Here is a 43,222-nt window from a genome sequence, read left to right as displayed (position 1 = left end):
ATCAATCACCGATTGCGATAATGAAGGAATGGCAAACCAAGCGTCCTGAGTTATTTACCAAGAAGGTGGTTAATCACACGGGACCCGACAGATATTGAAGAACAGCGTGCTAAAGTCGCCCGTGAGCAGGGGCGCTTAATGCTAGAAGCGGCCAAAGAGCGCGCTATCAACGCAGGCGTCACTGCCCCTAGCACGCGTCAGCGCAACGGCACACTGGTGGAAACCCTGGTGGAGCTTGAAGACGATGTGCGCCTTCTCGTGATAGGCAAGCGTGGCGAAACGGCTCATCAAGCAAGTGGCCATTTGGGCTCTAACCTTGAGCGGGTGGTACGCGAAATGCATCGTCCGATTTTGATGGTGCCGCATGGCGAGTTTAAATCGCCGGAAAATGTGATGATGGCGTTTGATGGCAGCAAAACCGCGCGCAAAGGCGTGGAAATGCTCGCCAAAAGCCCGCTATTTCAAGGTGTTGCCTGCCACGTGGTGATCGTCGGGGCGGATACCGCAGAGAACCGCTCCCAGCTTGACTGGGCACTTACGACCCTACGCGACGCCGGACACGAAGCCGAAGGCGCCATTCGCGCTGGCGAAGTGGAAGCGACGCTGCGCACCTACAAGCAGGAAAACGCCATCGATATGCTCATCATGGGCGCTTACGGGCACTCGCGTATCCGTCACTTACTGGTCGGTAGCACCACCACCACGATGCTGCGTAACGCCCATTTGCCGGTACTGATTTTGCGCTAATGTTAGGCTTTAACGTGCGGTTTGCTCAGCTGTTTTCGCTACTCTCAATACCGGCTGTGCCAATAGCCAGCCGACGATGATGAACGCGAACATTCCGGTGAGAATGACCTCAAACGTGACGCCAGCGCCAAGTAGCACACCAAGCACTGCTGGCGCGATGCCGGTGGAAAACACCATCGAGGCGCTGAGCGCCGAGCGTACCCGGCCCAGGTGCTCAGCCCCCCAAAGCTTGATTAAAAGCCCGGAGGCGACCAGCTCTTGCGCGCCCATGGCCAAACCGCCACCGACCATCAGCGCCCATATGCTCACATGCCCGCCCACCAGTAGCGCGATGACCATGGCCAGCGCGTAGGGTAAAAGATAGAGGCGGGCGAGCCGCACCGGGCCAAGTTTATCCACCCAGCGCCCGCCGAGCAGCGCACCGGGCAGTTTGGCAAACCCCATGCCGGTTAAGGCCAGTGCGTACACGGTCAGCGAGCTATCCAGCGCGTCGGTCAGTTGCGCTTGGTAGATAAAAAGCCCCGTCATGGTGATGGGCAGTGACATCAAAAGCGGCAGCAACTGCCAGAAATGACGTTCAAGAAACGGCCGAGGACCTTGGGTGTCACGTGTGGAGGGTTTAACAGCCGGCGCGATTGGCCAGGGGGCTTTGATCAAAAGCCACGCCCAGGGAAGGGCGATGGTTAGCGCGAAGAGCCACCAAAACTGCTGCCAGGTAAGCCATAAAAGCGTGAAAGCCACCAGCGGCGGCAGCGCTGCCTCGCCCAGCGGAATCCCCAAACTCACCAACCCCATCGCGCGGCCGCGGAGATGGGTAAATTCCCGCGCGGCGAGCGTGTTGCCTAAGTGGGTGAGCATCCCTTGTCCGCACAGGCGCACGATGCCAAGGCCCAAAATGCCAAGCCACCACCAAGGCGAAAGCGTGAGCAGGGCAATGCCCAACACGAGCAGCATCAGCACGGTGATGGCGAAACGGCGTGGTGAAATCCAATCCACTGTCGGCCCGAAGTACAGCATGAAAAAACCCGCCGCCAGTGTGACCACCGCGTAGCCGGTGCCAAACTGGCCGACACTCAAGCCTAGGTGCTCCGAGATGGGCGCTTGAAACAGGCCGATAAAAAAGCTTTGCCCCAAGCTTGAGCTGAACATCGCTAAAAAGGCAATGGCAAGCAAAGGGCGATGTTCACGCAGCAGCGTGCGATATCCCATGGCATTATTCCGTAACAGTGTTGGTCAAAAAACGCTTGTCAGAAACGGCGCTCAACAAGCGTGATAAAAGCCGCTAGTGTAGCAGGCAGTTACCCTTTAATAGCTGACAAAGAGGAGACGGGAATGAATCATCCCGAGTTTGATGCCGATGCGGTAAGAGAAAAACTGTTGCGGCTGCGCGAAGAGCTAAAGGCGGAAAGTGAAGACAGCGAGTCTTCCCGCGATACGGTGGTGCTGGATCAAACCTCGGTGGGGCGGCTCTCTCGCATGGACGCGCTGCAAGGGCAGGCAATGGCGAAAGCCGAAGAGGAACGCCGCCAGTTGAAGCTCAAGCGGATCGTCGGCGCGCTACAGCGGCTCGATAACGAGGAATTTGGCGAGTGCATCGAGTGCGGCGAATGGATCGGTGCCAAACGCCTTAACTGGGATCCGCTGGTGCTCAAATGTATTGATTGCGCTGAGTAAACATCGCCGACGCCATGGTGCTGACTACTGTTGGCGTATCGCGTCTTCCACCGGTGCTAAGCGCCTCGGCGTCAGCGCGTCTTCTAGCGCGGTAATGCGTAGCACGCTGGCAATTGATGGGTGCCCGAGCCGAGCGATCAGCGTGCCTTCGTTCAATAGCTGTTGGTGGACGGTGCCTGCCAGTTCAGCGCTGGGCAAGCGGATACCCACAAAGTTGGTCGCGCTAGGCAGCACGTCAGCGCCAAGTGCGCGAAAATGTTGGGCCAGTTTTTCCCGCCGGGCTTTTACCGCCTTTATGTGCGCACGGGTCTCGTCAGGGTGATCCAACACTACCTCGGCCGCCGCCTGAGTCAGCGTGGATACCGCGTAGTGAATCCTGACTTTCATCAGCATCGCGAGCGTTTGCGGCTCGGCGATGGCGTAGCCGATTCGCAGGCCAGCGAGGCCATGCGCTTTGGAGAGGGTGCGCAGGCGAATAACGCCAGGAAGGACATTGGCCAGCACACTGCTTTCGGCATCGTCACGGAAGTCGCCGTAGGCTTCGTCGAGCAGCAGCCAGCAATCGCTCGGAAGCGTATCGCGCAGTGCGCGAATGTCGGCATCCGTATGCAAATGGCCGCTCGGGTTATCCGGGTTGGCAAGGTACACCAGGCGCGCTTGCGACTCGTGAGCGGCGTGGTTGAGCGCCGCCAAATCGGGTGCTAGCAAGCCGGGGGATTGCTGATAGGCGGGCTCCACCATGCGGCAGCCGTGCCCGCGGGCAAAATAGGCAAAGGTAGGGTAGGTGCCGGCGGTGGTCACTACGCTAGCCCCGGGCGTGCAGGTGGCGCGTAGCGCCAGGGCCATCAGGCTATCGGCGCCAGCATCCACCAGCAGCGCTTCAAGCGGTATGTTCTGCTGGCGGCTAATGCGCTGGCGAACGCCCAGGGCTTCAGCGTCGCCATAAGCGTAAACCTGCTCGGCCAGCGCATCGCCGAAGTGCTCGCGCAGCGCACGATGGGGCATGTCCAGGCCCTCGTTAGAGCCCAAGCGGTGGGGGATCGGGTGGCCGAGCTTGCGCTCCAATACCTTGATACCAGGGAAAGGATTATGCGGGCCGTCACCCTGCAGATGGTCGGGAAAGCGTGGCATGTCGTCTCCTTACGGGGTGGCGTAGACTCAAACGCTGGCGCTGAAACCAACGCCAGCGCTCAACGCCTTACTTTAAGAACTCCCGTAGCGTATCGCTGGCCTGGTCGATGGAAACGACACCATCCAGGTGACCTCGATTTCCTTCCAAGGTTTCAAGCGTCACGTCGGTGCCATCAGCCTTAATAAGCTCTGCGGTATGGCGTACGCCCTCGGGGGCGAAGACGAGGTCGTTTTCGCTATACAACATTAGCGCAGGGGCGTCGATGGCGGAAAGCCCCGCTTCTAATGAGTCGCCGTGGCCTGCCATAAAGGTTTGGTTGGCGCGAACCAGGTACAGAAAATGGTTGGCGTCGGACGTTTGCGCACGTGCGGCGGCGATATCATCTAACGTTTGCTCAATCGCGTAGTGGGCGTTGATATCCTTGGCGGGGTCGCGGCCCTCGTCAGCCCAGTCGCGGTTAAAGGTATCGTTGGCCCACTGCCAGTGGTTGGCATTGAGCGTGACGAGCTTAAGCGCTTCTTTAAGCCCCTTGGTAGGTGGCTCGCCGTCGTAATAGTCCCCCTCGTTCCAATTGCTATCCAGGCGAATCGGCGCGGCCCAGGCGCTTAACGTTGCGAGCAGCCAGGGGTCGGCAACGCCGCCGCCAATCACGGAGATAAGGCGTTCCACTCGCTCGGGGTAGGCGCTAGCCCACTCAATCGCCTGTAGTGCCCCCATTGAAGCGCCCATGACCGCATGCAGCGATTCAATGCCTTGGCTCTCTAACAGCTCGCGCTGCACCTCGACAAAATCGCGGATCGTCACGACAGGGAAATCCATCCCCCACGGCTCGCCGGTGTCCGGGTTGATAGACGCAGGCCCGGTGGTGGTGACGTTCGGGTCGTGGGCGTTGAGGTTGACCAGCGTATCGGAGGAGATGATGTAGTACTCATCGGTATCCAGCGGTTTGCCGGGGCCAATAATCGCATCCCAGTAGCCAGTTGGCTCGCCATCGGCTTCATAGCGCCCCGCCGCGTGGCTGGTGCCAGAGAAAAAGTGCGTAATTAAAATGACGTTATCGCGCGCGTCGTTTAATTCACCGTAGGCTTCCCAGCCCACCGTTATGTCAGGAATGGCTTCTCCCCCCTGAGTGGTGAAGTTATCTAACGTAAAGGACTGTTTATCGACCACGCCGTCCCACGCCATTAGCGATGAGGAAGCGAGCACACCGATGCTGAGACACGCTGACGTGAGCAGAGGGTGTCGTTGAATAAGCGCCATGAGTTCTCCTTGGATAAGGGATCATTGTGATTGTTATTGGCCACCGACAGTGGCCACACCCTCAGCGTAGTCGGTTCCAGCACATTTTGAATGGATTCAGCCCGTTACTATCGCGCGCTGCTGCGCGATTGATAAAAGGTCGGTTGTCTTCTGTTGCAGTCAGCTAATACGTTTTCAAGCCGCTGCTTTAAGTGTTGCGAGGCGCATGGCCCTGCTGGGCCGCACGATGTAACCATTGATAAGCCTTTTGACTTTTATCTATATATAAGTAGTGGCTGGCTAGATGTAGTTGAGAAGGCAAGTGATCAAAACGAGCAGCTAACTCTCTCCATTGACGGGAAGCTGCCCGGTCTTCGAAAAGTGGGTATTTGCCGTCAAAACAGGCCGCCAATTGCGCCATCGCTTCCGGAAGATACTGCTGAGCGGCTTGGCATAAGTAGTGAATACCAGACCTTACATCATTATATGACGGGGTCGGTGACAGACAATAAATGCCTAAATTATACGCTGCCTCAGCGGAACCTAATTGATGCGCATAAGTAAAAAGCGTTAACGCTTTTTCGCGATCTTGAGACACTACGTCTCCCCACCAAAAATGACACCCTAACCGATTAAGGGCACCAGGATGGTGTCGACTGCAGGCGTGATAGAGCAGTTCGATCGCTTTTTTAGGTGATGCCTGAACTCCCCTACCATTAAGGTAAAGCAGGGAAAGGGAGTACATCGCGTCAGTATGTCCTTTTTCAGCGGCATGTCGCCAATACACCGCCGCTACACGCGGCGCAGGTGAACTATCGGCACCATGATAGGCGCGAAGGCCCAGCATGAAATTGGCGTCACTGTCACCTTCTTCCCCGAGAGCCTCTAACTCCGCTTGGAAAAGCGTCTTAAATCTGTTCGTATTTGTAGGATTTTTGTCGCGAAGGCATATTCCTAAGCTAATAAAACCCCTGCCTGCAGTTTTACTGGTATACATACACATGGCTCAACTGATGTAATTTAAACAAATAGCAGGAAGCTTTCTGGGTTATCAAAACCTCGTCCAATCATCATCGGATGCAGAGGGTGCGTTGCGAGCTGTTGCGGCTGTGGACGACACATCTGTGCGACGCCCCGGTAGTGCTTTCTTATGAGTATTAGGCATTTTCTGTGTTGATGCGCGGCGCTCGCGTTCGCTAAGAAACGCTTGGGCGCTATGGGCGAGGGCTTGCATTTGCTCCACCAGATCGTTGGTTGCCTCTTTGTAAGCGGTCATGCTGGACGCACTCGATTGCGTGTTTTGATCAATTTCATTAATGGCGCTGCTAATTTGGCGAATGCCTTCGCTCTGTTCGTGATTTGCGGCGGTAATTTCGCCCATGAGGTCGTTTACTTGATGACTCGCCTGACGGATATGCGCCATTGCTTCTGTCGCCTCGTTTGCCTGTGCTTGGCCGCCGTGAATGCTTTGGCGTGCCTTTTCTATAAGCGCCTGTATTTGTTTCGCCGCCTCGGCTGATTGTCGAGCGAGTTTACGAACCTCTTCTGCCACCACCGCAAAGCCGTGTCCGTGTTCGCCGGCGCGAGCCGCTTCAACAGAGGCATTTAATGCCAAGATATTGGTTTGAAACGCAATAGAGTCGATTGTGCGAACGATCCCTGACATGTTTTCTGCGTGTTGTGTGATCTCTTCCATGGCTTCAGCGAGCCGCGTCATAATTTGGCTTGTGTGATCGACCTGGCTGACATTACCGACAGACGCTTGGCTGGCTGCTGATGCACTTTCTGCGCTTTGAGCGACGGTAGAGGAAATTTCTTCCGTACTGGCTGCTGTTTGCTGTACGGCAGATGCTTGCTGTTCAAGACGTTCTGCCATGGCATCGTTGCCTTGAGATAGGCTTTCGACGGCAGGGCTAACGAGGTCAACGCGCTCGTTTAAATCACGAATAAGCCCTTCTAATGAACGCCGCATGAAGTCCATGGTTCGCAAAGCACTGTCCATCTCACTTTTACCGACGCTTGGAATAACGGCGTCCAAATTACCGGCCGCAAGCTGTAAGGCAAAGTCGTTGGTTTTATACATGAAACGACGGTTTCGCGAACCAACCAGCCATTGCCACACTCCTACCCCCACCCCGCCCAAAAGGCCTATACCAAGAAACACCACATCGGCTTGGCTGTTGGGTGCTACGTGTGAAAAGGTGATGGAAGCACCAATGTTGGCACCGCCAAACACAGCAAACCCTAAAAGACTCGAGAGGGCTGTTCTAACGCGCATACTATGAAAATTAATGGGCAAAAGGCGACGGCGTAACGAGCGACGATAAGCAACGCCATTTCTGACTTCATAGCGCCGCCCTTGTTCTCGAATATCCTGATACACCTTCTCCATATGAGCGACTTCGTCACGGCCTGGCTTTACACGGATAGAACAAAACCCCGTAACCTCGTCACCATCGCGAATCGGTACCACATTGGCGCGCACCCAGTAGTGATCGCCGTTTTTACGCCGATTTTTCACCAAGCCCGACCAATATTTCCCCGCTAAAAGATCGCTCCACATGTCCTGGAATACGGCTTCCGGCATATCGGGATGGCGAACGATGTTGTGGGGCGAGTTGACCAATTCGTCATAACGAAACCCACTAACATCGATAAACGATTGATTGGCGTAAAGAATATGGCTTTCTTTATCTGTTTTTGAAATCAGTACATCGTTATCTTCGAGTATGTACTCTCGCTGAGTGACCGGACCGTTTTGACGCATTGGTATATCCCTATAGATTGATGCTGTTCAGTAAGTGACCAAAGGACAAAAGTTAAAGGACAAAAGTTAAAGGCCCACTTCCACTATGATGTGAGTAGGTTTTGAAAATCCTGGACTTCAAGCGGGCGCGAGAGCAAAAAACCTTGTATGCGATCGCAACCGTTGGCCTGCAGCCAGGCAAGCTGCTGCGCGTTTTCCACACCTTCAGCAACGGTTCTGAGACCCAATGCCTGCGCCATGGCCAGGCTTGCGCCGGCAATGGCGTTGTCGTGTGCGTTTGCGCCCAAACCGTCGACGAAAGATTTGTCGATTTTAAGCTCTGTCAACGGGAGCCACTTGAGATTGCTAAGCGATGAATATCCGGTGCCAAAATCATCGATAGATAAATCGATTCCGTAAGCGTGAAGGCTATGGATTTCTTTTTGGACAAGGTCGGAGTACTCAGTGAGCGCGCTCTCTGTCAACTCTATTTTGAGTTGATCGGCAGTGACGCCATGCTGATCCATCATTTGAAAGAGCGTCGCGGCGAATGACTTTTCTTTAAAGTCCAGTGGCGAGACATTGAAGGAAATTTGGGGGACCTTTAGCCCATCAGACTGCCAAGCATTCACCTGTCTGCACAGAAGTGTAATCACTCGCCAAGTCAATGCTGATATAAGAGTGGATCTCTCTGCTATAGGTATAAACTGTCCGGGGCTTATCGCGCCTTTCTCGGGATCTTGCCAGCGCAGCAGGGCCTCGGCACCCACGAGCCGCTCAGGATTATGCGCGTCAAATTGAGGTTGATACACCAGGCGCAGCTCTTCATTGGCGAGCGCTCGGTACAACCCCTCTTCAATGGCGCTCTCTTCAAGTAGACGGCGATGAAGTGCTGACTCGTAAAGCCGCAGTTGGTTACGGCCTTCTTCCTGGGCACGGCGCATGGCAATGCTGGCCGCCTGATACAGACTATAGGCGTCTTCCCCATCTTGAGGGTATAAAGCCATCCCCGCGCTAAGGGTAATACGCTGTTTCTTTTGCTGTATTTCAACGGCGTCAGCAACTTCCATCACCAGGCGTCGCGAAATAAACCCCGCCTCTTCTGAAGTAATGTCATTTAAAATGACGGCGAATTGATCGCCACCAAGTCGTGCGGTGGTATCGATTTTACGTACCAGTTTTGCCAGTTTACTGGCCATTTGTACCAAAACAGCATCACCTACCTCATGGTTAAAGGTATCGTTAATTTTTTGAAAGAAGTCTGGGCATAATACTAGTAAAGCGACTTGGCGAGCATCGTACCGAGCCTGAAGGATCGCCTGTTGGAGTCGTTCTTGGAAAAGGCGCCGGTTAGGCAACCCTGTTAGAGGGTCGTAACTGGTAAGATATTCGTTCTTGCGTTGGGCGCTCTTAAGTTGGCTAATATCTGAAAAGATAATCACGATAGAGAGAGGCTGGTTTTGATCGTCGTCTAGACGGTAAGCTGTCAACCAACCGGCAAATATTTCACCGCTCTTTCGGCGACTGGATATTTCACCCTGCCAAAACCCGTCGTTGTCTATGCTTGACCGCACCTCTTGATAGAAAGTTTTGCCGGATCGCCTGGGCTTAACAAGATTACTTAGTATTACACCAGCGGTATCGCTCTCAGAATAGCCGGTAATTCGCGTAAAAGCCTGGTTAACCGTTTTTATGTATCCAGTGGGGTCCGTTATCACTACAGCGTCGGCGATGCTCTCGTAGACACGGTCGGCGATACGAAGTTTATCTTCTGCACCCTTACGTTCTGTAATATCTATCAATGCACAGCGTACTCGATAGTCACCATAGGTTGCATTTGGCTCCACCACACCTTCTATTATCACGGTGGAGGTAATCGCTCCGTTTTTTGTTAGCTTGAGCTCAATTGTTTGGGCGACTTGAGTGGTAATAAGCACGAGGCAGAAGTGGTGTAACGCTTCCTGAAAAGACGCTGCCACAAAAGTGGAGAAAGGCTGTCCAATAACCGCACTTTTTGTCGTTTCAAGAAGTACAACGGCTGCTCGATTAGCCTCTTGGATGCATCCTTCACTATCTAAGATCAGATACCCCACTAAAGCATTCTCAAAGAGGTCGCGGTAGCGGTATTGAGCAATATCACGAGCGATGTCGACTCGGGTCTTCGCGAGTAACAGGTGCTCATTCCGGATTTTTAACTCTTCTCCCTGCACTTCCAATTTGGAAACGAAAGACTGCGTTCTCTCATAAGGCCAATGAGAGATATCTGTCAGCTGTCGTTTTAGACGGCGACGAGCCATCTTGCGCAGCGTAGTAGGCGGAAATAATGGCATCTCGCCTTCGTTATTATGTTGCATAAGTCGCACTCCAGGCGTTTCAAAAGCAAGAGCCAAATTAAATTTATCAATATCCAAGAAAAAAACCGTATGCTATTAGCGAATATGCTTCAGTGAACTGTTTGAATAAGTGTTAAAAACTTGACCACTCTGGCTTGTTATCCGCTAATACTCCTAACTTAACGCGAGATTCCAAATTTTGAGGGTTGTTGGTTGAAGAAACACGGTTCTCAATGTGAAAACGCTTTACTAGCTTGCTTAGTAGAGCGGCTTGATCATTAAGTGAAGCAGCAGCAGTGCTGGATTGTTCAACCAGTGAAGCATTCTGCTGAGTCACAGCATCCATTTGATTGACTGCTGTACTGATTTGCTCGATACCCGACTGTTGTTGTTGAGTGGCTGTTGCGATTTCACTCATAAGTGATGAAACACGCCGGGTAGAACTCACCATTTCACGTAACAACGTACCGCTTTTTTCCGCTTGCTCAGCACTGTTCGTAATTTGCTTTACATTGTGGTTGAGTAACTCACGAATTTCTTTGGCCGCATTTGCGCTACGGGAAGCCAACGTTCGAACCTCTTCAGCGACAACAGCAAAGCCACGCCCATGTTCGCCAGCACGTGCAGCTTCGACTGAGGCATTTAACGCCAGTAGATTAGTTTGGAAGGCAATGCCGTCGATTGTTCCCACGATTTCTTGCACTTGGTTTGAGCTCTCAGCGAGCTCGGACATCATTTGCAGTGTGAACTCAAGCTCTGAACCACTCTGTTCTGCCGCATCGGCAGCCGATGTGGTAAGGGTATTTGCTTCACGTGTATGGTCCGCATTGTTTTTGACTGTCGTTGTGAGTTCTTCCATGCTCGCAGCGGTCTGTTGCAAAGCTGATGCCTGCTCTTCGGTTCGAGACGCTAAACTTTCTCCTCCTTGCGCAATTTCGCCTGCGCCATAGGCTATGTTTTCGGTGCTCTGCTGAATTTGTCCAACCAACAACGCTAACTGAGACTGCATTGTGACCAATCCACTTAATAGTGAACTTAACTCCTTGCAGCCCTTGGGATGTATTGACTCTGTTAAGTCTCCTTTAGAAATAGCGGTTAAATGCGCCAAAGCAACGTCGACTGGACGAATAACACTACGCTTTAGCCAATGGCGAACGAAAAACGTCGTCAATAGTGAGAGAATAAATAAAGCGATGGAAGCTATCGTGATATAACTACTGAACTGCTTGTTTTGCTTTTGAAATGTCATGGCCCGAGATTCAGCAAAACGAGCAAAATCGGTCAAACTTCGAGTTAATTGTCGATCTGCACGAGCTATTTGAGGCTGAAAAGTAATTGCTTCAGAAAGTTCATCGGCAGCCAAAGCAGGAACAAGAAGTTCATCCAACAGGTGCAACATATTTGTATTAATAGCATTTATGTAAGGCGCACGCTGACTTTGTGGATCAACAGCGATTGACGCTAGGCGTTGGACCCGGCTTTGCGCGTTATTAAGCGAGCGAGTTGCCGCCTCGTGTAAGCTAGCGAGCTCTCCACGCGGGGTTCCCTCTTCACGAGCGGTTATGTAATCACCGAAACGCTCACGAGCCAGGGAAATATTGAGATAGGCAAGATTAGCGTTATTCAGTTGCTGTATGCCGAGTTCTGTCAGCTCATTGACTGCTTCAGAGTTTTTCCGGTTACCCGCTAAGCTCACAATGGATAAGACAAGTATAATAATCATAAATATGAGCAAAATACTGGTGAATATTGCGCTTAGAGAAAGCCGAGGCATTGTCGATTTTTTTTGTTTACTAATATGCATTTAAAAGTTCCTTTTTATTTGCGTTGCGTATGGTAAAAATAGCTTATTTTTTTGGAATTTATGCGATTACAACCCTTACAGCACCAATTTTATTGTAAATAAATTAACTTAATAAAAGCCGTGTGTAACTTTTGAGAGACTTAATAGAACTGAAATATATATATTTAGATATTTTTATCATAAAGGATGGTTGTCCTGTTAAAAATGACCTGAAATCACTAGTATTATCAGTCATATAGTTAGCTGGGTAATCGGTGTCTCCCTAACACAGCCAGTAAAACTTGAGGCTAGTGACTAATACGCATGGCGTCCGTTGTTACAAAATCCCCATCAGATTCATCTCCAACGAGATAAAGTCGGCCTGAACACATTGAAAAATTTCCCGGAGAGCCTTGTGGGTATCGATCACGTGAAAAGCGCTTTACGCATGGTGACCGATGAAGGGGGATATTTGCTGTTTATATTTAACTTTAATCAATGGACAACAAAGCATTCCACGCTTTTTTAAACCCCTTTTCTTTTTATCTAATAATTTTTTATAAACTAGTTATTAGCGTAATAACCATCCTAGGATAATCTGAGTAAATTGCACTAATAATGATAAATAAAGCCGAAATTAAAAATATTGCTTTTTATTTATTAAGCGAGAAAACCAATATTTAACCCCTTAATAATTTATATATCCATAGCTTTATATTTTATTATTTAAATGCAAGATTTTACCAAGTATCAATTTTTAAGTGCCTACTCAAAATTAATCTCTCATTGGTCATAAATTGCAACACTTACTTGAAGTCCCAAGCAGGGCTGATCGCATTGATTGGGCTAGGTTAACCGTTAACCGTGAGCTTGTTAGCAGAAGGCGTTGAAACGGCTGAAGAAGTATAGTGGTTAAAGCAAGCTGGCATTCTATTACAGCCGGATCTCTTTTTCGCAAAACCGGCTTTTAAAGCAGTAGTAAAATATGTAAACCATGCATGGGCGGCTATTGATGACACATCGCCTGATGCCGCTGGAGACAATAAATGAATCCTCCTGACCTCAGCCATATCTGGCTTTATGCCCACTGACGACAATATAAGTCGAAGATTCACGCTGCGCCTATTGGAGTCTGTGTAACCAACGCTGACGGACATTTTGTCATGGTGAATCACGCGTATTGTGAGTTTTATGGCTATCAAGAAGCGGAGGACCGATCGTAAACGCTTAGAAAATCGTCTCGACTTCTTGGCGCATCACGACGAGATGACAGGACTATTGAATCGCCGCGCAGGTTTAAAGTGTCTTACGGCTAAATGGGAGGGTTACAATTGTTATGGAAATGCTCTGTGTATCGCGATTCTAGATATTGACCACTTTAAACAGTTTAACGATACCTATGGTCATCACATCGGTGATGAAGTATTAATTGAACTCAGTCGATTTTTGCTCGAAGAAGTACGTACAAGCGATAGCCGCCTAGGAGGAGAGGAGTTTATGCTTAACTTACCCGGTGCTGATAATAAGGGGCCTTTGGAGCGATGACCCGTTTTCGTGAAGTCTTGGGGAATACACTGCTAACACCATATCAGTTAAACGTTAGATTCTCTGCGAGTGTGGCTGAGTATGATGCTTTGCCCGGCAGGCAGACAGTGAAAACTATCGTGATGGAAAGCACCCACCACTGAATCTGCCATGCCCGCATTGCTCACTCATCCTGTTGTTTGCTGAAAATAGTCGTTTGCTGAAAATAGACGATCACTGAAAACAGAGGGTTACTAAAATAATAAGGTGAGCTGACCAGATGCAGGCCATCGTGACGCTTGCTATCAACGCCTGACGGCCCTATGCATCAGTCTAAACTTCTAAGCCTAAAGCTCTCAGCCTACTCTTCTTAGCTTAAGCATCTAAAGCTTTTTGCTTGTCTTTCATCCGCGCTTAAAGGGATTCAGCCCGTTGGCTTGTTGCATCATCATGCGCTTGGCAAGCGGGAAGCGTTCGGCGAGCTGTAGGCTGGCATCCCCTAGGCGGCGCAGCGCCGCGTTACCGGTGAAGAGGTGATGAAACCCGTCGGTTGCGGTAATCATGGCCTGATTGGCGAGACGGCGTTGAATCTCAAAACGGTGCAGCCCTTTGGCATCGCCCACGTCGCACTCGGCAAGGAGTATGTCACTAAGCGCGTCGGCATCGTGCAGGCCGATATTCAACCCTTGCCCGGCCAGCGGGTGCACCACGTGCGCGGCGTCGCCAATCAGCGCGAGCCGTTTGGCGATGTAGCGTCTGGCGTGCTGGCGCTTGATCGGGAAGCTGGCGTGGCCGGTGATGCGAAGCAGGTTGCCCAAACGCTTAGGGAACGCCGCTTCGATGGCGGCTTTTAGGCCGTCGTCGGTGAGCATTTCCCGGTCGCGGATGGCCGCGTCGCTGTCGTACCACACCAGCGAGGCGTGATGACCTGGCAGGGGGAGCATGGCCACGGGCCCGGTCGGCGTAAAGCATTGCCAGCTGACGTCCTGCTGGGGCAGTTCGGTTTCCACGTTGGTGATCAGTGCGCGCTGGTGATAGTCGTAGGTGGTGATATCGATACCGGCAAGTTCGCGTAGCGTCGAGCGCGCGCCGTCAGCGCCGACGACCAAGCCCGCGGTAAGGGTTTTGCCGTTATCCAGCTCCACTAAGCGTGAGTCGCTGCTGGTGAGTGTCGAAATCGGCGCGCACTGGGTGTAGCACGTAACGCCGGGGAGGGTTTTTAAACGCTCCCAAAGCGCGTATTGCAGGGCGCGGTTTTCGATAAACACGCCAAAACGCTCAAGCCCGCTGTCTTCCGCGGAAAACAGGCTGTGGCCCTTGCCGCCTTGATTCCACACTTCAATATGGCGAAACGAGCAGCAGCGTTCTTCGGGTAATTCCGTGCCACTGGCTTCGATAAACGCCAGCGAGCGCGCATTGAGTGAGGATATTCGCAGGTCAAAGTCGCCGCTAGGCGCTGTGGGTGCGTCGCCGCGCTCAACCAACCCGACGTTTAACCCGGCGTAGCCAAGCCGCGCGGCCAGTGCCGCGCCCACCATACCGCCGCCGACAATGACAATTTCGTGATCCCGTTGCATGCTGCTTTCTCCGACAGAAAACTTAAGGTCAACGCAGAGGATAGCGCTGACGGTTACACGGTCTATCTAAGGTGTGTTTCTCAATATGTATTTCTAAATATGTATTTTTAAATAGTATCGTTGAGATGTACAAGGCTTGCCTAGGGGTGAGCCTTTCACGGTAAAGAAACAGTGGGAAAACATTGATGCAGGTAAAAAAAATGGTCGACACGGCAGCATTGCCGCACGTGGCGCAGGCGGGCGATGCGCTGGCGGCGTATATCGCCCGCCACCCGAAACTCTGGGTGATTACCGGCGCCGGTGTCAGTACCGATAGCGGCATACCCGACTACCGTGATGCGGCGGGCCAGTGGAAGCGCTCGCCGCCGGTGCAGCACGGCGATTTCATGGCCTCCCATCGCGTGCGCAAACGCTACTGGGCACGGGCGTTGGTGGGCTTTAAAGCGCTGAGCGAAGCGCAGGTGAGCGGCGCACACCGGGCGTTGGCCGCGCTTGAAGCCATGGGTTACGTTGAGCTGTTGGTTACCCAAAACGTTGACCGGCTGCATCAGCGGGCGGGCTCACGGCGGGTGATCGACCTGCACGGCCGCGCTGATTTGGTCAAGTGCATGGGCTGTGGTTATCACATGATGCGTCACGCCATGCACGCCGAGATGGCGCGAATGAACCCGGCATTCGCGATCTTGGATGCCGAGCACGCCCCAGACGGTGATGCCGATCTCGACGTCGATTTTAGCGCCTTCAAGGTGTTGGATTGCCCGCGCTGCGGCGGCATTTTAAAGCCCGATGTGGTCTATTACGGCGATGTGGTGCCGCCTGCGCGCCGCACGGCCGCCGAAGCGGGGTTATCGCGCGCCCAAGGGGTGCTGTGCATAGGCACCTCGTTAATGGTGTTTTCCGGCTACCGCTTTTGCCGCGCCGCGCATGAGGCGGGGTTACCGCTGGCATCGCTTTCGCTTGGGGTGACCCGCGCCGATGCGCTGTTAACGCATCAGTGGCGTGCGCCGCTTACGCCGGTACTCGAACGCGCGGTTCACGTATTATCACACGGTTAGCGTGCCCGAGAGACCCAAGCATTATCGGCGATCCATAATCGCCACGGGGCATCACGGTCGTGGGGCTTGGCGTAATCAATGCCTACGCGTGGGCCGGTGGCAATGGCGTGGGGTGTTTCCCCTTGGGTGATCCACAAGGCCTCCGTTTGCGTCATGTCATGCCCGTACAGCGCTTTATCGACCCCTAGCGCGTTTGTCAGTTTGCCGGGGCCATTACTCAAATTACGGCCTTTCACGTGGCGCTGGGCGCGCATCGCCGCTTCGCCTGCCACCGGCTCGACGGCACGAATCAGTACCGCACAGGGATTGCCCTCGGGTTGCGTTACCACGTTGAGCAGCCAATGCATTCCGTAGACAAGATACACGTAGGCATACCCCGGCGGCCCAAACATGGCCTCGGTTCTTGGCGTTTTCCGCCGATGCGCATGGCAAGCCGAATCCTCAGACCCCCGGTATGCCTCTGTTTCAACAATTTTCGCCACGAGCAGATCGTCTTCTACGCGGCGCACTAGGTAGCAACCCAGCAGGTCTCGGGCAACGTCGAGGGTATCGCGGTGATAAAAAGCGCGGGGGAGCGCCGGTGTCGAAAGCATGTTATCGCCCTATGCGTGCGTAAAATTACTTGAGTAAAATGGTAGGATATTAAACACTCTGACTACGTAATGATGGAGCTTATTGTGCTGACATTCGAGGCGTCCTATACGCGCTTACCGGAAATGCTATGGTCAACATGCCAGCCCACGCCGGTCAAAGCGCCCAAATTAATCGCGTTTAACGCCGCGCTTGCCGCACGCCTCGGCGGTGGCGAGCCGCCGGATGAGGCCACGCTAGCTGGCTGGTTTAGCGGCAATCAGCTGCCGCCGGGGGCCGCGCCGGTGGCGCTTGCTTACGCTGGGCATCAGTTCGGGAATTTTGTTCCGCAGCTTGGCGATGGCCGTGCCGTGCTGCTCGGCGAGGTGGTCGACCCACAAGGGCAGCGTTTTGATGTGCAGCTCAAAGGCAGCGGGCGCACGCCTTATTCGCGCGGCGGCGATGGTCGCGCGCCGCTTGGCCCGGTGCTGCGCGAATATTTAGTCAGCGAGGCGATGGCGGCCATGGGCGTGCCCACCACCCGCGCGCTGGCGGCAGTGACCACCGGCGAGGGCGTTGTGCGTCAGTTCGTCGAGCCGGGGGCGGTACTGACCCGCGTGGCGGCAAGCCATGTCCGCGTGGGCACTTTTCAGTTTGCCGCTTTGCACCAAGATCACGCCGCGCTTAAAGCGCTGGCGGATCACATCATTGAACGCCACTATCCGGAGGTTGCTGGCGCCGAGTCGCCCTATCTGGCGCTATTTGAGGCGGTGCTGAAACGCCAAGCGCGGTTAATAGCCAAATGGATGGGCGTTGGGTTTATTCACGGCGTGATGAATACCGACAACATGAGCATCGCCGGAGAAACCATCGATTACGGCCCGTGTGCGTTTATGGAAGCGTTCGACCCGCAGAAGGTTTACAGCTCCATCGACGAAGGGCGGCGTTACGCGTTCTCCAACCAGCCGGTGATCGCCCAGTGGAATTTAGCCCGTTTTGCCGAGTGCCTACTGCCGTTGCTTGACGGCGATCAAGAAACTCGCGTTGAGCAAGCGACCGCCGCGCTACGCCGCTTTAACGACACCTTTGATCCCGCATGGGCGCGCATTAGCGCCGATAAACTCGGGCTTGCTGAGGAAAGCGAACAGGCAGCGCAGATGATGGCGGCGCTAGAGGCGCAAATGCAGCAAGGCCGTATGGACATGACCGCGACCTTTGATGCCCTGACGCGCTACGCCCAAACGGCGAACGAAGAAAACCGCGACGCGCTGCTCGCGCTGACGGAAAAGCCCGATGCACTGGCGCCGTGGCTTGATGAATGGCAGCGCGTCCAGGTCGCCGGGCAAGACGAAGCGCGGAAGCAGGCGATGCGTCAGGCCAATCCGGTGGTGATTCCGCGCAACCACCGGGTGGCAGAGGTGATTGAGTCTGCTATCGAGGGCGATTTTGCGCCGTTTTATCAGCTTCTTGAGGTGGTCACGCACCCGTTCGACGAGTCCCGTGAAGCACGGCAGTGGGCAGCACCTGCAAGCGATAGGGAGCAGGTGCTGCGCACCTTCTGCGGTACATAGCGAATACGCCTATGGTAAGCTGTGATTGTTTACAGTTTAGGAGCGGTCTGAAACCGGGAAATGCGTAAAATCATCCACTGCGACTGTGACTGCTTTTTTGCCGCTGTCGAAATGCGCGATAATCCTGCCCTGCGGGATATTCCCATTGCCATCGGCGGCAGCGTCGAGCAGCGCGGCGTGGTGGCAACGTGTAACTACCCCGCACGGGAGTACGGCATTCATTCGGCCATGCCCATGGCGCAGGCGCTTAAGCGTTGCCCGCACCTCACCTTGGTACGTGGCGATATGGCGAAGTACAAGGCCGTTGCCCGACAAGTGTTTGCCATCTACCGCGAGGTAACCGAACTAGTCGAGCCGCTCTCGCTGGATGAGGCGTTTTTGGATGTTTCCGCGGTGAGTGCTTATCAGGGCAGCGCCACGCGCATGGCCGAGGCGATTCGGGCACGCGTGCAGCAGGAGGTGGGGATTACGGTCTCGGCGGGCGTGGCGCCAAATAAGTTTTTGGCCAAAATCGCCAGCGACTGGAACAAGCCCGATGGCCTTTGTGTGATCACCCCCGCGGACGTAGAGCGCTTTGTCACTACCCTGCCAATCACCAAGATTCATGGGGTAGGGCCGCGTACCGCCGAGAAGCTGCACGCGCTAGGTATTCACTCCTGCGCCGATGTGCGCCAACGCCCGCTGACCGAGCTGGTGGAGCGTTTCGGCCGCTTTGGCAAACGCCTGCACGAGCTCAGCTTTGGCCACGACGAACGCCCGATCAAAACTCAGCGCGAACGCAAGTCGGTGAGCACCGAACAAACGTATCCCCAAGATTTACCCACGCTCGACGCTTGTCGCGCTGCACTGCCCGCGCTAATTGCCGATTTAGCGCGCCGCTACGCACGGCTAGACCCCGCTCCCGCGCTGCGCGGCGTCATGGTCAAGGTCAAATTCAACGACTTTACTCAAACCACCGTGGAACACGCTGACCCGGCACCCAATACGGCGCAGTTTGATACCTTACTGAATGTCGGTTGGCAACGCGGTAAACGCCCGGTGCGCCTGCTGGGCGTAGGGTATCGGCTAGCGGAAGTACCCCCGGAAACGCAGTTGACGCTTTTTTAAGCCATTGACGCTTGGCGCTAGTAACGTTAAAACATCTGTATGAAATTTGATCCCGACGCCGATGATCACGCCAATAACGATAAGAGCCTGCCCATGTCTGCCGATATTACCCAACGCCCGCGATTGGTCTTTGCCCACGCCAACGGCTTTCCTGGCCTGAGTTATAAAAGCCTGTTAGCGCCTTTAAGCGACCAGTTTGACCTGCACCCTCTCGACCGGCTTGGTCACCACCCGGACTACCCGGTAAACGCAAACTGGGCCAACTTAGCGGACGAAGTATTGGCGGCGTTACCGGAAAACGAGGCGCCGGTGTTGGGGGTTGGGCACTCATTGGGCGGAACGCTAATGGCGATGGCGGCGGCGAAACGGCCTGAGCGTTTTGCCGGCGTGGTCATGCTCGACCCGCCGTTAATGCTGGGTGTCGATGCGTGGGCAATGAAGGCGGCCAAGCGCTTTGGCTTTATTGACCGCGTTACGCCGGCGGGCAAAACCCAAGGGCGGCGCAGTGTGTGGCCAAGCCGCGAGGCAATGGCAATGTACCTGCGCCGCCGCGGGTTGTTTCGCCGTTTTACCCCCGAGGCCCTCAACGACTATATTGAAGCGGGCACGCGTGAACTTGACGATGGCCGCGCCGAGCTAACATTCGACCCAGGTATCGAAGTCGAGATTTTTCGTCACCTGCCGGACCACCTCACACGGCTGCCGCAACGTCTGCAGGTGCCGGTAACCGTGGTCGCGGGGGAAGATTCACATTTGCTCACGCCCGCGCGCATTCAACGCCTTAAGCGTCGCGGTTTGCGTGTTGAAAACGTGCCGGGTACGCATATGTTCCCCATGGAATACCCCGATGAGACCCGCGCGGCCATCCGCGCGGCCTGGCAGCAGATGACCCCATCTTAAGGAGGCACCATGTATCTTTCCGTACAGCTTAGCTATTACCCGCTTGCCGACGACTTCAAACCGCCGGTCAAAGACGTGGTGAAAAAACTGCAAGACTCAGGTCTTGAGGTGCACGCCAACCGCATGAGTACTCAGGTGTTCGGTGAGTTTGATGCCGTGATGGCGGCGCTTTCCGACGTGATGAAGTGGTCGTTTGAGACGTATGGGAAGGCGGTGTTTGTGGCGAACTTTCTGGAGGGTGATCGGCGCCCACGAGGCGAATAAAACCGCCGATAAAAAAAGCGTCGCCTGAAAAACAGGCGACGCTTTTACGTGTTACTGACGCTTATCGGGCCAGTTTCGTCATTTAGACTAGCTCGTTAAGGCAGGCTTCGACGATATCCAGGCCTTCGTTGAGCACGCTGTCTTCGATGGTTACCGGCATCAAAAAGCGGATGGTGTTGCCGTAGAGACCACAGGAAAGCAGGATCAACCCTTTTTCGCGGGCCTTACCGCAAAGCTTGGCGGCAAGTTCGGCATTCGGGGTGTGGTCGTCTTTGATCAGTTCAAAGGCAGCCATCGCCCCCATGTTGCGGCCGTTATCCACGCAGGCAAACTTGTCTTCCCAGCCGCTAAAGCGCTGTGCCAGCTTTTCACCAAGCGCTTGGCTCTTTTCGAGAATGTTCTCTTCTTCGAACACCTCCAGCACGGCCAGGGCGGCGGCGCAGGCAGTGGGGCTGCCCGTGTAGGTGCCGCCCAGCGAGTTGGCGCCCGAGGCGTCCATGTGCTTGTCGGTGCCTACAATAGCGGAGATCGGCATGCCGTCGGCCATGGACTTGGCCATGGTCATGAGATCGGGTTCAACGCCGCTATGCTCGATGGCAAACATCTTGCCGGTCCGGCCAAAGCCCGACTGCACTTCGTCGATGATCATCAGCATGCCGTGTTCATCGCAGATCTCGCGGACTTTCTCCAAGAAACTTTTTGAGGCTGGGTAGAAGCCACCTTCGCCGAGTACCGGCTCAAGAATAATTGCCGCGGTATCCTTGGGGTTGGCGTCGGTTTTGAGCGTCATCTTCAAGCCGCGGAGTGCTTCGTCTTCGCTGACACCGTGATACGGCACCGGGTAGGGCGCGCGGAAAACGTTGCCCGGCATGGGGCCAAAATCGGTCGCGTAAGGCGCGACTTTACCGTTCATCGCCATGGTGAAGAGCGTGCGGCCGTGGTAGCCGCCGTCAAAGCAGATGACGTTGGAACGGCCGGTAGCAGCGCGGGCGATTTTCACCGCGTTTTCCAATGCTTCGGCGCCGGAGTTGGCCAGCATGACCTTGGCATGGCCGCGCACCGGTGTAATGTGGCTCAGCTTTTCGGCTAATTTTACGTAGCCTTCATAAGGCATCACCGTCTGGCAGGTGTGCATCACTTTATCCAGCTGCGCTTTTACTGCCTCGACGACCTTGGGGTGGCGGTGGCCAATGTTGAGGACACCAATGCCGCCGGCAAAGTCGACAAAACGATTGCCGTCGGCATCCCAGATTTCGGCGTTTTCGGCGCGGTCTGCATAGGCCGTTGCGGGGCTTGCTGCGCCAGCGGCAACGTATTTTTTCTTCAGTTCGTTTAGTTCGGCGTTACTCATTGTAACTCCTTCAGTGGGGGACGTATGAGTGAGTGGCATTGAGCGCATCGCGCGCTAAGATTGGTATGCCTTCATCATAGCGCGCAAAACGCTATGATACATCCTCAGCGATCATTACGTTATTTCGGCCGGATTGCTTGGCCCGGTACATGGCTTTATCAACGCGATCAAGCAGCCGTGTGGTTGAGCTTTTCATGTAGCTTGCCACACCGGCTGAAAGGGTAACGGTTAGCGCATGCGTCGTCATTGGCGTGGCGGCGGCCTCTCGGCGCAAGCGATCAGCGGCTTGGTAGGCGGAGGCAATATCGACTTCCGGCATGATGATCAGAAACTCTTCACCGCCTAAACGCACGAGAATATCCGTCGAGCGAATCCCATTGGCAATCAGCTGCGTCATCTCTTGTAGTACGTCGTCGCCGATGCCGTGGCCGTAGGTGTCGTTGATATGCTTGAATGAATCCAAGTCGTACATTACCACGCTGAGTTTGGTGTCATAGCGCTGGCAACGGTTAAGCTCTTCTTCTAGGCGTATAAGCCCAGCGCGGCGATTGAAAATACCGGTGAGCTCGTCGTGGTGCGCTAAATGATCCAGGCGTTCGTTGGCCTGCTTTAATTGCTGTTCAAGGCGCTTGCGGCTGGTGATATCGACCACGAAAGTCACTTTGCGCGGCGCGCCGTCATCGCCGTGGACGCGTGCGGCTTCGGCAATAATCGTGCGTTTCTCACCGTTTTTACACCGCACCTCCCATTCCTGGCGGAGCTCTTGCGCCTCTTCGCCAGCAATAAACGTGTCATGCAGTTGGCTAAGCTTAGCGCGATGGGCTTTGGGAACGACTAGCGTGAAATGCTCACCGATAAGCTCTTCTTTTTCGTAGCCATAGAAGTGGCAGTAGGCGGGGTTCACCATCTCAAATATCCCCTCTGCATTGGTGATGCAGATGCCGATAGGGGTGGCGTTGATCACGTTAGCGGTATCGTGCGGTGACAGCATTACTAGGTGCTCAAACGGGTCCGCAATGCGGCACTCGGTCATGTGGCTCTCCTCGTATTGTCTATGTGTATCGACCACATTAGCCACGCTGTAATCAAAGGGGGCAAAACGAGCCCCTGGAGGGGGCAAGGCAAAAAAACGTATGTGTTTTGCGATTTCCTACCTAGTGTAGCGCGTTTTGTTCCCATTAATGCTTTTGTTGTAGAGGGTTTTGTATGTTGTTGTTGTAAAGGCTGCCTAATGAATTAAAGGCGCTTGCGTTGATACGTGCGATCTATCGCCGGTTAGCCAAATAGTAAGCGCAGTAAAATCGCGGTAATCACGGCCAATGTGAGGTACTTAATCCACATCGCGCCGCGCTGGCTCATGTTGACCTTCACCGCAAGCCAAGCGCCCGTTATGCTGCCGAGCGCTAACAGTAACCCATAGCCCCAGCGTACTTGGTCAAACCACAAAAACATCGCCAGTGCCGGTACGCTGTAGACCAATACAATCAACACTTTAAAAACGTTCACTTGGGCAAGGTCGATTTTCAGCACGCGGTAGAGCACGACGACAAACAAAATCCCCACGCCAACCTGGATAAAGCCGCCATAAAGGCCGATGCCAAACATGGCGAGATAAATCAGCGGTGTGAGCCGCTCTGGTGTGAGCGGGCGGGTATCCAGCTGGGGTTGAGGCAGTAGCATTGTGATGCCAGCGCCTGCCATCACGGTGATCAAAATTGCCTCAAACAGCACATCGCCCACCTGAAGTGCCAGCCAAGCGCCGAGCAGTGAACCCACCACCGCGGGCAGCGCCAGCCGCAGGCTAAGCCCGATATACGCCGCGCCTGCGCGAAAGAAGTTCGCCACGGCAGAGACGCTTTGCAGCACGATTGTCACGCGATTGGTGCCATTGGCCTCTTGGGGCGGCAAGCCTAAAAACATCAATAGCGGCAGTGTCAGCATTGAGCCGCCGGCGGCGAGCACATTGATAAACCCGGCCACAACGCCGATGGCGACAAGCGCCGTGGCTTCCCAAACTGGCATGAACGCGCCTCTTTATGGTGGCGGTGAATGATGAAAACGCATGGTAAAAAGCGTGCCTAGTATAGCCGCGTTAGCCGCAAGCGCGGCTAACTCACATTAAGAGATTGGCATCTAACGCGAAAGGCGTGCTAGCTTCATAACACCGCACGCTTTTGTTGGCGTCGCGGCAGAGAATCACCTCCTTTATAACGTCAACAACTCCCTATTAAGGGTGGAGGAATGTTTATGCGAACGCTTCACTATGTGGCAGCGGCATCCATGTTGGCCGTAGCACTGCCCGCATCGGCACAGCAGCTTTCCATTGCCACCGGCGGCACCGGCGGCACGTATTACCCCATTGGCGGCGGTTTTGCCGAAATGATCAACAACCATATCGAGGGTGCTCAGGCCACGGCAGAAGTGACCGGCGCGTCGGTGGAAAACATGGGCTTGATCATGCGTGGCGATGCCGACATGGCCCTTGCGCTGGCGGATACCGTCTATCAGGCGTATACCGGTACCGGCGATTTCGAAACGCGCCACATTGAAGCCACCCGGGCACTGGCATCCATGTACCCCAATGCGGTGCAGCTGGTGACCCTGGCGGAGTCGGATATTCATACGCTGGCCGATTTAGCCGGCAAGCGTGTCTCGGTGGGGGCACCTGGCAGTGGTACCGAGATTAATGCGCGCGCGCTTTTAGAAGCCAATGACATCAGCTACGACGATTTCACCCCTCTGCGGTTTAACTTTAACGAAACCGCCGATGCGATTCGCGATGGCGATATCGATGCGGGTTTCTGGAGCGTTGGCCCGCCCACGAGTTCAATCATGAACTTGGCGACAACGCGTGATATTCGCTTGATTGGGCTTTCGGATGAAGAAATTGCCAATGCCCAAGAAGAGGTCGCGGTATTTGCGCGTTACACGCTGGGCGAAAATCTCTACGAAGGCATGGAGGACGCTGTCCCCACGATCGGCATTCCTAACGTCCTCGTCGTTAACGCCGCGATGGATGAAGAACTTGCCTATCAACTGACCCAGCTGTTGTTTGAAAATACCGACGAGCTCATCGCGGTGCATCCGGCCGCTAATGACACCACCGTGGAATTCACCATGGAGTCAACGCCGGTACCGCTGCACCCAGGCGCGATCCGCTACTTTGAAGAAGCGGGCGTTGAGGTGCCTGAACGTCTGCGCCCCTAAATGCTGCTTGCCACGCTAGCGACACGACTCCCGGCGCAAGTGCCGGGAGTTTTGGCGTGTGTGGCCGTCTTGGGCTCGCTGTTTACCCCCGTGTTAGCGGATCGACTACAAGTGACGCGCGCGCAAGGCGAGCCGCTTTGGCACACCGCGATGCCCGATGGTGGACGCTGGTGCCTTGAGTGGGAGCACTCGGTGGAGCACTTCACCGTGCGCGACTGCTACCTTAACGTTGCTGGCAGCATGCAGCTTGAGCGTAGTCATCAGCCTGATTTTGCCGCGGGGCTCGGCCATACGCTGGGTCGCGGTAAGCAGGTCTCTGATGGTCAGGGCGGTTACTGGATCGAGGAAATCTATGAGCCTGTCCCAGGTAATCAGTATGCGCTGCGCGTCGGGGCGATGGCCGTTAATCATCGCTTGGTGTGGCAGCAAGAGGGGCGGCGGCATACGTACAGTTTAAGCCGCGACGCTGCTGGCGAGCGGGTATGGATTCAACTGGTGAAAACGGATGAAAAACACTGAACAATCCACCGTTATCATGCCCGGTGGGAATATCAGACAGCCCCGCGCGGTGCTTTGGTGTATTACCTTGGTGGCGGTGGGGCTGTCACTCTTTCAACTTTACTCTGCCGGCATTCAGCCGCTGGGGCTGTTTTATCAGCGCAGTATTCACTTAGCACTGATTATGATGCTGGCTTTTTTGATGTTTCCAGCATTTGGGCGCTCGCGTGGCCGGGGTGTCGTAGGCTGGGCGATTGATGCGATCTTCTTTACCGGGGCGCTGATTACCGGCGGCTATTTGGTGCTGTTTCTGGACGACATCATCAGCCGCGCTGGCTTTTGGAGCCAAACCGACATTGTCGTGGCGTGCATTGCCACGGTCACCGTGCTGGAGGCCAGTCGCCGCGCGGTGGGCATGAGCATGACGATGATCGGCGTGATCGCGATTGCGTACGCCATGGCCGGGCCGCGCGGGGACTTAGCCTGGCTGGGAGAGTGGTTGCCCGGTATTTTGGGGCACCGGGGCTACAGCCTCGATCGTATCGCGGGTCAGCTCTACCTGGGGCAGGAGGGGATTTTTGGCCTGCCACTGGGCGTAGCGGCAACCTATATCTTTATTTTTGTGCTCTTTGGTGCCTTTCTGGAAAGCACCGGCGCGGGCAAATTTTTTATCGATTTAGCCTATTCAGCGACCGGGCGTCAGCGCGGCGGCCCGGCAAAAGCGGCGGTATTGGCTTCGGCGGGGATGGGCTCAATTTCCGGCAGCGCGATTGCCAACGTGGTTACCACTGGCGCCTTTACCATTCCGCTGATGAAGCGGCTAGGCTACAAGCCTAAGCAGGCCGGCGGTATTGAAGCGGCGTCTTCCACTGGCGGGCAGATCATGCCGCCTCTCATGGGCGCCGGTGCGTTTTTGATCGCCGAATACACCAATACGCCTTACCTGGATATCGTCAAAGTCAGTATCTTCCCGGCGGTGATGTACTTCACCACGGTGTACTTGTTTGTGCATATCATCGCGCTCAAGCAGGGGATGCAGGGCATGAGCAAAAGTGAGCTGCCGCAGTTACGCGATGTCATGCGGGAAGGGTGGCACTTTTTGCTGCCACTCGCCGTGCTGGTGTGGTTGCTGGCGATGAGCATGTCGCCCATGCGCGTGGGGTACTATGCCGTGGTGACAATGGTGATTGTGGCTGTGTTGCGCTACGCGCTGTGGTTTCTTTTTATCGCGCCGCGCCAAGGGGAGCCGGTAACCGTGAACCGGGTGGTCGAGGTAAGCGTGCGCGGCCTGCGCAAGCTGATCGAAGGGCTGGAGCTGGGCGCACGCAACGCCGTCGCGGTCTCGATGGCGTGTGCCGTCGCGGGGATTATTGTCGGCGTGGTCGGGCTTACCGGGCTGGGCCTTAAGTTTTCCTCCATGATGCTCGCGTTTTCTGGGGGTAACGTGGTGTTAGCGCTTATCTTGGTGCTATTGGCAAGCCTTGTGCTGGGCATGGGGCTTCCGGTAACGGCAAGCTACATCGTGCTGATTGTGTTGGTTGGCCCGGCCTTGACCCAAGAATTTGGTATTCCGCTTTTGATCGCGCATCTGGTGGTGTTCTGGTATTCGCAGGACTCTAACGTGACGCCTCCGGTGGCGTTGGCGGGGTTTGCTGGGGCGGCGATTGCCGGCAGCAAACCCATGGAAACCAGTTTCCAGGCGTGGAAGTTCGCCAAGGGGCTTTACCTGATCCCGCTGTTTATGGTCTTCAACCCGGAAATTATTCTGGGGGGGGCGGTAGGTCTGGTGCTGTGGAAAGGGGTGATTGCGGTTCTCGCGCTTGGCGCTTTTGCTGCTGCCCTGGAGGGGTATCTCTTTACGACGATGCGCTGGCCTTCACGCGTGGCGATCGGCGCGGCGATTATTGGCGTGTTTTATCCCAGTGCCATGACCGAGATCGCCGGCGTGACGGTGATGCTCGCGGCTATCGTTGCCAATGGCGTGGCCGCGAAGCGTCACGCTTGCACAGCCACGCCAGCTGGCTAGACATGCTAGAAAATCGACTCGGCCGCGCCGGAGCCTTCTGAGCCGCTGGCTTCTTCCAGCTCGCGGCTAATCCGGCGTGTTTGAAAGTCGGGTAAGTGTTCGGCGTCAAATAGCTCGCTGATGCCGCCGGGCTGATCGTTGTGCAAGCGGCGGCCGGTATTGGGGTCGACGCGGGCGGTGACGATGCCGCTAGGACGCTCTGGCCATGCTTCAGGTTGGCCTTCTAACGCGTTGCCCATGAAGTCTGTCCAGATAGGCAGGGCCGCGTTTGAGCCGTACTCGGCGATGCTTTCATTGCTGTCTTTGCCTACCCACACCGTGGCGACCAAGTCGCTGTTGAAACCGGCAAACCAGGCGTCGCGCTGATTGTTGGTGGTGCCGGTTTTACCCACGATATCCGCACGGTTAAGACTGAGCGCCGCTCGGCCAGTGCCTCTTTCAATGACATCGCGCAGCATGTCGCGCAAGATATAAACCGCTTCAGCGTTGGCGACGCGGGGGGCAACGGGGTGTTCGCGCCCGTTAACATCAACGGTCTCTTGCTGCTCGTCGCACTCACGGCACGCCACCGCGGGGGCTGCCTCAAAGATATTGTTTGCTTCCTCGCCTTGGGTGACGCGGTCGATAAACCAAGGTGTGACTTTAAAGCCGCCATTCGCCAGCACCGCGTACGCGTTGGTCATCTCCAACGGGGTCAAATCGGCGCTACCCAGCGCTAGCGATAGTCCGCGCGGTAGCCGTTCAGAGGCGAAGCCAAAGCCTTGCAAGTAGTCGATGGTGTAATCCAGGCCCATGCTGCGCAGTACGCGGATAGTAACCAGGTTGCGTGAGCGAGCAAGCGCCGGGCGCAGCCGCATGGGGCCTTGAAAGTCACGGCTTGAGTTGACCGGGCGCCACAAGGTATCACTGCCGTCTTCTTGCACTATCGGGGCGTCGTTGACGACGCTCGCGGCGTTCATTTCGCCGTTCTCTAGGGCGGCGAGATAAATAAACGGCTTGAAGATCGAGCCGGACTGACGCTCGGCCTGCACGGCGCGATTAAATTTGCTGGCGTTAAAATCAAAACCACCCTGCAGGGCTAAAATAGCCCCGGTTTGCGGATCTTGTACCACCAGCGAGCCTTCGGCATCAGGGCGCTGCGATAGCCGCAATTCTCCTTCTTCGGTTTCCACCACGCGGACGAGATCGCCGCGCTGGGCGATTTGCTCAGCCGAGGTAGGCGCTGCGCCGCGGCTTTGTGGGCTTAAGTAAGGCTGTGCCCATTCCAACCCTTCCCACGCAATGGTGCGTATCGTATTACGGCGAGTAAGCACTTGCATTTCGCGGCCACTGCTTTCGACCACGATGGCAGGCTCAAGCAGGCCATAGCGGGGTGTGCGGCTTAACACTTGCACCCAGTTGCTGACATCGCCGTCAAACCCTTCCACTTGGGTCTGGCTGCGCTCGGCGGCTTGGCGCGCCGTTTCGCGAATCTCCGGCGATTCGGCGAGCTCTTCTTCCAGCCCGCGGGTTTCGGTTTGTTCCTGCGCCTCAACTAGGCTTGCCGGGATGTCTTGCTGTTCTGGGCCGCGCCAGCCGTGGCGGCGATCGTATGCCAGCAAGCCTTCGGCCAAGGCGCGGTGCGCAGCGGGCTGCAGTTCGCTATCAAGGGTGGTGTAAATACGGTAACCACCGGTGTAGGCAGAATCACTGTAGACATCGATGGCAAACTGGCGCGCCAGTTCCGAGACATAGGCGGCGTCGACTTCAAGCTGGGTTTCGTGTCGCTGCGCAGTGACGGGTGCTTGCACGGATTGCTGGTAGGCGCTCTCGTCGATAAGACCCAATTCGCGCATGCGAAATAAAATCCAGTTACGGCGGATCAGTGAGCGCTCCGAGTTAGCCAGCGGGTTAAAGGCGGAGGGGGCTTTGGGTAAGCCAGCAATCATGGCGGTTTGGGCCAGTGTCAATTCCGCTAGCGGCTTATCGTAGTAGGTTTCGGCGGCGGAGGCGATGCCGTAAGCGCGGTTGCCGAGGAAGATTTTATTGACGTAAAGCTCGAAAATTTCTTCTTTGTTGAGTACCTGCTCCATCTGCAGGGCGAGCAAAATTTCTCGAATCTTGCGGGTAAAGGTCTGATCCAGGGTCAGTAAATAGTTACGTGCCACCTGCATGGTAATCGTTGACCCTCCCGACTGAATGGTGCCGCCGCTTTGCGCAAGCTCGACCGCCGCGCGAATCAACCCGCGTGGGTCAACCCCGACGTGATCGAAATAGCTCTGATCTTCTGCGGCGATCAGTGCATCAATCATCGGCTGCGGGATAGCATCGAAGTCCACCGGAATGCGGCGTTCTTCACCGAATTCGCCAATCAGTTTGCCGTCGCGAGTATAAATGCGCAGCGGTGTATGAAGCTCAAAGTTCGCCAGCTGACGCACGTCGGGTAAGCCTGGGGCAAAATAGATACCAGCGCCGATAACGGCCAGTGCTGTTGCCCCCACCACGGCCACTAGAGTAAAAAACAACGAGAGAATAAGCGTTCTAAGAAACTTCATGAAAACAGGCTACCTGTGGGAAGCATGGAAAAAGCCTAAAGGGCGACGGTGGCACGATACATAAATGCAGCGTTAATGAATAAACGACTGCCATTATAGGTAGCTCGCGCGGCGGTCACCAGTGTTGATAAGGAGCAATGGGCCACGCGTGTACGATAGGTTAAAATCCTGTAACCTCGAATTACGCGTCATAATCGCCGGAGTCGAACCAATAATGCGCTTGCTTAAATCTCATAACGGCTTGATTGGTGTCGATATTACCTCGGCGACGGTCAAGCTCTTGGAGCTCAAGTCTACGGCGGATAGCTATCATGTCGAAAGCTATGCCGTGCGCCCGTTGCGCGAAGGCGCGGTCATCGAGCGTCGCATTCAAGATATCGACGATGTGGCAAGCGTGTTAAGTCGCGCTGTCGAACATGCCAAGCCTTCGACGCGCAAAGCGGCCGTGGCCATCCCTGCGAGTGCCGCCATTACCAAGACGCTCAACTTCCCCGCGAATTTGAGCGAAGACGATATTGAGGAGCGCATTGTCGCCGAATCGGACCGCCATATTCCTTTTCCGTTCAATGAAGTGGCGTTCGATTTTCAGCGCTTAGGCCCTTCCCCTTTCGATGAAGAAGAGCAACAGGTGTTGTTGGTGGCCTGCCGCCAGCACGATGTCAGCCAGTTGACCGAAACGCTTGAACGCGCGGGACTCGAACCCGCCGCTGTCGATGTCGAGACGTTTGCGATGGAGCGCAGCTTTGAAGCGCTCAAGCGCCAATTGAGCGTTGAGCTAGACCCGACGACCTGTGTCGGGCTGGTCGATTTTGGCGCTAACATGAACGCCTTTCACGTCATGCGCGGCGGGCATATCGTCTATAGTCGCGATACGGTGTTTGGGGGTCGACAGCTGACCGACGCGATCCGCGAGCGCTATGATCTCTCCATGGAGGAAGCCGGGTTTGCCAAAAAACGGGGCGGCTTGCCAGAGGATTACCAAGAGAAAGTGCTGAACCCGTTTCTGGAAACCGTTGTTCAGCAGGTGGGTCGCTCGCTGCAGCTTTACTATACGGCGGGGCGTCACCACGAAGTCAAAGAGATTGTGCTAGGCGGCGGGTCAAGCGTTATCCCCGGTCTTGCCGAGCGTATCGCCGAAGATAGCGGGATGCGGGTGACCATTGCCAATCCGTTTCAAAATATGCAGGTAAATAAACGCTTAAACATTGAAGGGCTGACCAATGACGCGCCCGCGATGCTCACCGCGTGTGGCCTCGCCATGAGGGTCGGTCAATGAGCGCTATGATCAACTTGCTGCCTTGGCGCGAAGAGAAGCGTCAGCGGCAAACGCGCCGTTTTCATCTTTTGCTGGTGGCGATGCTGGTACTGGGAACGGCATTGGGGTTTTTGGTGGCGCGTTTTTACCAAGCTGAGCTAGAGGCGCAGCGCGAGCGCAACCGCTACATCACCGAGCAAACCCGCCAACTCGAAGCGGATATCCGCGAGGTGCGCAACTATGAAGAGGATGCCACCGAGCTCAGCGACCAGCTTGCGCTATTTCAAACATTGCAACAGGAGCGTGTTAAAACGGTACGTGTCTTTAACGAAATTGCGCAAAGCGTGGCCAACGGGGTGATTTACCAGAGTTTATCGCGCAGTGGCGACACCTTAAGTGCAACGGCGGAAGCGGGCAGCGAACGCCAAGTCTCTGAGCAGTTGCGCCACATTGAACAGATGCCCGGCCTTGGGGTGCCGACATTTACCGAAGTCGAAAGCGATAGTGACAGCGCTCGGCGGGTCTTCCGCTTTGAAGTCAAGCAGCAAAGTGTTGCCCCCCAGCCCGATGAAACCGCCAATAGCACGGTAAACGGCAACCAGGAGGCGCGTAATGAAACTTAATCGTGACGCGTGGTGGGATAAATGGTTGGATGAATGGCAGCGTTTACGTGACGTGGATATTCAGGCGCTGGATATTAAAGAAGCCGGTAGTTGGCCACTGTTGCTGAAAGCGCTTTGCCTGTTGTTAGCGCTCTCACTCTCGGTTGCGGCCATGTACTGGTTTGTCATTGGCGAGCGTCGCGATGCGCTGGCATCGGAGACGCGCCAAGAAACGCGGCTGTTAGAAGAGTACCGCAGTAAAGCCGCGGAGGCCGCGCATTTGCCGAAGATGGAAGAGCAGCTCAACGAGATTAACGCGCAAATGACGCGTCTGCGCAGGATGTTGCCGACAAGTGTCGAAATTCCCTCGCTGCTGGATAGCATTAGTGACGCGGCAGTGAACAATCAACTTAACATTGAAAATATTCGGCTGCGCTCAACGGTAACTCAGGCACACTATGTGGAGCACCCTTTTGATATTCAGGTGCAAGGGGAGTATCACCAAATTGCGCAGTTTGTGGCGGATATGGCGGCACTCTCGCGGATTGTGACCCAGCATGATTTTACTCTTGAGCCCGTGGAGAGTCAGGGCAGTATGCTGCGCCTTTCCATGTTGGCGCGCACCTATAGCGATATCGTGCGGGTGCAAGGGTCGGAGGATGAGGCATGACGCCATGCCAAGTAAAACGTCACGCCTTTAGCGTCAGCGTGGTGTTCATGCTCGCTGGCTGTGCCGATGCTAATCGGGAGCAATTAACGCAAACGCTGCGTGAGATCCGCGAGGCGCCAGGCAGTCAGCCACGTATTGAAATACCGGAGGTGCCTGATTACGCGCCGTTACCGTATCGCCATCGTGATATGCGCAGCCCGTTTTTAGCGCCAGATGCAGTGGTAAATAGTGCGTCCACCCAGCCGAAAGGCGGTGAATTAGCGCCTGATCAAACGCGTGAGCCTGAGCCGTTAGAGCGCTTCTCGCTGCAAGAGCTTAGGCTGGTCGGGACACTGCAAATGGGCCAACGCCAACGAGCGCTAATACGCACACCAGATGATGAGATCGTCAGTGTCAGCGTGGGCAATTATGTGGGGCCAAATGACGGGCGCATTAGCCGCATCACAGAGCAGGGCATCGAGATTAATGAGCGCATTTATACCCAGCGTGACGGTTGGCAAGTCCGCGATGCCACGCTAGCGCTTGCCGATGGCAATAACGCTGATGAATAAGATGGACGCGGCCAAAAGAGTTAACGAGGGAGACGGCATGGGCATCACCGTGTTGCAAAAAGCGTTGCAAAAATCACCGCTGATAACCTGCCGGCGTGTGGGGTTATGGGCTGTGGCGCTGTTATCGTTGCTGCCCGCTTGGGCATCAGCGGCGGTGCTCACTGACATCCGAGTGGACGATAGCGGGGGCGAGCAGGTCACTGTCGATCTGCAGTTTTTTGGCAGCGTGCCCGAGGTCAAGAGTTATCGTCTGGACGCGCCGCCGCGTTTGGCCATTGACCTTCCCGGTACGAGTAGCGGCTTGGCTGAGCGCCGCTTGGAAGTGGCACAGGGGGGCGTTGAATATATCACCGCAATTGAGGCGAGTGGGCGTACGCGGTTGGTGATGAACTTCACCGAGGCGTATGACTACACTACGCAGCCCAGTGAGGGAAGGCTGCGTATCGCACTGACCCCCAGCGCAGGGCGTGCCCCCGAGTCGCCGGAACCCCCGTCTGAGCCTGACGCGCTGGCGACCGCCCAGGGGCCACAAATCGAGAACATCGATTTTCGTCGCAGTGAAGAGGGGGCGGGTAAGTTAGAGGTCAGTTTTAATCGCGACACGGTCTCCCCGCGCGTTGAAGAGCGCGATGGCCGCGTGGTGGTGAACTTACGCGACGTGGCGATTCCGGACTCGCTGAATCAAATCTACGACGTAACCGATTTTGCCACGCCCATTACGCAGATAGTGCCACGCGCTACTATGCGCGGCACCGAGTTAACCTTAGAAACGCAAGGCGCTTACGCCATGGTTTCCTCGCAAAGCGGGCGCACGCTTACGGTGGAGGTTCAGCCGGTAAGCCAAGCGCCGCAAGAGGAACGCGAAACCGAAGAAGACACCTTCACCGGTGAACGCTTAAGCCTAAATTTTCAAGATATCGAAGTGCGCTCGGTGCTCTCAACGTTGGCGGAATTTTCCGGTTTTAATATTGTGGCCAGCGACGGCGTGACAGGACGTGTGACGCTGAACCTAAATGATGTGCCGTGGGATCAAGCGTTGGCGTTAATCCTGCAAAGCCAAGGGCTTTCGAGCCGCGAGCGCGGCAATGTGATTGTGGTGGCCCCCGCGTCTGAACTCGCGGCGTTCGAGCAGCAAGAACTCGAAGCCCGCCAGCAGCGCGAAACGCTGTCGCCCTTGGCTACCGAGTTTGTGGAAGTGAAATACGCTCGTGCGGAGGACTTAGCGCAGCTGCTGCGCGGCGAAGAGGGGTTTGGCCTGCTCACTGACCGCGGCAGAGTGACCACCGATCAGCGCACCAACACCTTGCTGGTGCAAGACACACGCGAGCAACTAGAGCAGATAATGGGGACGCTAGACCGGTTGGATGTCGCCGTGCGACAAGTGCAAATTGAAGCGCGCATCGTCATTGCTCGCGATACCGCGTCACGCGAGTTAGGGATCAACTGGGGCGTGTCAGGAGCGCGTCGCAACCCAGATGACCCTTCTAGTTCAGGTGTGCGTGGTGTGTTCGGTAGCAGCACCCGAGATCGCTTAACCTTTGATGGTGCCTCTGATGGGTCTCCCACAACGGGAGGGCTGGCGGTAGATTTCGGGTCTTCTGGTTCGCCAACCACCTTTGGTTTCGGCTACCTTTCCGGCGATATTCTATTAGATCTTGAGCTGCGCGCTTTAGAGAGCGAAGGCAAGAGCCAAACGATTTCGCAGCCACGCATTATTACCGCGAATCAACGTACCGCGATCATTAGCCAAGGCGAGGAACGCGCCTATCAAAGCGTGAGCGAGGAAGGTAACCCCGAAACCGAGTTTAAAGAAGCGTTGCTGGAATTGGAGGTAACCCCGCAAATCACTCCGGATGATCGGATTATCATGGAGTTGGTCATCCGCAATGATAGTTTCCGGGACTCTGAGTTTGGTGGTGAACCGCCTATCGATACCAACACCATTGAAACCCAGGTGCTGGTAGATAACGGCCAAACCGTGGTGCTCGGCGGTATTTTAACCACCGAAGAACTGCGTCAAATTTCGAAGACGCCACTGCTGGGTGATTTGCCGTTAATTGGTAGACTGTTTCGCTATAATGAAGAGAGTAATGAAAAAGTAGAGCTATTGGTTTTCATTACACCACGACTACTCGATGATGGTTTGGTGGTTCGCTAATGCAGGATTTACCCAATCTTTTTCTGATCGGCCCCATGGGAGCAGGCAAAAGCACCATTGGTCGCTTGTTAGCGGCCGAGTTATCGCGCGGGTTTGTTGATAGCGATCATGCCATTCAAGACCGCTGCGGGGCGGATATCCCCTGGATTTTTGACGTTGAAGGAGAGGTCGGTTTTCGCCAGCGCGAAATGCTGATGATTGATGAGCTGACCAAGCGCCATAACGTGGTGGTCGCCACCGGTGGCGGTGCAGTGTTGCGCGAAGAAAACCGCCGCGCGCTACGCGAACGCGGCACGGTGATCTACTTAATGACCACGGTCGAGCAGCAGCTCAGGCGCACGGCCAAAGATCGTAACCGCCCCCTGTTACAGTGTGCCAATCGCGAGCAAGTCCTCTATGACATGTTCGCCAAGCGTGACCCGCTCTATCGTGCCACCGCCGACATTACCGTGCGCACTGATCGTCGTAGCCCGCGCGCTGTGGTCAATGAGATTTTACGCCGCGTGCATCGCTTGGTAGACCCGCTACAAACGGCCGGAGCGACCCATAAGAAGACAGGGGCGGCGCAAAAATAAGGTATTCACATGACGCATCCAGATGGCGTGCTGCGCACGCTTAACGTCGCGCTCGATGAGCGCAGCTACCCGATTCATATTGGCACGGGCTTGCTAGGTCGTTCGCAAAACATCGTGCCGTACCTGGCGGGCCAGCAGGTGATGGTAGTGACAAATGAGACAATAGCGCCGTTATATCTTGAGACGCTGATGCAATCCCTTCCCGAGACCCTTGACGTTCGTCGCGTCGTGCTGCCGGACGGCGAGCAGTACAAAAACGTCGAGCAGGTAGGGCGTATTTGGGATGCACTGTTAGAAGCCGGTTTTAATCGCCGTTGTACGCTGATTGCCCTTGGGGGCGGTGTGATTGGCGATATGGTGGGATTTGCCGCGGCGAGCTATCAGCGCGGTGTGGCGTTTATTCAAGTACCGACCACGCTGCTTTCCCAAGTAGACTCCTCGGTCGGTGGCAAAACCGGTGTCAATCATCCGCTAGGCAAAAACATGATCGGCGCGTTTTGGCAGCCCAAAGCGGTGGTAGTGGATATCGACACGCTTAATACGTTGCCGGATCGTGAACTCTCGGCGGGACTTGCCGAAGTGATTAAATACGGTTTTATTCGCGACGCAGCGTTTCTCAGCTGGCTTGAAGCGAACATGACGCGGCTGCGGCAACGTGACCCCGAGGTGCTGGCGGAGGCTATCGCACGCAGCTGCCAGATCAAAGCGGATATCGTGGCCGAGGATGAGACCGAGCAAGGCGTGCGGGCGCTTTTGAATCTGGGGCACACTTTTGGTCATGCCATTGAAGCGCACCAGGGCTATGGTAACTGGCTGCACGGTGAGGCCGTGGGGGCCGGGATGGCAATGGCCGCAACGCTTTCAAAGGCGCTTGGCTTGATTAATGAAGCAGCGCTTGCCCGCACCTTGGCGGTAATCGAAAGCGCAGGCCTGCCACTAACCGCGCCCGCTGAGATGACCTCAGAGCACTTTTTGACCCACATGCGTCGCGACAAGAAAAACATCGATAGCCGACTGCGTCTAGTGCTGCTTAATGCCTTGGGTAACGCGTGTGTGAGCGACGAGACGCCGGCGGAAGTACTGACCGCGTTGCTGGATGACTATCCGCGCGCCTAGCAAACGTCGCCGCACTCTTCGCCGATAGCCCCCGAGGCGCATTTCGACACGCTCAATGCGTACAAAGCAATGCTGCCACTTCTCTACCGCTCACCCTGAGCTTTTCGAAGGGTGAGCGGTTTTTTGTGTGCTGATCACGCATACGCGAGCCTGCGTTAAATAAGATAATCGGCATGCCTCATGCACTATCGGCATGGGAATTTAGGCTAATTTATACCAAAGTCTATGGGGTTTTATCGAGCGTTTAATTATCGTTTTATTGATTCTCAAGTTGTTGAAGTTTATCAACTTTTTGCATTTTAGCGTTCGCAAGGCACCGATTTATCAAGGTTTTTAGAACAACAAAAAGGGGAAGGCGATTGCGCTAGGAGGTCGGTGATGGCTATGCTGAGCGGCCATTTTCACATCTCAGCGAGCGCCAGAAACGGCCACAAAGAGCCAAATAGAAGGGTGGTAATTTAGAGAAAGCCTTCCTTTATACCATGAGCTCGCTGTTAATAAAATACGCTTATTAGAGGCACGCCCATGAACAGAGGTCTTCATCAGCCCGGCGAGTTTCGCGACAACTGCGGCTTTGGTTTGATCGCCCACATGGAAGGGCAAGCAAGCCATGACTTGCTGAAAACGGCCATTGAGTCGTTGACCTGCATGACCCACCGTGGCGGTATCGCGGCCGATGGCAAAACCGGCGATGGCTGCGGCCTGCTGCTGAAAATGCCTGTGCAATTTATGCGCGAGGTGGCCGCTGAAACGTTAGACGTTTCGCTCGGCGAACGTTTCGCCGTGGGCGTGGTGTTTTTGCCCGACGATAATGCCCGTGCAGAGCACGCCTGCGAGGTACTGGAAGGCGAGCTGAAAAATCGTGGCCTGGGCGTTGCCGGCTGGCGCAACGTGCCGGTGGATGCGTCCGTCTGTGGCCCCATGGCGCTCGATTGCCTGCCGCGTATTTCTCAGGTGTTCGTTACGCCAGGTAGCGGCGAGCACTTTGACGTCGACCTTTTCATGGCGCGCCGTAAGGCAGAACAAATCCTGCGCGACGAGAAAGAGTTTTATGTGGCCTCGCTTTCAAGCGAGGTGGTCTCTTATAAAGGCTTGGTGATGCCGGAAGATTTGCCGGCGTTTTACCATGACCTGAATGACCCGCGCCTGGAAACGGCCATTTGTGTTTTCCACCAGCGCTTTTCGACTAACACAGCACCACGCTGGCCGCTGGCGCAGCCGTTTCGCCTGCTCGCCCACAATGGCGAGATCAACACCATTGAAGCCAACCGTGGCTGGGCAAATTCACGTAAGCAGAACTTCGTTAACGAGCGCCTGCCGGATATCGCCGAGCTTGATGAAATCGTTAATACCACCGGTTCGGACTCCTCCAGCATGGACAACATGCTCGAAGTGCTGCTGACCGGCGGAATGGAGCTGCACCGCGCCGTGCGCATGATGGTGCCGCCGGCATGGCAGAACGTCGAAACCATGGACGCCGAGCTGCGCGCGTTCTACGAGTACAACTCCATGCACATGGAGCCGTGGGACGGCCCGGCCGGCGTGGTCATGACCGACGGTCGCCAAGCAGTGTGTATGCTCGACCGTAACGGCTTGCGTCCAGCACGCTGGGTCATCACCAAAAACGGCTATATCACGCTCGCCTCAGAGATCGGCACTTACGATTACAAGCCTGCCGATGTGGTCGCGAAAGGCCGTGTTGGCCCGGGGCAGATGCTCGCCGTCGATACCCATACCGGCGAAGTGCTGCATACCGAAGAAATCGATAACCGCTTGAAGTCGGCGTACCCCTATAAGCGCTGGTTGAAGCAAGAGGCCAACTATTTAGAGTCGGCACTTACCGAGCTTGCCCGTTTTCAGACCATGGAGACCGACGCGCTCAACACGCAGCAAAAGATGTTCCAGGTCAGCTTTGAAGAGCGCGACCAGGTGCTGCGTCCGCTGTCGGAAAGTGGTCAAGAAGCGGTCGGTTCCATGGGCGACGATACCCCCATGGCCGTGCTCTCTAGCCGCCCGCGCCTTTTGAGCGACTACTTCCGCCAGAAGTTTGCTCAGGTCACCAACCCGGCGATTGACCCGCTGCGCGAAGCGATTGTGATGTCGCTAGAAACCTGCGGAGGGGCTGAGCTTAACGTGTTTAAAGCGACACCCGAACACGCCCACCGCTTGATTTTAACCACGCCGGTGCTATCGCCGCGCAAGTTTACCGCCCTGGTCAGTCAGGATGACCCGGCCTTCGCTAGCCATACGTTCTCGCTCGGATATGACCCTGAAGTGCAGTCGCTTAAACAAGCGCTGACCTCGCTCTGTCAGGCGGCCGAAAAGCAGGTGAGAGCGGGCAAGGTGATTTTGGTGCTCTCGGATGCCGACCTGCCTAAGGGGCTAATTCCGATTCAAGCCACGCTGGCGGTTGGGGCGGTGCATACGCACCTTGGCCATTTGGCGCTGCGCCCCAATGCCAACATCGTGGTGGAAACGGGCTACGCGCGGGATGCTCATCAAATGGCGGTGTTGTTTGGCGTGGGCGCCACGGCGGTTTACCCGTGGTTGGCCTATCAGGTCATGGCCGATATGCACCGTGTTGGCGAGCTAACCGGGAATCCGGCAGATTCCCGTGAGAATTATCGCAAAGGCCTGCAGAAAGGGCTGTTTAAGATTTTGTCCAAAATGGGCATCTCGACGCTGGCCTCGTATCGCGGTTCGATGCTGTTTGAAGCCGTTGGTCTGGACGATGAGATCATGCAGATGTGCTTTCCGGGCATGGCCTCGCGCATCCAAGGCACTGGTTTTGCCGAGCTTCAGCTGCAACAGGAAGCGCTTGGCCGTGACGCCTGGATCGCCCGCAAAGGTATCTCGCAAGGTGGCATTTTCAAATACGTGCATGGTCACGAGTACCACGCCTACAACCCAGATGTGGTGATGACCCTGCAGCAGGCCGTTCAGGAGGGCAGCTACGCCAAGTGGAAGAAGTTTGCTCAGCTGGTCAACGAGCGGCCGGTGGCGACCATTCGCGATCTCTTGGCGCTTAAGCCTGCCGAAACGCCGGTGCCGCTGGAGGAAGTCGAGTCGGTCGACGAGCTTATTCCGCGCTTTGACAGCGCCGGTATGTCGCTCGGCGCGCTATCGCCGGAAGCCCACGAGTCGCTGGCGCAAGCCATGAACGAGGCGGGTGGGCGCTCCAACTCGGGCGAGGGCGGTGAAGACCCGGCGCGTTACGGCACCATTCGCAGCTCCAAAATCAAGCAGATCGCCTCGGGCCGCTTTGGCGTGACGCCGCACTACTTGGTCAATGCCGAAGTGTTGCAGATCAAAGTTGCCCAGGGGGCTAAACCCGGGGAGGGCGGCCAGCTGCCGGGCGGCAAGGTCAACCAGCTCATCGCACGGTTGCGCTACTCGGTGCCCGGCGTGACGCTGATTTCACCGCCGCCGCACCACGATATCTACTCGATTGAAGACCTGGCGCAGCTGATTTTTGACCTTAAACAGGTCAACCCGGATGCGCAGGTGTCGGTGAAGCTGGTATCCGAGCCGGGTATCGGCACCATCGCCACCGGTGTGGCCAAGGCCTACGCCGATTTGATCACCGTATCCGGCTACGACGGTGGCACGGCGGCCAGCCCGCTGACGTCCATCAAGCACGCGGGCAGCCCGTGGGAGCTTGGTTTGCCGGAGGTGCATCAGGCGCTGCGGATCAACGGCCTGCGCGACAAGATTCGCCTGCAGACCGACGGCGGCCTGAAAACCGGGCTGGACGTGGTAAAAGCAGCGATTCTGGGGGCGGAGAGCTTTGGTTTTGGTACTGCGCCGATGGTGGCGCTGGGCTGTAAGTACCTGCGTATTTGCCATTTGAACAACTGCGCCACCGGTGTTGCCACCCAGGATGACTTCCTGCGCGGCGAGCACTTCCGCGGCACCGTGGACATGGTTAAGCACTACTTCCGTTTCATCGCCGAAGAAGTGCGCGAGCTGATGGCCATGCTGGGCGTGCGTCAGTTGACTGATCTCATCGGCCGCACCGACCTGCTAGAAGTGCTCGAAGGCAACACGGCGTCACAGCGCAAGCTGGATTTGACTCCGTTGTTGGCTAACGACTTCGTGCCTGCCGATGCCCCGCAGTTCTGTCAAGTGAGTCGCAACGTGCCCCACGACCCGGGCGCTAAAAACCAGGAAGTGCTGGAAGCGGTGCGTGACGCGCTTGAATCGAAATCCGGCGGCGAATTTACGTTCCATATTACCAACTGCGACCGCAGCGTCGGCGCACTGACATCCGGCGCGATTGCCAAACGCTACGGCGAGGCGGGGCTGGAAGAGGCGCCGATTATCGCGCGCTTTACCGGCGTAGCTGGCCAAAGCTTTGGTGTGTGGAACGCGCGTGGTTTGCACCTGTATTTGGAAGGCGACGCCAACGACTACGTCGGCAAAGGCATGAACGGCGGCAAAATTGTCATCGTGCCGCCGCGCGAAAGTCAGTTTGAAAGTCACAAAACGGCGATTATCGGCAATACCTGCTTGTATGGCGCCACCGGCGGCAAGCTGTTTGCTGCGGGTATTGCTGGCGAGCGTTTCGGGGTGCGCAACTCGGGTGCTCACGCGGTCATCGAAGGCGCAGGCGATCACTGCTGCGAATACATGACCGGCGGCTTGGTCTGTGTGCTGGGCGAAACCGGCGTTAACTTCGGTGCGGGCATGACCGGCGGGTTTGCTTATGTGCTGGATGAAGATCGCACCTTCGTGGATAAGTACAACCATGAGCTGGTGGAGATTCATCGGATTAACACCGAGACGATGGAAGCGTATCGCCGCCACCTGCGTGAGGTGATCGAAGAGTACGTAGCCGCGACAGGCTCAACCCGCGGCGCTGATATGCTCGAAGACTTTGGCGATTACGTGCGTCACTTCTGGCTAGTAAAGCCAAAGGCGGCGAGTCTGGGCAGCTTGCTGGATCAATCCCGGCGCCATCCGGAATAAGCCGTTTCTGTCTATTAGCTGATGCCTGTCGCCGAGAGGAGTGAGATCATGCCTAACCGTTTAAATAACGATTTTCAGTTTATTGATGTGGGTCGCCAAGACCCGAAAAAGAAAGACGCCCGTTCGCGGGCGAAAGAGTTCGCCGAAATCTATGAGCCATATAAGCCGACAGAAGTGGCGAGCCAGGCGCATCGCTGCCTGCACTGCGGTAACCCCTACTGCGAGTGGAAGTGCCCGGTTCACAACTATATTCCCAACTGGCTGCAGCTGGTGGTGGAAGGCAACATCATTGAAGCCGCCGAACTGTCGCACAAAACTAACTCGCTACCGGAAGTGTGTGGCCGCGTGTGCCCGCAGGACCGCCTGTGCGAAGGCGATTGCACCCTGAACGATGGCTTTGGCGCCGTGACCATCGGGTCGGTGGAGAAGTACATCACCGATACCGCCTTTGCCATGGGCTGGCGTCCGGACATGTCGAAGGTTGCGTGGACCGATAAGAAAGTGGCGATTATCGGCGCGGGCCCCGCGGGGCTTGGCTGTGCGGATATTCTTGCGCGCAACGGCGTCAAGCCCGTGGTGTTTGATAAGTACCCGGAAATCGGTGGGCTTTTGACCTTTGGTATCCCTGAGTTCAAGCTTGAAAAAAGCGTAATGGAGCGCCGCCGAGCGGTATTCGAGGAGATGGGCGTTGAGTTCCGTCTGAATACCGAAATTGGCACCGATATCGAATTCGACACCATTTTGCAGGATTACGATGCCGTGTTCCTCGGTATGGGCACCTACAAGTACATGGAAGGCGGCTTCCCCGGCGAGGACTTGCCAGGGGTGTACAAGGCGTTGGATTTTCTGATCGCCAACGTCAACCGCTGCCTCGGCTTTGAGAAAGACCCGGCTGACTATATCTCGATGGAAGGCAAGCGTGTGGTGGTGCTCGGCGGTGGCGATACCGCGATGGACTGTAACCGCACCTCGATCCGCCAGGGGGCCGCAAACGTCACCTGCGCCTATCGTCGTGATGAGGGGAACATGCCGGGCTCGCGCAAGGAAGTCGCCAACGCCCGCGAAGAGGGGGTCGATTTCCTCTTTAACCGCCAGCCGGTTGCCGTGGTCGGTGAAGAGAAAGTCGAAGGCGTAAAAGTCGTGCGCACGCGCTTAGGCGAGCCGGACGAGAACGGTCGCCAGCGCCCGGAAGTGGTGCCGGGCTCAGAGGAAGTGATTCCCGCCGATGCGGTCGTGGTGGCCTTTGGTTTTCAGGCCAGCCCCGCGCCGTGGTTTGAAACCGCCAATATTCAGGTCGATGAGCGCGACCGCGTGAAAGCACCTGAGCATGGCGAGCTCGCCTTCCAAACCAGCAACGAAAAAATCTTTGCCGGTGGCGACATGGTGCGCGGTTCTGACTTGGTCGTCACCGCGATCTATGAAGGCCGCCAGGCAGCCGAAGGAATTCTGGATTACCTGGGCGTGTAAACGTCGATAAGATCATCTTTTG

General features: G+C 55.7%; 33 protein-coding genes and 1 pseudogene. 21 read left to right on the top strand and 13 right to left on the bottom strand.

The window, feature by feature from the left end:
- Positions 1-93 precede the first annotated feature (93 nt).
- Positions 94-747 (top strand): annotated as a pseudogene (locus tag QC823_RS09525) (universal stress protein); the annotation flags it as partial.
- Between the two features lie 9 nt (positions 748-756).
- Here the strand turns inward: QC823_RS09525 and QC823_RS09520 are convergent.
- Positions 757-1,956 carry an MFS transporter gene (locus QC823_RS09520; RefSeq protein WP_309656107.1) on the bottom strand — a complete coding sequence of 400 codons (1,200 nt, stop codon included), beginning with the start codon at positions 1,954-1,956 and terminating at the stop codon, positions 757-759.
- A gap of 123 nt (positions 1,957-2,079) precedes the next feature.
- On the opposite strand from QC823_RS09520, the gene QC823_RS09515 reads away from it, so the two are divergent.
- Positions 2,080-2,421, top strand: a complete 342-nt coding sequence (locus QC823_RS09515) for a TraR/DksA family transcriptional regulator (protein WP_309656106.1) — start codon at positions 2,080-2,082, stop codon at positions 2,419-2,421.
- A gap of 24 nt (positions 2,422-2,445) precedes the next feature.
- Here the strand turns inward: QC823_RS09515 and QC823_RS09510 are convergent, their stop codons facing one another.
- The 6 genes from QC823_RS09510 to QC823_RS09485 all read right to left on the bottom strand — a co-directional run bounded on the left by QC823_RS09510 (position 2,446) and on the right by QC823_RS09485 (position 11,675).
- Complete coding sequence (locus QC823_RS09510; RefSeq protein WP_309656105.1) at positions 2,446-3,552, bottom strand: pyridoxal phosphate-dependent aminotransferase; 1,107 nt, start codon at positions 3,550-3,552, stop codon at positions 2,446-2,448.
- Positions 3,553-3,619: 67 nt separating this feature from the next.
- Complete coding sequence (locus QC823_RS09505; RefSeq protein WP_309656104.1) at positions 3,620-4,813, bottom strand: E22 family MetX-like putative esterase; 1,194 nt, start codon at positions 4,811-4,813, stop codon at positions 3,620-3,622.
- A 187-nt stretch (positions 4,814-5,000) separates the two neighbouring features.
- Positions 5,001-5,789: a tetratricopeptide repeat protein gene (locus QC823_RS09500; RefSeq protein WP_309656103.1), complete on the bottom strand. Its 789-nt coding sequence runs from the start codon at positions 5,787-5,789 to the stop codon at positions 5,001-5,003.
- Positions 5,790-5,843: 54 nt separating this feature from the next.
- Complete coding sequence (locus tag QC823_RS09495; protein WP_309656102.1) at positions 5,844-7,559, bottom strand: methyl-accepting chemotaxis protein; 1,716 nt, start codon at positions 7,557-7,559, stop codon at positions 5,844-5,846.
- Positions 7,560-7,642: 83 nt separating this feature from the next.
- Positions 7,643-9,949 (bottom strand): putative bifunctional diguanylate cyclase/phosphodiesterase, encoded by a 2,307-nt coding sequence (locus QC823_RS09490; protein WP_309656101.1) that lies wholly within the window; start codon positions 9,947-9,949, stop codon positions 7,643-7,645.
- 55 nt (positions 9,950-10,004) lie between these two features.
- Positions 10,005-11,675: a methyl-accepting chemotaxis protein gene (locus tag QC823_RS09485; RefSeq protein WP_309656100.1), complete on the bottom strand. Its 1,671-nt coding sequence runs from the start codon at positions 11,673-11,675 to the stop codon at positions 10,005-10,007.
- A 1,088-nt stretch (positions 11,676-12,763) separates the two neighbouring features.
- Here QC823_RS09485 and QC823_RS16240 point away from each other — a divergent pair.
- Positions 12,764-12,877 (top strand): PAS domain-containing protein, encoded by a 114-nt coding sequence (locus QC823_RS16240; RefSeq protein ID WP_422823635.1) that lies wholly within the window; start codon positions 12,764-12,766, stop codon positions 12,875-12,877.
- The gene (locus tag QC823_RS09480; protein WP_309656099.1) at positions 12,846-13,199 is read left to right on the top strand and encodes a GGDEF domain-containing protein; all 354 of its coding nucleotides are present in this window, start codon (positions 12,846-12,848) and stop codon (positions 13,197-13,199) included. Before QC823_RS16240 ends, QC823_RS09480 begins: the two co-directional genes overlap by 32 nt.
- 383 nt (positions 13,200-13,582) lie before the next feature.
- Here the strand turns inward: QC823_RS09480 and QC823_RS09475 are convergent, their stop codons facing one another.
- The gene (locus tag QC823_RS09475; RefSeq protein WP_309656098.1) at positions 13,583-14,755 is read right to left on the bottom strand and encodes a UbiH/UbiF/VisC/COQ6 family ubiquinone biosynthesis hydroxylase; all 1,173 of its coding nucleotides are present in this window, start codon (positions 14,753-14,755) and stop codon (positions 13,583-13,585) included.
- A 185-nt stretch (positions 14,756-14,940) separates the two neighbouring features.
- Here QC823_RS09475 and QC823_RS09470 point away from each other — a divergent pair, with 185 nt between their 5' ends.
- Complete coding sequence (locus tag QC823_RS09470; protein WP_309656097.1) at positions 14,941-15,810, top strand: NAD-dependent protein deacetylase; 870 nt, start codon at positions 14,941-14,943, stop codon at positions 15,808-15,810.
- On the opposite strand, the gene QC823_RS09465 is transcribed toward QC823_RS09470, so the two are convergent.
- Positions 15,807-16,403, bottom strand: a complete 597-nt coding sequence (locus QC823_RS09465; protein ID WP_309656096.1) for a DNA-3-methyladenine glycosylase — start codon at positions 16,401-16,403, stop codon at positions 15,807-15,809. The genes QC823_RS09470 and QC823_RS09465 overlap by 4 nt on opposite strands.
- 84 nt (positions 16,404-16,487) lie before the next feature.
- On the opposite strand from QC823_RS09465, the gene QC823_RS09460 reads away from it, so the two are divergent.
- The 4 genes from QC823_RS09460 to QC823_RS09445 all read left to right on the top strand — a co-directional run bounded on the left by QC823_RS09460 (position 16,488) and on the right by QC823_RS09445 (position 20,222).
- Positions 16,488-17,951 carry a protein adenylyltransferase SelO gene (locus tag QC823_RS09460; RefSeq protein ID WP_422823633.1) on the top strand — a complete coding sequence of 488 codons (1,464 nt, stop codon included), beginning with the start codon at positions 16,488-16,490 and terminating at the stop codon, positions 17,949-17,951.
- Positions 17,952-18,011: 60 nt separating this feature from the next.
- Positions 18,012-19,058, top strand: a complete 1,047-nt coding sequence (gene dinB, locus QC823_RS09455) for a DNA polymerase IV (RefSeq protein WP_309656095.1) — start codon at positions 18,012-18,014, stop codon at positions 19,056-19,058.
- A gap of 93 nt (positions 19,059-19,151) precedes the next feature.
- Positions 19,152-19,958: an alpha/beta fold hydrolase gene (locus tag QC823_RS09450; RefSeq protein WP_309656110.1), complete on the top strand. Its 807-nt coding sequence runs from the start codon at positions 19,152-19,154 to the stop codon at positions 19,956-19,958.
- Between the two features lie 9 nt (positions 19,959-19,967).
- Complete coding sequence (locus QC823_RS09445; RefSeq protein WP_309656094.1) at positions 19,968-20,222, top strand: YkoF family thiamine/hydroxymethylpyrimidine-binding protein; 255 nt, start codon at positions 19,968-19,970, stop codon at positions 20,220-20,222.
- 82 nt (positions 20,223-20,304) lie between these two features.
- Here QC823_RS09445 and gabT read toward each other — a convergent pair whose 3' ends face one another.
- The 3 genes from gabT to QC823_RS09430 form a co-directional block, all read right to left on the bottom strand.
- Entirely contained in the window at positions 20,305-21,573 is a 1,269-nt protein-coding gene (gene gabT, locus QC823_RS09440; RefSeq protein WP_309656093.1) for a 4-aminobutyrate--2-oxoglutarate transaminase, read from the bottom strand.
- Positions 21,574-21,664: 91 nt separating this feature from the next.
- Positions 21,665-22,606 carry a sensor domain-containing diguanylate cyclase gene (locus QC823_RS09435; protein ID WP_309656092.1) on the bottom strand — a complete coding sequence of 314 codons (942 nt, stop codon included), beginning with the start codon at positions 22,604-22,606 and terminating at the stop codon, positions 21,665-21,667.
- 242 nt (positions 22,607-22,848) lie between these two features.
- Positions 22,849-23,595, bottom strand: coding sequence for a sulfite exporter TauE/SafE family protein (locus QC823_RS09430; protein WP_309656091.1), 747 nt, complete (start codon positions 23,593-23,595; stop codon positions 22,849-22,851).
- Positions 23,596-23,820: 225 nt separating this feature from the next.
- Here QC823_RS09430 and QC823_RS09425 point away from each other — a divergent pair, with 225 nt between their 5' ends.
- From QC823_RS09425 to QC823_RS09415, 3 genes are read left to right on the top strand one after another with little or no spacing between them, the layout of a single operon-like run.
- A complete protein-coding gene (locus QC823_RS09425; protein ID WP_309656090.1) occupies positions 23,821-24,780 on the top strand; it encodes a TAXI family TRAP transporter solute-binding subunit in 960 nt (319 codons plus the stop codon).
- Positions 24,781-25,299: a DUF1850 domain-containing protein gene (locus tag QC823_RS09420; RefSeq protein WP_309656089.1), complete on the top strand. Its 519-nt coding sequence runs from the start codon at positions 24,781-24,783 to the stop codon at positions 25,297-25,299.
- On the top strand, positions 25,286-27,304 hold the full coding sequence (locus QC823_RS09415; RefSeq protein ID WP_309656088.1) for a TRAP transporter permease: 2,019 nt from the start codon (positions 25,286-25,288) through the stop codon (positions 27,302-27,304). The genes QC823_RS09420 and QC823_RS09415 overlap by 14 nt, the downstream gene beginning before the upstream one ends.
- 5 nt (positions 27,305-27,309) lie before the next feature.
- Here the strand turns inward: QC823_RS09415 and QC823_RS09410 are convergent, their stop codons facing one another.
- Positions 27,310-29,838 (bottom strand): penicillin-binding protein 1A, encoded by a 2,529-nt coding sequence (locus tag QC823_RS09410; RefSeq protein WP_309656087.1) that lies wholly within the window; start codon positions 29,836-29,838, stop codon positions 27,310-27,312.
- 214 nt (positions 29,839-30,052) lie between these two features.
- Here QC823_RS09410 and pilM point away from each other — a divergent pair, with 214 nt between their 5' ends.
- The 9 genes from pilM to QC823_RS09365 all read left to right on the top strand — a co-directional run bounded on the left by pilM (position 30,053) and on the right by QC823_RS09365 (position 43,200).
- Entirely contained in the window at positions 30,053-31,114 is a 1,062-nt protein-coding gene (pilM, locus tag QC823_RS09405; RefSeq protein ID WP_309656086.1) for a type IV pilus assembly protein PilM, read from the top strand.
- Positions 31,111-31,716 carry a PilN domain-containing protein gene (locus QC823_RS09400; RefSeq protein ID WP_309656085.1) on the top strand — a complete coding sequence of 202 codons (606 nt, stop codon included), beginning with the start codon at positions 31,111-31,113 and terminating at the stop codon, positions 31,714-31,716. Before pilM ends, QC823_RS09400 begins: the two co-directional genes overlap by 4 nt.
- Entirely contained in the window at positions 31,706-32,365 is a 660-nt protein-coding gene (locus QC823_RS09395) for a type IV pilus inner membrane component PilO (protein WP_309656084.1), read from the top strand. The genes QC823_RS09400 and QC823_RS09395 overlap by 11 nt, the downstream gene beginning before the upstream one ends.
- Positions 32,362-32,916 carry a pilus assembly protein PilP gene (locus QC823_RS09390; RefSeq protein ID WP_309656083.1) on the top strand — a complete coding sequence of 185 codons (555 nt, stop codon included), beginning with the start codon at positions 32,362-32,364 and terminating at the stop codon, positions 32,914-32,916. The genes QC823_RS09395 and QC823_RS09390 overlap by 4 nt, the downstream gene beginning before the upstream one ends.
- A 37-nt stretch (positions 32,917-32,953) precedes the next feature.
- Positions 32,954-35,074 carry a type IV pilus secretin PilQ gene (locus QC823_RS09385; RefSeq protein ID WP_422823634.1) on the top strand — a complete coding sequence of 707 codons (2,121 nt, stop codon included), beginning with the start codon at positions 32,954-32,956 and terminating at the stop codon, positions 35,072-35,074.
- Positions 35,074-35,649: a shikimate kinase AroK gene (aroK, locus tag QC823_RS09380; RefSeq protein ID WP_309656081.1), complete on the top strand. Its 576-nt coding sequence runs from the start codon at positions 35,074-35,076 to the stop codon at positions 35,647-35,649. Before QC823_RS09385 ends, aroK begins: the two co-directional genes overlap by 1 nt.
- A gap of 9 nt (positions 35,650-35,658) precedes the next feature.
- A complete protein-coding gene (gene aroB / locus QC823_RS09375) occupies positions 35,659-36,765 on the top strand; it encodes a 3-dehydroquinate synthase (protein WP_309656080.1) in 1,107 nt (368 codons plus the stop codon).
- A gap of 525 nt (positions 36,766-37,290) precedes the next feature.
- On the top strand, positions 37,291-41,733 hold the full coding sequence (gltB, locus tag QC823_RS09370) for a glutamate synthase large subunit (RefSeq protein ID WP_309656079.1): 4,443 nt from the start codon (positions 37,291-37,293) through the stop codon (positions 41,731-41,733).
- Between the two features lie 48 nt (positions 41,734-41,781).
- Positions 41,782-43,200 carry an FAD-dependent oxidoreductase gene (locus QC823_RS09365; protein WP_309656078.1) on the top strand — a complete coding sequence of 473 codons (1,419 nt, stop codon included), beginning with the start codon at positions 41,782-41,784 and terminating at the stop codon, positions 43,198-43,200.
- The last annotated feature ends 22 nt before the right edge of the window (positions 43,201-43,222 follow it).

Source organism: Vreelandella vilamensis, from assembly GCF_031451755.1.
GTDB lineage: Bacteria > Pseudomonadota > Gammaproteobacteria > Pseudomonadales > Halomonadaceae > Vreelandella > Vreelandella vilamensis.
This window is presented reverse-complemented; position numbering and strand designations above follow the sequence as displayed.

What these genes read in the sequence shown, in the direction of transcription:
- QC823_RS09445 (WP_309656094.1), top strand. Translation starts at nt 19,968, where the DNA reads ATGTATCTTTCCGTACAGCTTAGCTATTACCCGCTTGCCGACGACTTC.
- QC823_RS09485 (WP_309656100.1), bottom strand. Translation starts at nt 11,675, where the DNA reads ATGCATATTAGTAAACAAAAAAAATCGACAATGCCTCGGCTTTCTCTA.
- QC823_RS09480 (WP_309656099.1), top strand. Translation starts at nt 12,846, where the DNA reads ATGGCTATCAAGAAGCGGAGGACCGATCGTAAACGCTTAGAAAATCGT.
- QC823_RS09385 (WP_422823634.1), top strand. Translation starts at nt 32,954, where the DNA reads ATGGGCATCACCGTGTTGCAAAAAGCGTTGCAAAAATCACCGCTGATA.
- QC823_RS09475 (WP_309656098.1), bottom strand. Translation starts at nt 14,755, where the DNA reads ATGCAACGGGATCACGAAATTGTCATTGTCGGCGGCGGTATGGTGGGC.
- QC823_RS09465 (WP_309656096.1), bottom strand. Translation starts at nt 16,403, where the DNA reads ATGCTTTCGACACCGGCGCTCCCCCGCGCTTTTTATCACCGCGATACC.
- QC823_RS09410 (WP_309656087.1), bottom strand. Translation starts at nt 29,838, where the DNA reads ATGAAGTTTCTTAGAACGCTTATTCTCTCGTTGTTTTTTACTCTAGTG.
- pilM (WP_309656086.1), top strand. Translation starts at nt 30,053, where the DNA reads ATGCGCTTGCTTAAATCTCATAACGGCTTGATTGGTGTCGATATTACC.
- QC823_RS09510 (WP_309656105.1), bottom strand. Translation starts at nt 3,552, where the DNA reads ATGCCACGCTTTCCCGACCATCTGCAGGGTGACGGCCCGCATAATCCT.
- dinB (WP_309656095.1), top strand. Translation starts at nt 18,012, where the DNA reads ATGCGTAAAATCATCCACTGCGACTGTGACTGCTTTTTTGCCGCTGTC.
- QC823_RS09470 (WP_309656097.1), top strand. Translation starts at nt 14,941, where the DNA reads ATGCAGGTAAAAAAAATGGTCGACACGGCAGCATTGCCGCACGTGGCG.
- QC823_RS09435 (WP_309656092.1), bottom strand. Translation starts at nt 22,606, where the DNA reads ATGACCGAGTGCCGCATTGCGGACCCGTTTGAGCACCTAGTAATGCTG.
- QC823_RS09425 (WP_309656090.1), top strand. Translation starts at nt 23,821, where the DNA reads ATGCGAACGCTTCACTATGTGGCAGCGGCATCCATGTTGGCCGTAGCA.
- QC823_RS09505 (WP_309656104.1), bottom strand. Translation starts at nt 4,813, where the DNA reads ATGGCGCTTATTCAACGACACCCTCTGCTCACGTCAGCGTGTCTCAGC.
- QC823_RS09500 (WP_309656103.1), bottom strand. Translation starts at nt 5,789, where the DNA reads ATGTATACCAGTAAAACTGCAGGCAGGGGTTTTATTAGCTTAGGAATA.
- QC823_RS09400 (WP_309656085.1), top strand. Translation starts at nt 31,111, where the DNA reads ATGAGCGCTATGATCAACTTGCTGCCTTGGCGCGAAGAGAAGCGTCAG.
- QC823_RS09450 (WP_309656110.1), top strand. Translation starts at nt 19,152, where the DNA reads ATGTCTGCCGATATTACCCAACGCCCGCGATTGGTCTTTGCCCACGCC.
- aroB (WP_309656080.1), top strand. Translation starts at nt 35,659, where the DNA reads ATGACGCATCCAGATGGCGTGCTGCGCACGCTTAACGTCGCGCTCGAT.
- aroK (WP_309656081.1), top strand. Translation starts at nt 35,074, where the DNA reads ATGCAGGATTTACCCAATCTTTTTCTGATCGGCCCCATGGGAGCAGGC.
- gltB (WP_309656079.1), top strand. Translation starts at nt 37,291, where the DNA reads ATGAACAGAGGTCTTCATCAGCCCGGCGAGTTTCGCGACAACTGCGGC.
- QC823_RS09495 (WP_309656102.1), bottom strand. Translation starts at nt 7,559, where the DNA reads ATGCGTCAAAACGGTCCGGTCACTCAGCGAGAGTACATACTCGAAGAT.
- QC823_RS09430 (WP_309656091.1), bottom strand. Translation starts at nt 23,595, where the DNA reads ATGCCAGTTTGGGAAGCCACGGCGCTTGTCGCCATCGGCGTTGTGGCC.
- QC823_RS09390 (WP_309656083.1), top strand. Translation starts at nt 32,362, where the DNA reads ATGACGCCATGCCAAGTAAAACGTCACGCCTTTAGCGTCAGCGTGGTG.
- QC823_RS09520 (WP_309656107.1), bottom strand. Translation starts at nt 1,956, where the DNA reads ATGGGATATCGCACGCTGCTGCGTGAACATCGCCCTTTGCTTGCCATT.
- QC823_RS09515 (WP_309656106.1), top strand. Translation starts at nt 2,080, where the DNA reads ATGAATCATCCCGAGTTTGATGCCGATGCGGTAAGAGAAAAACTGTTG.
- QC823_RS09395 (WP_309656084.1), top strand. Translation starts at nt 31,706, where the DNA reads ATGAAACTTAATCGTGACGCGTGGTGGGATAAATGGTTGGATGAATGG.
- QC823_RS09365 (WP_309656078.1), top strand. Translation starts at nt 41,782, where the DNA reads ATGCCTAACCGTTTAAATAACGATTTTCAGTTTATTGATGTGGGTCGC.
- gabT (WP_309656093.1), bottom strand. Translation starts at nt 21,573, where the DNA reads ATGAGTAACGCCGAACTAAACGAACTGAAGAAAAAATACGTTGCCGCT.
- QC823_RS09420 (WP_309656089.1), top strand. Translation starts at nt 24,781, where the DNA reads ATGCTGCTTGCCACGCTAGCGACACGACTCCCGGCGCAAGTGCCGGGA.
- QC823_RS09415 (WP_309656088.1), top strand. Translation starts at nt 25,286, where the DNA reads ATGAAAAACACTGAACAATCCACCGTTATCATGCCCGGTGGGAATATC.